The sequence below is a fragment of the Catalinimonas alkaloidigena genome (genome assembly GCF_029504655.1).
GTDB lineage: Bacteria > Bacteroidota > Bacteroidia > Cytophagales > Cyclobacteriaceae > Catalinimonas > Catalinimonas alkaloidigena.
The window spans coordinates 7674387-7732057 of record NZ_JAQFIL010000001.1; the positions used below are offsets into that span (position 1 = coordinate 7674387).

Annotated in this window: 56 protein-coding genes and 3 tRNA genes (2 of these 59 cut by a window edge); 37 read left to right on the forward strand and 22 right to left on the reverse strand. The window is 42.1% G+C overall.

The window, feature by feature from the left end; translation table 11 throughout:
• The 4 genes from OKW21_RS31225 to OKW21_RS31240 all read left to right on the forward strand — a co-directional run.
• A protein-coding gene (locus OKW21_RS31225) for a phosphotransferase (protein ID WP_277487464.1) crosses the window boundary here: on the forward strand, positions 1-632 show its 3' portion. The gene continues 406 nt to the left of window position 1, outside the view; only the last 632 of its 1038 coding nucleotides appear in the window; the start codon falls outside the window, past its left edge; it ends in the stop codon at positions 630-632.
• Positions 633-640: 8 nt separating this feature from the next.
• A complete protein-coding gene (locus OKW21_RS31230; protein WP_277487466.1) occupies positions 641-1939 on the forward strand; it encodes an ADP-ribosylglycohydrolase family protein in 1299 nt (432 codons plus the stop codon).
• 130 nt (positions 1940-2069) lie between these two features.
• A complete protein-coding gene (locus tag OKW21_RS31235) occupies positions 2070-2546 on the forward strand; it encodes a hypothetical protein (protein ID WP_277487467.1) in 477 nt (158 codons plus the stop codon).
• Between the two features lie 201 nt (positions 2547-2747).
• Positions 2748-3155, forward strand: coding sequence for a T9SS type A sorting domain-containing protein (locus tag OKW21_RS31240; RefSeq protein WP_277487469.1), 408 nt, complete (start codon positions 2748-2750; stop codon positions 3153-3155).
• On the opposite strand, the gene OKW21_RS31245 is transcribed toward OKW21_RS31240, so the two are convergent.
• From OKW21_RS31245 to OKW21_RS31255, 3 genes are all read right to left on the reverse strand, one after another.
• Positions 3136-3909, reverse strand: coding sequence for a rhomboid family intramembrane serine protease (locus OKW21_RS31245; RefSeq protein ID WP_277487471.1), 774 nt, complete (start codon positions 3907-3909; stop codon positions 3136-3138). The two genes, OKW21_RS31240 and OKW21_RS31245, sit on opposite strands and share 20 nt — an antisense overlap.
• Positions 3910-4007: 98 nt before the next feature.
• Positions 4008-4910: a histone deacetylase family protein gene (locus OKW21_RS31250; protein ID WP_277487475.1), complete on the reverse strand. Its 903-nt coding sequence runs from the start codon at positions 4908-4910 to the stop codon at positions 4008-4010.
• A 103-nt stretch (positions 4911-5013) separates the two neighbouring features.
• A complete protein-coding gene (locus tag OKW21_RS31255) occupies positions 5014-8235 on the reverse strand; it encodes an FG-GAP-like repeat-containing protein (RefSeq protein ID WP_277487476.1) in 3222 nt (1073 codons plus the stop codon).
• A gap of 212 nt (positions 8236-8447) precedes the next feature.
• On the opposite strand from OKW21_RS31255, the gene pncA reads away from it, so the two are divergent.
• Complete coding sequence (gene pncA / locus OKW21_RS31260; RefSeq protein WP_277487478.1) at positions 8448-9074, forward strand: bifunctional nicotinamidase/pyrazinamidase; 627 nt, start codon at positions 8448-8450, stop codon at positions 9072-9074.
• 75 nt (positions 9075-9149) lie between these two features.
• On the opposite strand, the gene gap is transcribed toward pncA, so the two are convergent.
• Positions 9150-10139, reverse strand: coding sequence for a type I glyceraldehyde-3-phosphate dehydrogenase (gene gap / locus OKW21_RS31265; RefSeq protein WP_277487480.1), 990 nt, complete (start codon positions 10137-10139; stop codon positions 9150-9152).
• Between the two features lie 270 nt (positions 10140-10409).
• On the opposite strand from gap, the gene OKW21_RS31270 reads away from it, so the two are divergent.
• From OKW21_RS31270 to OKW21_RS31280, 3 genes are all read left to right on the forward strand, one after another.
• A tRNA-Glu gene (locus OKW21_RS31270) sits at positions 10410-10481 on the forward strand.
• Between the two features lie 75 nt (positions 10482-10556).
• Positions 10557-10631: transfer RNA gene (locus tag OKW21_RS31275), tRNA-Glu, on the forward strand.
• A gap of 212 nt (positions 10632-10843) precedes the next feature.
• A complete protein-coding gene (locus OKW21_RS31280; protein WP_277487482.1) occupies positions 10844-11101 on the forward strand; it encodes a hypothetical protein in 258 nt (85 codons plus the stop codon).
• A 114-nt stretch (positions 11102-11215) separates the two neighbouring features.
• Here OKW21_RS31280 and OKW21_RS31285 read toward each other — a convergent pair whose 3' ends face one another.
• Positions 11216-11836 carry a TetR/AcrR family transcriptional regulator gene (locus OKW21_RS31285; RefSeq protein WP_277487484.1) on the reverse strand — a complete coding sequence of 207 codons (621 nt, stop codon included), beginning with the start codon at positions 11834-11836 and terminating at the stop codon, positions 11216-11218.
• Positions 11837-11923: 87 nt separating this feature from the next.
• On the opposite strand from OKW21_RS31285, the gene OKW21_RS31290 reads away from it, so the two are divergent.
• On the forward strand, positions 11924-13066 hold the full coding sequence (locus OKW21_RS31290; protein WP_277487486.1) for an FAD-dependent monooxygenase: 1143 nt from the start codon (positions 11924-11926) through the stop codon (positions 13064-13066).
• On the opposite strand, the gene OKW21_RS31295 is transcribed toward OKW21_RS31290, so the two are convergent.
• Together OKW21_RS31295 and OKW21_RS31300 are read right to left on the reverse strand one after the other, a co-directional pair.
• On the reverse strand, positions 13061-13456 hold the full coding sequence (locus OKW21_RS31295) for a response regulator (RefSeq protein WP_277487487.1): 396 nt from the start codon (positions 13454-13456) through the stop codon (positions 13061-13063). The two genes, OKW21_RS31290 and OKW21_RS31295, sit on opposite strands and share 6 nt — an antisense overlap.
• 15 nt (positions 13457-13471) lie before the next feature.
• Complete coding sequence (locus OKW21_RS31300) at positions 13472-14725, reverse strand: sensor histidine kinase (protein ID WP_277487489.1); 1254 nt, start codon at positions 14723-14725, stop codon at positions 13472-13474.
• Between the two features lie 230 nt (positions 14726-14955).
• Between OKW21_RS31300 and OKW21_RS31305 the strand changes: the two genes are divergently transcribed.
• Complete coding sequence (locus OKW21_RS31305) at positions 14956-15498, forward strand: 3-hydroxyanthranilate 3,4-dioxygenase (RefSeq protein WP_277487491.1); 543 nt, start codon at positions 14956-14958, stop codon at positions 15496-15498.
• Positions 15499-15577: 79 nt separating this feature from the next.
• Here OKW21_RS31305 and OKW21_RS31310 read toward each other — a convergent pair whose 3' ends face one another.
• Positions 15578-16291, reverse strand: a complete 714-nt coding sequence (locus OKW21_RS31310) for a DUF547 domain-containing protein (RefSeq protein ID WP_277487493.1) — start codon at positions 16289-16291, stop codon at positions 15578-15580.
• Between the two features lie 130 nt (positions 16292-16421).
• On the opposite strand from OKW21_RS31310, the gene OKW21_RS31315 reads away from it, so the two are divergent.
• From OKW21_RS31315 to ald, 9 genes are all read left to right on the forward strand, one after another.
• Positions 16422-17765, forward strand: a complete 1344-nt coding sequence (locus OKW21_RS31315) for an NAD(P)/FAD-dependent oxidoreductase (RefSeq protein ID WP_277487495.1) — start codon at positions 16422-16424, stop codon at positions 17763-17765.
• Positions 17766-17776: 11 nt separating this feature from the next.
• Positions 17777-19654, forward strand: coding sequence for a 4Fe-4S binding protein (locus OKW21_RS31320; protein ID WP_277487497.1), 1878 nt, complete (start codon positions 17777-17779; stop codon positions 19652-19654).
• A 146-nt stretch (positions 19655-19800) separates the two neighbouring features.
• Positions 19801-20790: a GNAT family N-acetyltransferase gene (locus tag OKW21_RS31325; RefSeq protein ID WP_277487499.1), complete on the forward strand. Its 990-nt coding sequence runs from the start codon at positions 19801-19803 to the stop codon at positions 20788-20790.
• Positions 20791-20800: 10 nt separating this feature from the next.
• The gene (locus OKW21_RS31330; protein ID WP_277487847.1) at positions 20801-22195 is read left to right on the forward strand and encodes an FAD-dependent oxidoreductase; all 1395 of its coding nucleotides are present in this window, start codon (positions 20801-20803) and stop codon (positions 22193-22195) included.
• Positions 22196-22203: 8 nt separating this feature from the next.
• Positions 22204-24021, forward strand: coding sequence for a hypothetical protein (locus OKW21_RS31335; protein WP_277487501.1), 1818 nt, complete (start codon positions 22204-22206; stop codon positions 24019-24021).
• 186 nt (positions 24022-24207) lie between these two features.
• Positions 24208-25977, forward strand: coding sequence for an aspartate--tRNA ligase (gene aspS / locus OKW21_RS31340; RefSeq protein ID WP_277487506.1), 1770 nt, complete (start codon positions 24208-24210; stop codon positions 25975-25977).
• A gap of 84 nt (positions 25978-26061) precedes the next feature.
• The gene (locus OKW21_RS31345) at positions 26062-26550 is read left to right on the forward strand and encodes a DUF427 domain-containing protein (RefSeq protein WP_277487509.1); all 489 of its coding nucleotides are present in this window, start codon (positions 26062-26064) and stop codon (positions 26548-26550) included.
• A 42-nt stretch (positions 26551-26592) separates the two neighbouring features.
• Positions 26593-27051 carry a DUF4920 domain-containing protein gene (locus tag OKW21_RS31350; RefSeq protein WP_277487510.1) on the forward strand — a complete coding sequence of 153 codons (459 nt, stop codon included), beginning with the start codon at positions 26593-26595 and terminating at the stop codon, positions 27049-27051.
• Between the two features lie 168 nt (positions 27052-27219).
• Entirely contained in the window at positions 27220-28347 is a 1128-nt protein-coding gene (gene ald / locus OKW21_RS31355; RefSeq protein WP_277487512.1) for an alanine dehydrogenase, read from the forward strand.
• Positions 28348-28398: 51 nt separating this feature from the next.
• On the opposite strand, the gene OKW21_RS31360 is transcribed toward ald, so the two are convergent.
• A complete protein-coding gene (locus OKW21_RS31360) occupies positions 28399-28857 on the reverse strand; it encodes a type I restriction enzyme HsdR N-terminal domain-containing protein (protein WP_277487513.1) in 459 nt (152 codons plus the stop codon).
• A 42-nt stretch (positions 28858-28899) separates the two neighbouring features.
• Between OKW21_RS31360 and OKW21_RS31365 the strand changes: the two genes are divergently transcribed.
• Entirely contained in the window at positions 28900-29670 is a 771-nt protein-coding gene (locus OKW21_RS31365; protein ID WP_277487514.1) for an AMP nucleosidase, read from the forward strand.
• 46 nt (positions 29671-29716) lie between these two features.
• The gene (locus OKW21_RS31370; protein WP_277487518.1) at positions 29717-31513 is read left to right on the forward strand and encodes an SLC13 family permease; all 1797 of its coding nucleotides are present in this window, start codon (positions 29717-29719) and stop codon (positions 31511-31513) included.
• Between the two features lie 118 nt (positions 31514-31631).
• Here OKW21_RS31370 and OKW21_RS31375 read toward each other — a convergent pair whose 3' ends face one another.
• From OKW21_RS31375 to OKW21_RS31420, 10 genes are all read right to left on the reverse strand, one after another.
• Positions 31632-32099, reverse strand: coding sequence for an ExbD/TolR family protein (locus OKW21_RS31375; RefSeq protein WP_277487520.1), 468 nt, complete (start codon positions 32097-32099; stop codon positions 31632-31634).
• Position 32100: 1 nt separating this feature from the next.
• Positions 32101-32670 (reverse strand): ExbD/TolR family protein, encoded by a 570-nt coding sequence (locus OKW21_RS31380; protein WP_277487523.1) that lies wholly within the window; start codon positions 32668-32670, stop codon positions 32101-32103.
• 1 nt (position 32671) lies between these two features.
• On the reverse strand, positions 32672-33001 hold the full coding sequence (locus OKW21_RS31385) for a hypothetical protein (RefSeq protein WP_277487525.1): 330 nt from the start codon (positions 32999-33001) through the stop codon (positions 32672-32674).
• Between the two features lie 32 nt (positions 33002-33033).
• Entirely contained in the window at positions 33034-33906 is an 873-nt protein-coding gene (locus OKW21_RS31390; RefSeq protein ID WP_277487526.1) for a MotA/TolQ/ExbB proton channel family protein, read from the reverse strand.
• A gap of 78 nt (positions 33907-33984) precedes the next feature.
• Positions 33985-34076: transfer RNA gene (locus tag OKW21_RS31395), tRNA-Ser, on the reverse strand.
• 299 nt (positions 34077-34375) lie between these two features.
• A complete protein-coding gene (locus OKW21_RS31400; RefSeq protein WP_277487529.1) occupies positions 34376-35449 on the reverse strand; it encodes an asparaginase in 1074 nt (357 codons plus the stop codon).
• 31 nt (positions 35450-35480) lie between these two features.
• Complete coding sequence (locus OKW21_RS31405) at positions 35481-36251, reverse strand: TatD family hydrolase (RefSeq protein WP_277487532.1); 771 nt, start codon at positions 36249-36251, stop codon at positions 35481-35483.
• A 115-nt stretch (positions 36252-36366) separates the two neighbouring features.
• Positions 36367-37542 carry a glycosyltransferase gene (locus tag OKW21_RS31410; RefSeq protein WP_277487534.1) on the reverse strand — a complete coding sequence of 392 codons (1176 nt, stop codon included), beginning with the start codon at positions 37540-37542 and terminating at the stop codon, positions 36367-36369.
• 29 nt (positions 37543-37571) lie between these two features.
• Positions 37572-38204 carry a polysaccharide deacetylase family protein gene (locus OKW21_RS31415; RefSeq protein WP_277487535.1) on the reverse strand — a complete coding sequence of 211 codons (633 nt, stop codon included), beginning with the start codon at positions 38202-38204 and terminating at the stop codon, positions 37572-37574.
• 16 nt (positions 38205-38220) lie between these two features.
• Positions 38221-39489: a PP2C family protein-serine/threonine phosphatase gene (locus OKW21_RS31420; protein ID WP_277487536.1), complete on the reverse strand. Its 1269-nt coding sequence runs from the start codon at positions 39487-39489 to the stop codon at positions 38221-38223.
• Positions 39490-39792: 303 nt separating this feature from the next.
• Here OKW21_RS31420 and OKW21_RS31425 point away from each other — a divergent pair, with 303 nt between their 5' ends.
• On the forward strand, positions 39793-40197 hold the full coding sequence (locus OKW21_RS31425) for a hypothetical protein (RefSeq protein WP_277487537.1): 405 nt from the start codon (positions 39793-39795) through the stop codon (positions 40195-40197).
• A 47-nt stretch (positions 40198-40244) separates the two neighbouring features.
• Here the strand turns inward: OKW21_RS31425 and OKW21_RS31430 are convergent, their stop codons facing one another.
• Positions 40245-41366 carry an outer membrane beta-barrel protein gene (locus OKW21_RS31430; protein WP_277487540.1) on the reverse strand — a complete coding sequence of 374 codons (1122 nt, stop codon included), beginning with the start codon at positions 41364-41366 and terminating at the stop codon, positions 40245-40247.
• Between the two features lie 188 nt (positions 41367-41554).
• On the opposite strand from OKW21_RS31430, the gene OKW21_RS31435 reads away from it, so the two are divergent.
• Complete coding sequence (locus tag OKW21_RS31435) at positions 41555-42091, forward strand: DsrE family protein (RefSeq protein ID WP_277487543.1); 537 nt, start codon at positions 41555-41557, stop codon at positions 42089-42091.
• A 44-nt stretch (positions 42092-42135) separates the two neighbouring features.
• On the opposite strand, the gene OKW21_RS31440 is transcribed toward OKW21_RS31435, so the two are convergent.
• The gene (locus OKW21_RS31440; RefSeq protein WP_277487544.1) at positions 42136-43347 is read right to left on the reverse strand and encodes a peroxiredoxin family protein; all 1212 of its coding nucleotides are present in this window, start codon (positions 43345-43347) and stop codon (positions 42136-42138) included.
• A gap of 492 nt (positions 43348-43839) precedes the next feature.
• On the opposite strand from OKW21_RS31440, the gene mraZ reads away from it, so the two are divergent.
• From mraZ to ftsZ, 12 genes are read left to right on the forward strand one after another with little or no spacing between them, the layout of a single operon-like run.
• Complete coding sequence (gene mraZ / locus OKW21_RS31445; protein WP_277487549.1) at positions 43840-44316, forward strand: division/cell wall cluster transcriptional repressor MraZ; 477 nt, start codon at positions 43840-43842, stop codon at positions 44314-44316.
• Positions 44306-45196, forward strand: a complete 891-nt coding sequence (gene rsmH / locus OKW21_RS31450; protein ID WP_277487551.1) for a 16S rRNA (cytosine(1402)-N(4))-methyltransferase RsmH — start codon at positions 44306-44308, stop codon at positions 45194-45196. The genes mraZ and rsmH overlap by 11 nt, the downstream gene beginning before the upstream one ends.
• A gap of 3 nt (positions 45197-45199) precedes the next feature.
• The gene (locus tag OKW21_RS31455) at positions 45200-45583 is read left to right on the forward strand and encodes an FtsL-like putative cell division protein (RefSeq protein ID WP_277487553.1); all 384 of its coding nucleotides are present in this window, start codon (positions 45200-45202) and stop codon (positions 45581-45583) included.
• Positions 45580-47670 (forward strand): penicillin-binding protein, encoded by a 2091-nt coding sequence (locus OKW21_RS31460; protein WP_277487555.1) that lies wholly within the window; start codon positions 45580-45582, stop codon positions 47668-47670. Before OKW21_RS31455 ends, OKW21_RS31460 begins: the two co-directional genes overlap by 4 nt.
• A 7-nt stretch (positions 47671-47677) precedes the next feature.
• Complete coding sequence (locus OKW21_RS31465) at positions 47678-49162, forward strand: UDP-N-acetylmuramoyl-L-alanyl-D-glutamate--2,6-diaminopimelate ligase (protein ID WP_277487557.1); 1485 nt, start codon at positions 47678-47680, stop codon at positions 49160-49162.
• 26 nt (positions 49163-49188) lie between these two features.
• Complete coding sequence (gene mraY / locus OKW21_RS31470) at positions 49189-50442, forward strand: phospho-N-acetylmuramoyl-pentapeptide-transferase (protein WP_277487559.1); 1254 nt, start codon at positions 49189-49191, stop codon at positions 50440-50442.
• A 2-nt stretch (positions 50443-50444) separates the two neighbouring features.
• Positions 50445-51572, forward strand: coding sequence for an FtsW/RodA/SpoVE family cell cycle protein (locus OKW21_RS31475; protein WP_277487560.1), 1128 nt, complete (start codon positions 50445-50447; stop codon positions 51570-51572).
• Entirely contained in the window at positions 51572-52162 is a 591-nt protein-coding gene (locus OKW21_RS32650) for a UDP-N-acetylglucosamine--N-acetylmuramyl-(pentapeptide) pyrophosphoryl-undecaprenol N-acetylglucosamine transferase (protein ID WP_338130108.1), read from the forward strand. The genes OKW21_RS31475 and OKW21_RS32650 overlap by 1 nt, the downstream gene beginning before the upstream one ends.
• Complete coding sequence (locus tag OKW21_RS32655; protein ID WP_338130109.1) at positions 52119-52712, forward strand: UDP-N-acetylglucosamine--N-acetylmuramyl-(pentapeptide) pyrophosphoryl-undecaprenol N-acetylglucosamine transferase; 594 nt, start codon at positions 52119-52121, stop codon at positions 52710-52712. The genes OKW21_RS32650 and OKW21_RS32655 overlap by 44 nt, the downstream gene beginning before the upstream one ends.
• Before the next feature lie 5 nt (positions 52713-52717).
• The gene (locus OKW21_RS31485) at positions 52718-53470 is read left to right on the forward strand and encodes a cell division protein FtsQ/DivIB (protein ID WP_277487562.1); all 753 of its coding nucleotides are present in this window, start codon (positions 52718-52720) and stop codon (positions 53468-53470) included.
• 12 nt (positions 53471-53482) lie between these two features.
• The gene (gene ftsA, locus OKW21_RS31490; RefSeq protein WP_277487564.1) at positions 53483-54799 is read left to right on the forward strand and encodes a cell division protein FtsA; all 1317 of its coding nucleotides are present in this window, start codon (positions 53483-53485) and stop codon (positions 54797-54799) included.
• 56 nt (positions 54800-54855) lie between these two features.
• The gene (ftsZ, locus tag OKW21_RS31495) at positions 54856-56337 is read left to right on the forward strand and encodes a cell division protein FtsZ (RefSeq protein WP_277487566.1); all 1482 of its coding nucleotides are present in this window, start codon (positions 54856-54858) and stop codon (positions 56335-56337) included.
• 8 nt (positions 56338-56345) lie between these two features.
• Here ftsZ and OKW21_RS31500 read toward each other — a convergent pair whose 3' ends face one another.
• Positions 56346-56870 (reverse strand): NADPH-dependent FMN reductase, encoded by a 525-nt coding sequence (locus tag OKW21_RS31500; protein ID WP_277487568.1) that lies wholly within the window; start codon positions 56868-56870, stop codon positions 56346-56348.
• Positions 56871-57043: 173 nt separating this feature from the next.
• Between OKW21_RS31500 and OKW21_RS31505 the strand changes: the two genes are divergently transcribed.
• Together OKW21_RS31505 and OKW21_RS31510 are read left to right on the forward strand one after the other, a co-directional pair.
• Complete coding sequence (locus OKW21_RS31505) at positions 57044-57493, forward strand: SRPBCC family protein (protein ID WP_277487570.1); 450 nt, start codon at positions 57044-57046, stop codon at positions 57491-57493.
• Between the two features lie 159 nt (positions 57494-57652).
• Positions 57653-57671 carry the 5' end (the start) of a Re/Si-specific NAD(P)(+) transhydrogenase subunit alpha gene (locus OKW21_RS31510; protein ID WP_277487572.1) on the forward strand. Its footprint extends 1082 nt past the window's final position, so 19 of the gene's 1101 nt are visible here — the first part of the coding sequence; its start codon is at positions 57653-57655; its stop codon lies off the right edge, out of view.

Sequence of the window (57671 nt, forward strand, 5' to 3'; positions counted from 1 at the left end):
AAAAGAACAAGCAACTCTCAAAGGAAGAAATAAAAGCCCTGAGCGGACTGATATCAGTGTTGCATCAGGTTACTGTAGACTTTGAAGATAGAGTCCATTTTGATAATCAACCCATGAAAGTATTAAACCATGAGCATATATTTGTTTTTCCCTATGCTTTAGAAAATGGGTTTGACCTTGATACCATTCAAGCCGGTTTACAGGCGTTGGCTATGCGTTACAAAAAAAACGAGAGCCTGAAAAAGAAAATCAGTAAGCTGGGAGAGGTTTACTTAGAAAATTATGACACGCTACTCCACGGTGATTATTACCCTGGTAGCTGGCTCAAGGTAGAAAGTGGCTTGAAACTGATAGACCCTGAATTTTCATACTTCGGCAAAGCGGAATTTGACCTGGGAGTGATGCTGGCACACTTAAAAATGGCACAACAGCCAGAAGGTAGTACGGAGCAGGTACTCAAATTCTACGAGCAGCCCGAGGGTTTTGATGAAGCGCTGATGTGGGCTTTTGTAGGTGTTGAGATGATGCGAAGAATCATTGGCCTGGCACAACTGCCCCTTAGCCTTGAACTGTCAGAAAAAGAAGACCTATTGGAAGAAGCTGTATCTCTGATCAATCTGTATAACCATTAAAATTTAATGTGAGAAATTTACTTGCCATATACATACTTTTGCTTACCATAGCCTGCACCTCAGATGAGAAAACAACTGTATCGCATGAATCTCCTTCAGGGTTAGAGGGAACAAGCAGTATAAAGCCAGAATTGGACTCCGCTATTGTCAAAGATAAGGTGCTGGGTATGCTCCTGGGATCGGCTATAGGAGATGCTATGGGGGCCCCCACTGAAATGTGGACCAGAGAAAATATCATAATAGAATACGGCTATGTAGATGACCTGGACACCATGGTGAGAGAACCCTCAGCAGAAGGAACCTGGGATTTTAACTTACCGGCAGGGGGGACAACCGATGACACCCGCTGGAAAAAGCTGATGACAGAATTTCTGCTTACCCAGGAGGCCTGGTCTCCTCTTGATCCAAAGGACTTTGCCCAGTTCATCATCCGGCAGTATGAGCAGGATATCCAGACTTTAAAGAATACAGAAAGTTTTGACCCTGAGCCCTTTGAAGTCAATGCCCGAAGATTGGCCTGGCTGCAGGAGTGGGCGAGGGTTGCCAAGCCTTTTGCGGAAGATGACCTTCAAGGCTATGCTTTTGCATTGAGTCGTTTTTATGGTGGTGAAATGACCTGTGCTGGAATGCTTTACTCCCCTACGATTGGCGCTTTTTATCCGGCGGCCCCTCAGATGGCTTATGAAGAAGCCTATCAACTGGCTCTCTTTGATATTGGCTATGCCAGAGATATTAGCGCCATTACAGCAGCACTTGTTTCAGCAGCTATGGCTCCCGAAGCTTCGCCTACTTCAGTGATCAATACGCTTAGAGACATAGATCCTCAAGGTTATTTCAAGAGCAGGCTCGTAGGCAGATCAGCTTACCGCATACTTAAGGAAGCACGCAGCATTGTATATCAGGCTAACCAACTCAAAGTAGGAGATATTGATGCTAAGCAACTTATTATTCCTGCCGGAGAAAATGTCGATACGCTATGGCTGGCCAGAACTCAAAAAGCTTATGAGCTTTTAGATGCCAGGAACCAGGATTTGCCCTTCCATGCAGGGGAAATTCATTTAGTCAACCTGACTGCTCTCTTGTTTTGTGATTTTGATTTTAAAAAGAGCCTGGCTTTCGTCGTGAATTTTGGAAGGGATAATGATACTACCGCTGCCATAACTGGTGCCATTCTGGGAGCATATTATGGTGCTGAAAAACTACCTCCCGAAATGGTTTCTCAGGTGCTCAACACAAATAAAGGATTATTAGAAACTGATATTGAAGTGTTGGCTAAGCAGCTTTATGAAAGCATTAAAACCATGTGAAATAACATTTCTAACGAACTCAATTTTGTGTGTTCTTTTTCATGGTTTAAGTAAACCTGTTAAAAGGTTTCTAACAATCAGTGTATATATAAGTTATTGGTATATATATAAATAATTAAATTTTTTAACTATGATAAAGATATTTAACAGGGTTACTTTTTTTATGCTGAGCATACTAATAGTTGTAAGCTGCAGTCAAAACCTTACTCGGCAAGATGTACAGGATGAGATCACTGATGCTCGTGAAGAGGTAGAGGAAGCCCAGGAAGAAGTAAAAGAAGCGGTAGAAACACGAGAAGCGTTTTATGAAGACTATAAAGAAACAGAACTTAAAAAGCTGGAAAATAGAAATAAGACCCTTGATAATAAGATTAAAAATCTCAAAGATGCATCGAGTGATTCTAATGCTTCGGCAGAAGCAGATATAAATTCAGCAATTAATGAGCTGGAATCGGAGAGAGAAAATATTAATGAACGTATTCGGAAAATAGAACAAATGGAAGCCGAAGACTGGTCAGAAGCATATAAAGAAATTGATGAAGCGGTATCAAGAATTAAAAACCAGCTTGATCAGCTAGCAGCCAGCCTGGAGAGAGAAAATGAGTAAAAGGTCAAATAAGCACCAAAGGGAGACGTGTAAGTAAAATTAAAGGTTCTCTCTTGTTTTCTTTTGCTGGATATTTCACAGAAATCTTATAACAGAGGCTATGTAACGTTTTTGATGAAATTTTATTGAAATTGGCGTTATTTTTTTAGAACCTATTAAGAAATAAACAGTATAATAATGTATTGATAGTAAACTATTTATATGCAAAAAAATCTACTCATTATATTGCTCTTGGTTTTGTTCTGCACCTCAGCCCTGGTATCATCAGCAGATGCATACATTAAACATACTAAAGTGAGTAAAAATTATGAGCCTGTAAATGATGCAGTAGATGTAGTAGTTTACCCCAACCCCGCAGAAGAAAACATTTTTGTACGTTTAGATCTGATCAACCCTTCATTTACAAATAGTTCTGAGGTAGAGTTTGAGATAAGAAGCATATTGGGTACTTCTATGCCTATTGAGGCTGAACGAATGGATGCTAACAGGTTTCGCATCCTCATCGCAGACTTTCCTGTCGGTTATTACCTACTCATCGTACAGTGCAAAGAATGCAGCAATGGCAGTAACCACCCCTCTAAAGAGGTCTTTAAATTTTTGAAGAAATAAACGATTCATTTTCTTCACCTGTCTCCAAGTCATAATAGTATGAGCTGTCTTTACTTTCCGAAGGCTTGAAATGATATACATATTTTTGCTTCGGTTTAGAGAAAGAATATCCCTTGTAAGTACTACTCATCCTGTTTGCACTATTCTCATCAGAAGTATCTGTATCCTGAAGAGAAGGAATATGAGGTTCCTTCCTAAAATAAAAGGAACAAAAAATTCCTGCCATAGAGCCTAACAAATGTGACTCCCAAGATACACTATTGTCTCCGGGGACCAGGCCCTGAACCATCCCTCCATGTATAAAAGCAATGGCAACAGCTACGGCAGTAGAGCGTACATCTCGCCTGAAAATCCCACTGAAGAAGAGAAAAGCTGCTAAACCATATACTAATCCACTTGAGCCAATGTGATAAGCCTGTCGGGCAACTACCCATACCCAGAAGCCTGTGGCAAAGTATATCCAGAGAAAGACTTCCTTAGCGATTTTATCATAAAAGTAAAAAACCGCTATCAATAGCAATATAAGAGGAAATGTATTAGATAATAAGTGAAGAGCACTGCCATGGATAAGTGGGGCGGCAAATATTCCTACCAATCCGGTGATAGAGCGAGGTAGTATACCCCAGACACCAAAATCCAGCGTCATACTATCTTCTACTGTTCTAATAAACCATAGAAAAAAGACAAAGCCTAAGGCTATGACCACGCTTTTGCGGAAAATAAACTTCTCACTATGTTTTTCGGCAACTATCAATTAGCAATCTTATTGTATGTAATTAACAAGTCATACCAGACGTAAAATAATCAATTTTCAGATGAATGTCATTTTAATAACCAGCGAAGTGATACCATTCAAAAAAATATTTCCTGGGCTAAGCGATAGGTATTGGCGTGTGCCTCAACAATATGTGCTATCTGGGAAGAATATCCACCTCCCATGCTCAGGGCTATTGGAATCTTATTTTCTTTAGCCCTTTTTAGTACTACCCTATCCCTTTCTCTACACCCGGCAATGCTTAAGCTTAGCCTTCCGAGTTTATCGGAGGCCAATACATCTACTCCTGATTGAAAAAAAATAAAATCAGGTTGTACTTCATTAATAAGTTGATCCAGATAATTGTTTAATAGGCTTAGATAGGTACTATCATCAGTTCCATCGGCTAACGGTATATCCAGGTCAGACTTTTCTTTATACATAGGATAATTTTTGGCTCCATGCATACTGAAAGTAAATACTGATGGCTGATCACAAAAAATTTGCGCTGTACCATTACCCTGATGTACATCCAGGTCTACAATTAATATTTGTTTTGCCAGCTGTTTTTCCAGTAAATAATTGGCGGCAATGGCGATGTCATTGAGAAGGCAAAACCCTTCTCCCCTATCAGTAAAAGCATGATGCGTGCCTCCGGCAATATTGAAGGCGACACCATATTCTAAGGCGAAAAGTGCAGCCTGCAAAGTCCCCTGCATAATGGTGATCTCTCTTTGCACAAGCTGTTCAGACATAGGAAAGCCGGTCTTTCGGATTTCCGATCGGCTTAGCTCCTGATTTTTAAGCCTTTGCCAATAAGTAATGTCATGGGTATTGGTGATGTATTGTTCATCAAGGGGGTAAGGTTGAAATAAGTTCTCCTCTGTAATAGTACCTTCATAGAGTAATTGCTCAGGAATGAGGTTATACTTGATCATAGGAAAGCGGTGGTTTTCCGGTAAGGGATGTGCATAGATTTCATCCCAGGCAATCTTTAACATGCAGTAAAATGTCTTAATTCTTAACAATCAACACATGTCATGCCTCAGAGTTTAAGATCTCAATAAAATTTCTACGGAACAATTACTTGATAAGCTCCGGAAACTATCTAATGATGGTGACGCTTCCGGTTTTGCTACCGGCTTCTTCTCCGCAGTCAATCAGATAAAAGTAGACTCCATCCGCTACGGCCCTACCATGAATGGTACCGTCCCAGCCACTGGCATTATTGTAATTTTCTATTTCAGCCAGCTTACTTCCTAAGCGGTCAAAAATGGTGAGTTTACAATCGGGAAACAGATCCATTCTTTCCACATACCAGGTGTCATGGCGACCATCATTATTGGGAGTAAATGCTTTGTCAGGAGCTACATCCAGTGAGCGATCCACATTGAGGGTATAGCTAACGGTAGTTTGGCACCCCTCTGTATTGGTCACTATACAAGTATAAGTAGTAGAAATGAGAGGCCGAGCAATAGGGTTAGCAATCGTACTGTCGCTAAGTGAAGTCCCTGGTGACCATATGTAAGAAGCCCCCCCACTGGCATTTAGCTGCAAAGTGTCTCCTAAAGAGATTCTGTCAGATGACGCATTTATGTTTGCTTCAGGATTATCAGCTTGTACTATTTCTATACTGGCTGTTTCTGTACAGTGGGCATCAGTTAAGGCTGTGAGTGTATAGATGCCTGCTTCATTTACAGTGATATTGGTTCCGCTTTCACCATTATCCCAGGCATAAGAGGCAAAACCTTCATTAGCAGCAATTTCTAGCTGTTCATCAGGACATAAATTAGGGCTTCCGAGTGTTTCAATGTATAGCTCAGGAATATCAATAATCGTTACTTCCTGAGTATATGTGTCTTTTACACTATTATTATCGGCAATAATTTTTAAACTGACTGTATAAGTACCTGCTTCAGCAAATGAATGGCTCACAGAAGCTTCATTTTGATTGTTACTTTCATCTCCGAAGCTCCACTGGTAGCTGATATCCTGTCCATTGATCGTAGTAGGGCTGACAGATACGTCTAATGTTTGATTAAGGCATACACTCGCCGGTATGTCTATTTGGGCACGTGCTATTTCTATGGGGCTGCTTTCTTTGGTACAGCCGGTTTCATTTTGGATAGTAGCGGTATAGCTGCCTGGCTCAGTTACATTGAGGGTAGTTGTGGTCGCCCCACTAATGAGCTGACCATCTTTTTTCCAACTATAAGTGCTTCCTAGCACAGCTTCTACATTTAACGTAGCCTGTCCGTCTTCAAAGAGTACCAGCGGATCATCAGAGGTGATGCTAATAGATTCAGGTTCGCTCACCTTGATATATGTTTTAGTAGTGTCACTCACGCAGCCCCCGTCTTGTTCGCCTGCTTTGACATAAAGTACATACCAGCCTTCATTATCTTTGCTGGCATTATTGATGACCGGGTTTTGCTCATTGGAAGTAAATCCGTTGGGGCCGGTCCAGAAGAAGCGTGCGTTTACATTTTGGGCTCTTAGTATAATTCTGTCGCCAAAACAGAATGCTTCTTCAGGATTTATATCAATGATAGTAGGTTTATCCGGCACAAATCCTTCTGGGCGAACTACCTGCACTACATTAGAAACGATCTCGTTACAGTCAAAGCCGTTGTGAGATGAGGATAATTTTACTCTGTAATAAGCCTCATTAAGAGTGGTGAAAGTAAAGATAGAATCAGTGGCAGCGGCAAGGGGGGTAAAACTATTGCCATCGGCTGAACTTTCCCATTGGTAGGTGACCCCAATGGCTTTGGTTACTGAAAGCTCATAGGGGAGCAGATCACATACTCCTAATCCATTTTGAGGTTCTAAAATGGGCTTAACACAGTTTCGGTTAAGCTGAACGGTGATTACATCGCTAGCAATTTCCGCATAGGCAAGGTCAGGCTTACCGTCGCCATTGAGGTCTCCGGCACGTACACTCTGTATCCCCTCGCTGCTAAGAATGGTTTTTTTAGTATTGAAATCCAGGCTGCTTTCGGTACTTTGATTGAGTAAGACTACCAGTCGGTTCCCGGAGGCGGAAGCGTACAGAATATCCAGTTTGCCATTGCCATCCATATCGGCAAGTTCCAGACCGTCCCTTCCAATACTGATCTGGTCGATACGTAGGGCATCTGTAAAAGATAAGGACTGAGCAGTAGAAGTATTTTTGAATATCCCAACATAAGACTTATTGATGATGATAATCTCAGGCTTGCCATCACCATTCAAGTCTCCGGCTCGCATGTTAGTGGTCAGGCCAGAGGTACTCAATTCCAGATGCTCACTGAAACTGATATTGCCGGGACTGCTGCTGTTTTTAATTATATAAATCCCACTACCTTCATCTTCTGAAACCATAATATCAAATTTCCCATCTCCATCCAGGTCTTCAATATCTATACCGCTAATCTTTTCATTATTGATATTGAACTGCTGAAAAGGAAGAATAGGTGTAGGATTGAAACTGATGTCCCCCTCGCTACTGGTATTTCTAAATATTGAAATTACACCATCAACTGTAATTGTAGTTACTATAATTTCTGGCTTCCCATCTCCATCCAGGTCTTTGATATCCATTCTGGCAGATGAATTACCATCTACTGTATAGGAAAGGGGAGGGGTAGTCTCATTAAACTTTATTTCATCACTTACAGTGGTATCGGTTATGTTTTTGTGAATATAAATTCTCTCTTTATTGGTATTTGAGTTTGAAGCTGAAAATACTAAGTCAGCAAAACCATCACCGTCCAGATCTCCACAACGTACCCAACGTGTGTCTGCACCTAACTCAAATTCTCTCTGTGTAAAATTTACAGAACTGATGTCAGGAGAAGTATTTTCCAGTATGGTAATTTCATCATTCTTCAAGTCGGAAGTGGCGATATCTACCTTGCCATCCAGGTTAAAATCACACATGCAGAGGTTGGCCAAATCATTCCCTGACGATGGAAAGGAGATGGGAGCTTCTAACTGACTGTTCTCGAAGCCTTGCCCGTCAAAGCTTAAGGTAAAATTTTGTGTGGAGTATGCGGTAAGCTGTGTATCCAGCCTTGTGACGGAAATACTACCGTAGGTAGCTCCGGCAGGTACTTTGACTTTGATGGTACCATCAGTGAGTGATACAATCTCTCCGGCAGCAGCACCAAACATTACAAGTATGTTGTTTTGATCAGCGCCAAAATTTTGACCGCTAATGGTAACGATTTCCTCTACAGTGCCATAGGTTCTGTCAATGTTATTGATGACAGGGGCTTGAGCATGTACATGCTGTAAGACAGTGAGTATGAGGACGAACGCAAGTAGATATCGGTAGGATTGCATAAGATTCCTGAATAAGTCAATTCAATCAGACAAGATAAGTCCTGTTACCTCCATAAGCCCTCAAACAGTGTGGAGAAGCCAACCTTTGTAATATCTTTTGATAGAATGAACAAAACTAAAAAAGGGCTTTTTAGAGGATTTTTCTTAAATAGGGGAGAGTTGTATTTATAGACCTTGTTGAATCTTTTTTTCAAAATCATAAAGCTGATTTTATGGATGCGTTATTATTAGTGGATATTCAGAATGACTTTTTATCGGGAGGTGCACTGGAGGTAGAAGAAGGCGACCAGATTGTACCTGTAGTGAATGACCTTCAGCCTTATTTTGACCTGGTAGTGGCTACCCAGGATTTTCACCCGGCTGATCATGCTAGCTTTGCCGCTAACCATGAAGGTAAAAAGCCGGGAGACCACATTGATTTAGGCGGTTTAGATCAGATTCTCTGGCCGGTACACTGTGTACAGGGTTCTGAAGGAGCTGAGTTTTCCAAAGATCTGAACATGGACAAAGTCGCTACTGTAGTAAAGAAAGGCCTGGATAAAAATATTGACAGTTATAGTGGGTTTTACGATAATGGACATAAACGTGCCACCGGCCTAAGCAAGTATCTGAAAGACAAAGGAGTTGATAGAGTATTTATCACTGGCTTAGCAGCTGATGTCTGTGTAAAGTTTACTGCCCTGGATGCCCTGAAAGAAGGCTTTGAGACAGTAGTGATCAAAGATGCTACGCGGGCAGTCAATTTACAGGAAGGTGATTATGAGAAAACTATGGAAGAACTGAGAGAAGAAGGGGTGAAAGTGATGCAGAGCAAAGACGTAGTGAAGATGAAAACCTGAGTCTGTGCTTACCTAAAAAAAGAAAGCTCTGCCAAATAAAAGGCAGAGCTTCATAAAGAATTATTTTGAGCAAGATTACATACTGCCAATTTTGGCTATCAGGTCAGCGGTTCTGGCTGAGTAACCTGCTTCATTATCATACCAGGAAATACACTTCACCATATTACCATTAACACTGGTAAATGGAGCGTCAAAAATAGATGAATGAGGATTTCCTACAATATCAGAAGATACAATAGGAGCCTCACTGTATTCTAAAATCCCCTTCATCGGACCTTCTGCGGCCTCTTTGAGCGCTGCATTGACTTCTTCAGCAGTTACGTCCTTATCTAAGACGCAAGTAAGGTCAGTCAACGAACCGGTGATTGTAGGTACACGCATTGCGTTTCCATCCAGTTTCCCTTTAAGGTCGGGAAGTACCAAGCCTACGGCTTTGGCTGCGCCAGTAGTAGTAGGTACAATGTTAACAGCAGCAGCACGAGCTCTTCTCAAGTCTTTGTGAGGAGCATCCTGAATATTCTGGTCAGCTGTATAGGCGTGGATCGTAGTAATAAATCCTTTCTGGATACCAAACTTATCGTGGATTACCTTAGCCATAGGAGCCAGGCAGTTGGTAGTACAAGAAGCATTTGAAAGTATAGTTTCGCTGCCGGTAAGTGTATCGTCATTTACGCCCAATACTACAGTAGGAATGTTGCCCTTAGCAGGCGCAGAGATCACTACTTTCTTGGCTCCGGCTGTCAGGTGTTTTCCTGAACCTTCTTCGTCTACGAATCTACCGGTAGACTCGAGTACTACATCAATACCCATATCTCCCCAGGGAAGAGCCGCGGGATCTCTCTGTGCAAGTACTGTAATTTTTTTGCCGTTCACGGTGATAGAATCACTGTCATGGGTGACTTCGTGAGGAAAAATTCCGTGAGCTGAATCATATTTCAGCAGATGGGCAAGTGTTTTAGTATCGGTTAGGTCATTGATGGCAACGACATCAATGTTTTCTTTGGTAAGCAGTCTTCTGAAGGTCAGCCTTCCAATTCTGCCAAAACCGTTAATAGCTACTTTCATGTTAGCGTCTTTATTAAAGTTAAAAGTAATTGTTCGACAAAAATACAATCCCCTAGGTTACAATCAAGTTTTAGATCGTAGTTAAGAGAATATATACACTTCGATTATACTCGTTTTAATAAAACTTGTTTAGGAATATTGGTGTTAGTATGACTGAAATGCTTTATTTGGAGACATTTGAACTCTATTTCAAGAAAAATAGCGTCATCGTTTTGCAATTTTAAAACAGCGCTTTATATTTGCGGTCTCAAAACCAAAAGAGGTTAACATGGTCCGTTCGTCTAGGGGTTAGGACGCCAGGTTTTCATCCTGGTAACAGGGGTTCGATTCCCCTACGGACTACTTAAATTTTGTTTAATTCACTTTCTCACTGTTTGCAATTGAGAAAAACTTTCGCCACGCTGAGTGGTGATTGACGGTCCGTTCGTCTAGGGGTTAGGACGCCAGGTTTTCATCCTGGTAACAGGGGTTCGATTCCCCTACGGACTACCAAAGTCCTTGTCATTACGACAAGGACTTTTTTATTTTACACCCTTCCGCGTTCTTATCCGCACTTAATGTTATTGGTTTACAGCCTTAACTTATGGAAGCACACGAAAAATTCCGGTCCTTTATGCGGTTGGCGTTATTGTTTTAGCTCGGTAATTGCTGGCCCGGAAAACGTTTTGAAGAGCATGTAAAATTGACTCGCCTATCACGGAGGTATGGCAACTGCTAATCGGATAGCTCCTGTCGGAGAAACTTTCAGCTGTATTGAAGGTGTATTACAGACTGTAGAAATACATGGGAAAGAGCAATTCGGGCAAGGGTTTCTTGACTTGATCGAAGAAGGAGCTTATCTGTATAATTCGGAGCCTCCCGCTCACACGCTTACTATTGCGGAGTCTGTGTCTAACAATGGCAGTATTGCCTTTGTGCATCCATCGTATGGGCGTAAGCGGTTTTCTTACGCTACCCTTTAGATAAGACCAAAAACTTATGTGCTGGGCAGAAGCTATCAGGTTTATGAGCCCCTTGAAGAAATCATAACGCAGATAGCTGAATATTGCGTAGCCTAAAAACACTTTCTTTGTCATTTAGCGTTTACTCACAATGTCAATATATTCGTACATGCCTTTGGTCGTAAGATAGGGTACGAGCATGCTAAAGGCAAGCATCGTGTAGTGCTTAAGTTTTTGTTGTTCATCCCCTTCATACAATACCTCGGCATGCCCTATCCAGGCATCCGATAAGAGGCTCAGTTGCTCAGTTAGGTGAGCATACTGGCTGACAGGAATATCATTTTTGAAAATTCCCTCTTGCGTTAAAGCTTCTGTAAATTGTGAGAGCTGCTGTTTTCGTGTATGCGTCAGTGCTCGGTAGTGTAGTTGTATCTTAGGATATTTACGCATGATGGCTACAAAATCTGCCATTAAAAAACGATAGGCATAGAGCTTATGGTATACATATGACAAGGTCTGGTAAACCAGATGCAGGCTAAAACTTTGTGCTTCAAATTGGGTAAGCTGCTGGTCGAAAGCCTCTACAAGTTGCATATACAGAGCATATACTAAATCCTCTTTGGTGCGGAAGTGGTACCGTAAGTTACCATCACTGATTTTTAGAGTGGCAGCGATATTTTTGGCTGAAGTACTCTCCAAGCCTCTTTCATTAAATAAGTCTTTGGCTGTTGCTAATATTTTTTCTTTGGTATTCATTATAAAAATTAGTATAGCTCTACAGAGCTAATGTATGAAAATAATTTTATACCTTTGCTTTAGCCCTAAAGAGCTAATTTTAATGACATGAAAAAAATAGCAATAATCGGTGGAGGTATAGGCGGTTTATGCGCAGCTGTAGCCCTACAGCAAAAAGGTTTTGACGCTCAGGTGTACGAAAAAGCTCCGCAGCTAAAGGCAGTGGGAGCAGGGATAAGTCTTTCGGCCAATGCGGTACTGGCACTTCGGCAAATAAAGCTGGATGAGCCATTGATACAGGCAGGCAATATTTTGCGGCATATGCGTATTCTGGATGAAAAGGGAAAGCAGATTGCTGATACCAATCTTGAACCGGTTGAGCGAGAATTCGGAGCGGTAAACTTTTCCATCCACCGAGCGATACTGCATGAAATTTTGATGGAACATCTAACTCCCGGAAGTCTGCATTTGGGGAAGGCCTTGAGTAGTTTTCAGCAGCACAAACAAGTTATGCGCTGTACTTTTGAAGACGGAGCAGAAGTTAGCGCTGATGCCGTTATTGCTTTTGATGGCATTCATTCTGCGGTGCGTAAGCAGTTATTGCCTGAGTTGGACATAAGATACGCAGGTTATACCTGCTGGAGAGCTATTATAGATTATGTCCCTGAAGGATGGGAAGGGCATCAGGCTACCGAAACATGGGGCAGAAATGGAAGGTTTGGAATCGTACCTATAGGCCATGGAAAACTGTACTGGTTTGCTACTGCCAATGCCCCTGAGCAAGATCAGCGAATGCGGTTTTTTGGAGTACAGGAACTAAGAAAACATTTTGAAAGCTACCATGCGCCAATTGATGATATCCTTAGTCATACGCGAGACGAGCATTTGATCTGGAACGATATTATTGACCTTAAACCTATTCCTCAGTATGCTTTTGGCAGAGTAGCATTGGCTGGGGATGCAGCACATGCCACTACACCCAATATGGGCCAGGGTGCCTGCATGGCTATTGAAGATGCGATGGTCATAGCTAATTTGCTGGAAAGGTATGGGGTAGAAGAAGCATTTCAGAGATATGAAAGCCAGCGCATGAAAAGAACTCATACCATTGTCAAGTCATCTTATCAGCTAGGAAAAGTAGCACAATGGGAAAATAAGCTGCTTGCAAAATTAAGAAATATTGCTTTTCGCTTAATCCCAGTGTCAGTACAGCAAAAACAGATCAGGCAGGTATATAATGTAAAATTATGATTTTGAGGCGCTTTCGGAGAGCATCTCAACAAGCCTTTCTTTAGAAAGAGGCTTACTGATGAAGCGACTTACAGCGTCATATTGTAGTGCTTCCTCATTGTCCTTCTCCCGCACAGAACTGGTGAGAATGACTATTTCTGTCTGTGCATATTGAGGATAGTAAAGCTCTTCGTATTTTTCTACAAAATCCACACCGCCCAGTTCAGGCATATTGAGGTCAAGAAGTATATAACGAGGAAACTTCTTTCCTTCTGAGTGAAGTTCCTTCAAGGCTTCTAATGCCTCTACGCCACTACTGTAGGTAACAAAAAGATCGGAATAGCCTGATTTCTCTATGAGCATCGCATAGATCTCAAGCGCATCTTCATCATCATCAATCATGAATATCATAACTGCTCAAATTTATTAATATTCTTTCAAGAATATTTTAAATACTGACCCTTTATCGGGTTGACTGTTTACTTCAATATAACCACCATTTTTTTCCAGAATTGTTTGGATAATATAGAGTCCCAAACCCATTCCTTCTACACGCTTATTGATCCTGCGAAAAGGTAAAAAGAGCTGTTCACGATATTTGATCAAATTGATTCCCACTCCGTTATCCTCAAAAATTATGAGGCAGTGCTCTTTTTTTCGCTTTAGACTAATTTTTAGCTGTAGTGCTTGATCAGGTTTGCAGTGCTTAATCGCATTACTGATCATATTATCAATAATAGTGTATAAATAGCTTTTTACATAATTGACTGTACAGCTTTCTTCATCATTTATCTGTACGATAGCCTGGGTTTGCTGTATTACACCCTGCTTGCGCTCAAGTACGTGTTCCAGAATTTCTCTGAGAGAGATGTTTTGCTTCAGCTCTTCAGGGTGGCTATGCAACTCTATGACCTGAATCAGTCCTTTTAAGGAAGTGTCAAGATGATTTACGCTGCGAATAATTTTGGGTAGCACTTTTTGCCTCTGCTCTGCTGAAAGGTCATAAAAAGTGTCTGCAAGGAGCTGAAGGCGAGCTACGGGTACTCGCAAATCATGGGCGGTAGCATGTACAAGGTCATCCAGGTATTGATTTATACGGCTGAGCTGATGGTTTTTTTCTTCAATCTGTTCGGATTGCTTCTTCCGTTCGTGTATGTCAGTAGCTGAGCTAACCCAATGGGTAATTTTACCTGAATCATTCTTCATGGGCATGCTCCTGACCAGATGCCAGCGATAGGTATTGTCCTTAGCTTTTTTCAGCCTGTATTCAATTTCACAAGGTTCTTCGGAATGTAATGCTTTTTGCCACAACCTCAGGCTTTCTTCAAAGTCATCGGGGTGAATGGTTTCCTGCCATCTGTTTCTTTTTAATTCTCTGAGCGTGTACCCGGTATAACGAAAAAAGCGTTTGTTGAAATATTCCGGTTGCCCATCGGAGCGAATAATCCAGAGGAGCTGGGCCATATGCTCTGTCAGAAACTTGAGCCTTTTCATTTTTTTGTGACCGGTGCCCAGGCTGTTCACTGAAGTGGCAGTGATTTCATCATTTTTTTCCCCCGCTATCCATGCCTGCTCTGCTTCATACAGTTCCTTGCGCAAATTGAGTATCTTTTTTCTTAGCATCTCTCTTGAGTTGTTAGGCTCTGAAGCCTTGCTTTGTTGAAAAGAAGAGTTACTCATGCTAAAAAAATATGGGCTGAAGTATATAAAGTGGCAAGCAGACCTGTGGAGACCTGCATGCAACGTTAAAAAATAACAGATCGTTACAAGAGTAATGAAAAAGTGAGGGAGTTTGTTTTTTCTCATCCTCCATAATCATTGGAATTTGTAAATTACACCGCTGTGCTTTACCATTAGCATATAAAGCCTTATTATTATTCATTGACTTATAGAAAAATTTGATTTCACCTATGGCTATTAAAAAAGCATTTAATCTGAGAAAATGGATAGACGAACACCGTGATATTTTGAAACCTCCGGTCGGGAATGCTCAGGTGTACGAAGATACTGATGACTTTATTGTGATGGTGGTGGGTGGTCCCAATACCCGTAAGGATTTCCATTACAATGAGACGGAAGAGTTCTTTTACCAACTGGAAGGAGAAATCACTGTAAAGGTACGTGAAGAGGGCGAAATCAAAGATGTAGTCATCAAAGAAGGGGATATCTTTCTTTGTCCTGCCAGGATGCACCACAGCCCACGCCGCCCTGCCAATACCATAGGTCTGGTGATTGAAAAAAAGCGAAATGCTGAGCATACCGATGGCTTAATCTGGTACTGCGAAAATTGTGGGCATAAGATGTATGAAGAATATTTCCCTCTGAAAAATATTGTAGAGCAGCTGCCGCCTATTATCAATAAGTTTCACAACTCGCAGGAACTGCGTACCTGTGACCAGTGCGGCACGTATATGGAAATTCCCGAAGCCCCTAAGGCTGAGCAGGTAAAATAATAAGCTATAATGTCAATGACAGACCTACCAGATTGTCGAAATCTGGCGGGTCTAGTTTCATAAGAGAGTTTTTGGGAGATTAGAGCTCATTCAGTGCCCAGTCATATTCGTAGTAGCTTAACTCATAAGAAGAGGGAATTTTCTCTTTTCGATATGTATTGATATAAGCCAATACGGAAGAAGCTTCCTGCTTGAAATCATCTTTGTACCACTCAAAAATTTTGGAAACAGCTACTTCTTTCTGGCCGGACTTTAGCCGGATAAAATCATTGTTATTTAAAGCTTTTTTAGTAAGCTGGTTCATCTGTTCGTCCAAGCGATCAGCCTGAACAGCATGCTGAGGCAGAGGAGGACAGCTTTGTGCCGCGCATACCAGTGCAAAATGGATACGTGCATCTTTATAGGGCTGTAGTAACTTTTGTTTTTCCAATTCATTGAGCGTAAGCATCTCTCCGGCTACTTTGTGCTTTTGCTGGTCAAAAAAACCATCAATTTTCATGGGTGAGCTTACCGGATAATTTTCAGCAATCTGCCGGATGACGATTAGGTTATACGCATTGATATAAAAAGCTTTCTTTTCAGCATCAGCCATACGCTGTGCAGACATCTTCGCGATCTGTTGGTAAAGGGCTTCTACTTCTTCCATATTTTGTTTCACAGCCTGATAATCTACCAGGCCATGCTCAACATAACTCCCAAAAAACTGATCGGCTTCTTGTGTGAAGTCAGTTATATTGAGTGCATTTGCGGGAGTTAGGGCGAAGTATGCAAAAAATACAAATAGGTGTTTCATGCGTTTAAATTTAAAGTGCTTTTGTAAATAACGGATTAGATAAGCATAAGGGATGTCAACTGCTTGACATTTTATATATTACGTCCGCCTTAGCTTTACCTTAATTTTTTCATTTTTTATCCTCTGTTTCATGAAAAAAGTTTGCATTGTAGGAAATGGTATAGCAGGCATCACTGCCGCGCGCCATATCCGCAAACAGAAATCAGCCTCTGAATATAGTATAACAGTAATCTCTGCCGAGACCCAATATTTTTTCTCACGCACAGCGCTCATGTATATTTACATGGGCCATATGCTTTATGAACATACCAAACCTTATGAGGATTGGTTTTGGGATAAAAACGATATCCAACTGGTACAGGATTATGTAGAGAAAGTAGATTGCCAGGAAAAGAAACTCAAGCTAAAAGCCGGAGGCAATTTGCCTTACGATATACTGCTACTGGCAACCGGCTCCAAAGGAAATCGGGCAGGCTGGCCGGGAGAAGAGCTCAAGGGTGTGCAGGGTATGATCAGCAAGCAGGATATTGATGCGATGGAAGAGAATACCAAAGGCATTGAGCGGGGCGTGATTGTAGGAGGTGGCCTGATCGGTATAGAAATGGCAGAGTGTCTGCATTCGCGTGAGATACCCGTGAGTTTGCTCATTCGTGAGAGGGCGTACTGGGATCACATTCTGCCTCAGCAGGAAGCGGAAATGGTAAGCCAGCACATTCGTAAACATGGAATTGACCTCAGAGAAAATACAAATTTTAAGGAGATAAAAGGTGACGAAAATGGGAGAGTGAAGGCTGCGGTGACCGAAGATAGTGAAGAAATTCCTTGTCAGTTTGTAGGGATTACCATAGGTGTAAAGCCTAACATAGCGTTTTTAAAAGGTTCTGACATTGAAACCGACCGAGGCATACTCGTCAACGAATTTCTGGAAACCAATGTACCGGATGTTTATGCCGCCGGAGATTGTGTTCAACATAAGGTGGCTCCCGCTGGTCGCAGAAATCTGGAGCAGATCTGGTACAGTGGGCGAATGCAGGGTGAAACCGTTGCTCGTACCATCTGCGGAGAAAAGATGAAGTACGTGCCGGGTGTATTCTTTAACTCCGCAAAGTTTTTTGATATAGAATACCAGGTCTACGGAGAAGTTAACGCGCAGCAAAAAGAAGATGAAGAACAGTTTTACTGGATCAATACGGAAAAGGAGGTAGCCTTCCGGGTAGCCTTTGAGAAAGAAAGCGGAGCCGTCAAGGGCTTTAATTTGATGGGCATTCGCTATCGCCACGAGCTTTGTGCCCGCTGGATCAAAGAGAAGCGGGACATTGGCTTTGTGATGCAGCATCTGAAAGAAGCTAATTTTGATCCTGAGTTTTTTAAGCATTATGAGCCGGAGATAATCAACAAATTCAACCAGGACTTTCCCGATAGAGCGGTACAGCCCAGGAAGAAAAACATAATCGCCGCACTTTTTGGATTATAAAAAATATTAATATGAACAGAGTATATGGCATACGCTTATTCGGACTACTTATCTTTCTGCTAGGCTTCGGCTTGTTTGTTGGCATCTTCTTCATGTCTGACTATGAGCTGGACCAGAAAGTACTGAAACAGGAGTTGGCCACTTCCAATGAAGCCTCTTCACCTAATGCGGCGCAACCGGAAACCGAACAAACCGATCAGGAAGGAGAAACAAGCAAGAGTGGGGGCAGCCTTTACCATATTGTGCTGGAAGAAGCTCAAAACATGATAAGCAAAACCTACGAAACCAATTTTGCTTTCGTGGATGATCTGAACGCAGCCTGGGATGCTGCTAATATTCGGGTTCGCGATCTGTACGGTATAGGTGATGAAGAAGTGAGTCGTATAGTCTCAGAGGTAGCAGCCAATGATCTTACCTACACCGCCGAAGTGGTGAAGAACACGCTAAAGAGGGAAGATGAGGCTACTAGCCTCAAGAGAGAGAAGCTCCTGGCCTACACCGGCTTCCTGGAAGGTAAACAGTTTGGCAGTGAAGAAGAACTGAAGTCTCAGTTGCAGAAGACCGTAGCCAGCGTCAACAATGACATTGCAGGCCAGAAGGGGATCAGCCGTTACCGCAAAAAATCATTAAACACATCAGTAGTAAAAGCTTCTACTAAAGGACTTATCAAAGAAAATACGTTGCTCATACTACTGCTCTCCATTGGGCTTTCCATCCTAGGCGCATTGATGTACATATTACCTCATGCCAAAGAACCTGCCGGCATCAGGCACAATGGTATCTTCTTTAGTGCAATGAAAAACCGCGGCTGGATAGGGATACTGCTGGGTACTTTTCTCATCCTGTTCTATATCGTCCTGTATTTTTACCCCTACTACATGACCAACTGGATCATTTTAGCTGATCCAATAAGTTATTGGCTCAAAGGAAGTCCGGCGGGAGAATTTTTTCTTTATGGATTTCTCTACACCTTAGCCATACTGGTGATGGGCGTGCGCATGTTTATAAAGTACCGTCACAGTAATTATCACCTCATCAGGACCAGCTCAGTCATGTTTTTCCAACTGGCTTTCGCCTTCCTGCTTCCTGAGATACTGATCCGGCTCAATTATCCTTATTACGATTTTAAAAACATCTGGCCGCTGGACTATGATTTTTTCTTTCCCAGCAGCCTGAACCAGCTCATACAGGCTGGTGGCTTGGGTACTTTCATGCTTTTCTGGGGCATTATTTTGATTGTAGTTGCCGTACCGGTTTTGGTATATTTCTATGGTAAACGCTGGTACTGCTCCTGGGTCTGTGGTTGCGGTGGCCTGGCCGAGACCTTAGGTGATCCCTACCGCCAGCTCTCCGACAAGTCCCTGAAAGCCTGGCGCATAGAGCGCTGGATGGTACATGGCGTATTGCTTTTTGCCGTACTCATGACCATCGGAATGATTTATACTTTCTTCACGGAGAGCGGAAGTTTGCTCGGCATCCCCACTTATTCTGTGGCGGAATTTTATGGTTTTTTCATCGGAGCGGGCTTTGCCGGGGTAATTGGCACTGGTTTTTATCCACTGATGGGCAATAGGGTATGGTGTCGTTTTGGCTGTCCGCTGGCTGCCTATCTGGGTATTGTACAAAGGTTTAAATCTCGCTTTCGCATCACTACTAATGGGGGGCAGTGTATTTCCTGCGGCAATTGCTCTACGTATTGTGAGATGGGCATAGATGTGCGTTGGTACGCGCAGAGAGGACAGAATATTGTTAGGGCGTCCTGTGTGGGTTGCGGCGTCTGTTCATCGGTCTGTCCACGTGGGGTGCTCAAACTGGAAAACGGCAAAGAAGAAGGCCGTTTCGGCAAACCTATCCTCATCGGAAATGATAGTGTGAAGGTAGATGCCTAATGCTGTTTCAAAACGACTTGCAATTTCCAGAACGCCTTACAAATGCGCTCCAGGTATTTAATGTAAAATCCTAATCACAAAATATTTAAGCGCTGTTTACCAGGCTGTCTGATTTTCAGGCAGTCTTTTTTTATGTTTGCATTCTCATGCATGTAATCGTATTACGCAGCCACGAAATTGATCAAGAAACCTGGGATAATTTTATCCTAGGTTCTCGTGAGGGGAACATTTATGCCACCTATACCTACCTTCAGCATTGTGAACGGGTATGGAAAGCAGCCATCTTATTAGATGAACATGAAAACTACCTGGCAGTCATGCCCTTTCAGGTCCGAAAAGTATACGGTATTGAATATATTTATCAAGATCCCTTTGCCCGGGAGTTAGGAATTTACACGCGTAGAAATTTAACTCATGTGCAGTACAATGAACTATTAAAAGCGAGTCTGAAAAGCTATCGTTATGTAGCACGTTATCATTTTAATGTAGATAATTATAGTTTATTAAAACAGGATGATTATCTGCCCGAAGGTTTTCTTTCAGCAATATCAACTTATCATCTTGATCTGAGAAAGTCTTATAAGGAAATTTATGATAACTATAGGTACGACAGGAAGTATAGTATCAGAAGGGCTAACAGGTATGAGCAGCATATCGTTGGTTCTACGGATGTAGAGCAGGCCCTTAACATTTTCCGACAAGTAACTTTTCACAAAATTCCCGGCTTAAATTTGTATCAGATTGAGTTAAAAAAAAGGTTATATGCTCATCTTGTACAATTGGGTTTGATGGAAGTATACTACGTTTCTTATAACAATAGTATTATCGCAGCCGCGCTGATAGTGAAGTACAATAAAAAGGTAGTTTACCTTTTTGGTTCTAACTCAAAGTTAGCTTTTCAAATTAGGAGTTCTTCTTTATTAATAGATCATATCATTCAAAAATATGCTGGTCAAGATCTCATTTTTGACTTTGAAGGGGGTGAAGTACAATCATTAGGTAATTTTTATGCTAGTTTTGGAGCAGAAAGCAGAATTATATATACCTATGAAAAAAATACACTCCCTAAAATTGTTAGTCTATTAATGAAAAGCAGGAAAAAGATTATTCAGAAACTTAAAAATAATTCACATTAAAAAAGTAATCATTATAGGGGCTGGACCTGCTGGCTTAGCCGCGGGCTATGAATTGAGCAGGAATGGAGTTCAGGTAGAGATATATGAGGCCTCAGCCCATGTAGGAGGTATGGCCCGAAGTATGGAAGTATTGGGGCAGACTGTAGACTGTGGCCCTCACCGTTTTTTTACCAAGCATCCCTTAGTCAAAAACTTTTTTAAAGAAGTTATAGAAGAAGATTATGTAAAAGTAAGAAGACTGACCCGGATTTATTATCGGGGAAAGTTTTTTGACTACCCTCTTAAGCTAGGTAACGTACTTAGCCATCTCCGTAAGCGAGAGATATTTAAAATTCTCTGGTCATATGCATATCAGAAACTTTCCCCTCAAAGAAATCCTCGTACGCTAGAAGCCTGGGTAACCAACAAATTTGGAAAAGAACTATATAACATCTTTTTCAAAAATTACTCAGAAAAGCTGTGGGGAATTTCCTGCGCTCGCATTGATGCCGATTGGGCAGCTCAACGGATTAAGTCCCTATCGCTGTGGGAGGCATCAAAGCAGATACTTTCTTTAAATAAGAATGAAAAGCATCACTCACTGGTAGAAGAGTTTGATTACCCTAAGAAGGGTAGTGGAATGCTCTACGAAAAAGCGAAGCAGGTAATTCTGAAAAACGGGGGGCATATTCATCTAAACTCTCCTGTGCAGGCATCTCTCTTGGACAATAAAACAAATACAGTAACAGGCGTACGATTGAATAATGGTAAAGAGATTACTGCAGAGCATGTGATATCAACTATGCCTCTAACGACCCTCATAAAAAGTTTTGAAGCAGTTCCACAACCTGTGGAGCATGCTACTGAGCAACTCTATTTTAGAAACACCATCCTTGTATATCTGGAAATTGACAGTGACCAGTTATTTGAAGACAACTGGATATATGTCCACTCTCCTGAAGTAAAGCATGGCAGGATTACCAACTTTAGAAACTGGAGCCCTTATCTCTACGGCGATAAAAAGACCTCTATTTTGTGTATGGAATTCTGGACTTTTACTGATGAGGATTTGTGGAAAGAACAGGATGAAATTATAGTTCGGCAGGCAGAAAGAGAACTGTTACAAACCAAATTGCTCCCACCAAACGCGAAGATTTTAGAAACGAAAGTCATTAGAGTGCCTAAATGTTATCCGGTATACGAACTCGGCTATCAAGAACATTTACAGCTTATCAAAGAATTTCTGGATCGTTTCAAGGGACTAAGTCTGATCGGAAGATATGGCGCGTTTAAGTATAACAATCAAGACCACTCCATACTGATGGGGCTATTGGCAGCAAGAAATCTACTTGGCAAAGAAAATACTGATCTGTGGGGAATCAATGCTGATCAGGAATATCAGGAGGAGTACAATCGTAAAAATTAGTTCACAGAATGGATTTTCTGAAAGCCCGCTCTCAGGTAGAGCAACACAAAAAAAGTTTACTTGCTCAGGCTTTTATATGGATAGTACTTATTGTCTTTTCCGCCTGGCTACTTACCATTAATAGTATGATTAGTTTGGGCTGGTTTTTTTCTTTTGAAGAAATTACGGCATGGAAACTGGATAAAACATATTCCTTTTTCAAGGAAGGTTTGCGGCGCTTTGACAAAACCATCACTCCTGCTTCCTATCAGTTTAGTAAATATATAGCAATATCTATGTGGATGTTGACAGGTGGTTTGTTTTATCTGTTTTTTCGCTTTCAGAATGAGGTCCTCAGCAAAATAAGTAAGGCATATCTCTTTTGTAAAAAAGAGTTGCAAAAATCCCTTCAGGCTTTTTTGAAGCTATCCAGCTTAGAGCAATATGGCTTTTGGGGCGCTTTTCTTCTATCGCTTGTCTTGCGCATCTATCACTACTATTACATGCCTGTGCATATAGACGAACTGATGAGCTATTATTTTTTTGTAAATAAGGGAGTCTTGTTAACAAGTGTTTATTATCCCTTTCCAAATAACCACCTCTTCTTCAATTACGTCTTCTGGTTTTTTAGCCAATTCTTAAATGATCCTATACTGGCAGGGCGCCTTCCTTCTATCATATTCTACCACTTGTTGTTGCTGCTTTTATTCATGGGATTGCTCAGGTACATTAAAAGTTATGCTGCTGCCTTATTTTCAGTTTTGATATGTGTTTTATTGTTTCCGTCCAGTATTTATGCTGTGGAAGCAAGAGGCTATTCCTTAATGAGCTTTCTGGCACTTGTAGCAGGGTTTTCGTTGCTGCTGGCTGTGGAGAAGAAGCGTAGAGAAGCCTTCTTTATTTTTGTGCCTGCCTGCGTATTTGGCGCTTGTACGGTTCCCGTCTTTTTTATCCCCTTTATGGCATTTATGATGTATGGAGGCATGCAGGCTTACCTTCAGCGAGACCTTCAACTGTTGGCTAGATTGTTAGTCAGCAGTTTATGCATAGGCGTAGGTGTATTGCTATGTTATTTACCCATGTTTATTTTCAGTGGTGTGGAAGCCGTAGCTTTCAATGAGTTTGTAGCACCCATTAAAATTGAAAGGTTTTACAGTTACGTTTATCCGGTAGCTTCAGCGGAACTTTTGAGTTATTTAGCAGGAACGCCCAATCGGGGGTGGATATATTTTTTAATTGTAAGCATTTTGGGGCTGATCCTGCTATTTAAAGCAGATAAAAGAGTGAAAAACTGGTTTTTCTTTACCGCATTCATGCTCGGAAGTATTTTTTTGTATGCCTTACTTTTCAGATCCTTTATGTTTCAGCGTACGATCACCTATGTTACTTATTTTCTGTATCCATCTGTGGCTATTGTGGTAGTATTTTGGGTCAAAAGGATTACTCAAAATCAACGGGCGAGAAAAGTAGTATTTGCTTTCCTGTTGGTAGTGCTTTCCTTTGTTTCATACCTGGAGTATCAGGAAAACAGTTATGAGGTAACATTATTACCCAATGTATATTATGATAAACTGGAGGCTCATATAAATGAAGCAGTCCGGAAGGAAGCAAAAGTATACATGGGCATATCTTCTACCTATGTACATGTTTATCTATATTATCAATACCTTACTGAAAAATATGATAAGCCTGCCAATATTACTGAAGAATATCAACAGGCAGATTTTTTGGTTTTAGAAGCAACTTCGTATGATGCCAGCTATTTTGCATCTCATGGTTTTACCCAATGCGATGCTTTGCCTTCAAAAATCAGCTTTTTGTATCCGCTGATCATCTGTAAAAAATGAAAATGAGTGCTGCCTATGCGTAAATTTTAGAAATTAAATATTAGTGTCGATCTATAGATTGGTAATGAGTATCCAGAACTTTTGACCTTTAACTTTCAACAGTCTGACCACTTAACTTTCCCCTCAATAAAAAATAGGCTAAATTACCACCCAAATTTTTTTACCGAAAAAATAAAATTTCAACATATGCTACGTACGCATACCTGCGGAGAACTTCGGATTGAAGATGTAAATAAAGAAGTAACCCTTAGCGGCTGGACACAAAGGGTGAGAGATAAAGGTGGAGTAATCTGGATTGACCTGCGCGACCGGTATGGCCTTACCCAGCTTATCTTTAAAGCCGGCGTGGATACGCATGGTGAAACAGCGGCAGAGCTGATTGATAAAGCCCGGGAAGTGGGTCGTGAATTTGTTCTTCAGGCAAAAGGAAAGGTGATAGAAAGGGTATCCAAAAACCCTAAAATGCCCACCGGCGATGTGGAATTGGAAGTTAGTGAGCTGAAAATACTTAATACCTCCAAAGTTCCTCCCTTTACTGTCGAAGATGATACCGATGGAGGTGAAGACCTGCGGATGAAGTACCGCTATCTGGATCTGCGCCGAGGTGTAGTGCGTAATAAACTCCACCTACGCCACAAAATGATGCAGCATACCCGCCGCTTTTTGGATGGGCAACATTTTATAGAAGTAGAAACCCCGGTCTTGATCAAATCTACGCCCGAAGGAGCGCGCGATTTTGTGGTGCCTTCCCGTATGCATCCGGGGGAGTTTTATGCCTTGCCCCAGTCTCCTCAGACGTTTAAGCAGTTGCTGATGGTTTCCGGCTTTGACCGCTACTTCCAGATTGTCAAGTGCTTCCGTGATGAAGACTTACGTGCCGACCGCCAGCCGGAGTTCACCCAGATAGACTGCGAAATGTCCTTTGTGACGCAGGAAGATATTCTCAATACCTTTGAAGAGCTTACCAAATACCTTTTCAAAGAGGTAAAAGGTGTGGAGATTACGGATTTTCCACGGATGGACTATGCCGATGCCATGAAGTATTACGGTTCAGATAAGCCAGACACCCGTTTTGAGATGAAATTTACTGAGTTGAATGAGATAGCTCAAGGCAAAGGCTTCAAGGTATTTGACAGCACTGAGCTGGTCGTGGGGATTTGCGCGGAAGGCTGTGCTGAGTACAGCCGAAAGCAGGTAGATGCCCTGACCGAATTTGTGACCCGACCGCAGGTAGGTGCTAAAGGCCTGGTCTACGTAAAATGTAATGCGGATGGTACTTTCAAGTCTTCAGTAGATAAATTCTTCTCTGCCGATGACCTCAAAGGCTGGATGGAAGCAATGGGTGGTAAGCCCGGCGATTTACTGCTAATTTTGGCAGGCGAAACCCATAAAACCCGTAAAGCACTCAACGAATTACGCCTGCATATGGGAAATGAGCTTGGGTTGAGAGATAAAAACACTTTCAAGCCACTTTGGGTAGTAGACTTTCCTCTGCTGGAGTGGGATGAGGAAATGGAGCGCTTCCATGCTATGCACCACCCTTTTACCTCGCCCAAGCCTGAAGATATTGAAAAATTAGAAAGCAATCCGGGGGCAGTCAGGGCTAATGCTTATGACCTGGTGATCAATGGAGTAGAGATTGGTGGAGGCTCCATCAGAATACATAATAGAGAGTTACAAAACACTATGTTCAACAAATTAGGCTTTAGCCAGGAAGAAGCGCAGAAGCAGTTTGGCTTCCTGATGGATGCCTTTGAATATGGCGCCCCTCCTCACGGTGGTATCGCCTTTGGCTTTGACCGTATGTGTGCCCTCTTTGATGGAGCGGATTCTATCCGTGATTATATCGCATTCCCTAAAAACAATGCCGGGCGTGATGTGATGATAGATACACCTTCTACCATCTCCGAGGAGCAGCTAAGAGAACTGGAAATTATGGTGAAGCGGTCATCGTGACCCGGTCATCATGACCCGGTCAAACTAGAGGTAGAACCAGAACATTCAAGATATATTGGCAGTTGATGTAAAAAGTCAACTGCCATGAAAAAAATACAGCCCAAAGCAGGACAGGAGTCTGTCTGGGATTATCCGCGTCCGCCAAGATTAGAAGATACCAGCAAACATGTGCGAGTAGTTTTTAATGGAGAAGTGATAGCTGATAGTAATCGTGCCAGGCGGGTGCTGGAAACCAGTCATCCTCCGGTATATTATATTCCACCGGAAGACATAAATAATGATTTTTTAAAACCTGATTCCCATAGTAGCTTCTGTGAATTCAAAGGTATGGCTAAGTACTATTCGCTGGAGGTAAATGGTAAGAAAGTTGAGCATGCCGGATGGTATTATCCTGAACCAACTGAGCGCTTTGCATCGTTAAAGGATTATGTGGCTTTTTATCCTTCCAAGATGGATGCCTGTTATGTAGCTGATGAAAAAGTGCAGCCGCAGGAAGGAGACTTCTACGGAGGTTGGATTACAAAAGATATTGTAGGGCCATTTAAGGGTGGACAGGGAACTTGGGGATGGTAGCATATTGCAAATTGCAGAATGAAAACTTCAAATTTTACGAATATGTACAAATATCTGATTGTGTTAAACTTACTACTGTTTCCTGTATTGGCAGCAACAGCTCAGAAAGCTGAAAATTTCGGTACTGAAATCCTGGATGAAGGTGCTCTTCAGCCTGCCGAATTTATTCAGGAAATGGATGGTAAGATAGAACAGGAGGTTAAACTTTCTGCCAAAGTTAATGATGTTTGTCAGGTGAAAGGCTGCTGGATGACACTTGATCTTGAGAATGGTGAAGAAGTAATGGTTCGCTTCAAGGATTATGGTTTTTTTGTGCCTAAAAATGCGAGTGGCAAAACAGCCATAGTAGAAGGCCGAGCCTATTTTGATGAGGTTCCTGTAGAGACTTTACGTCATTATGCAGAAGACGCCGGCAAATCCCAGGAAGAAATTAATGCCATCACAGAGCCGGAAATGCGCCTTTCTTTTGTTGCCGATGGCGTAATTCTTAAACAAGAATAATATTGAACCCAATATTGATAACAGCCCGCTATGTGCGGGCTTTTTCATTTATGGTAGCATGATTTTACAGCGTATATGATAATTTACATCATAGCAAACTGTATATTTGCAGCCTGATTTTAAGATGTCATTTAAATGTGTTTGTGAGATAGTTAAACTGATAATGTAATGATTGTTGGAGTTCCTAAGGAAATTAAAAATAATGAAAACCGCGTAGGTTTGACGCCAGCCGGTGTAAAAGAACTGACAAAATTAGGGCATACTGTTAAAGTACAGCGTACTGCTGGTGAGGGTAGTGGTTTTACGGATGAGCTGTACGAAGAAGCGGGTGCAAGTATACTACCGGATATAGCGTCAGTATATGGAGAGGCTGAGATGATTATCAAAGTCAAAGAGCCTATAGAACCTGAATATAAGTTGATCAAAAAAGATCAATTGGTATTCACTTATTTTCACTTTGCTTCCAGTGAAGCGCTGACCAAAGCCATGATTGAAACTGGGGCTATTTGTCTGGCTTATGAAACAGTGGAGTTACCGGATCGTAGCTTGCCTTTGTTAGTTCCCATGTCAGAGGTAGCCGGTCGCATGGCCATTCAGCAGGGGGCCAAATACCTGGAAAAACCACTCAAAGGCCGTGGAATTTTACTGGGAGGTGTGCCTGGTGTAAGGCCGGCGAAAGTACTCATTTTAGGAGGGGGTATTGTAGGCATGCAAGCAGCTAAGATGGCTGCCGGGCTGGGTGCAGACGTTACCATCATGGATACTAATCTCAACCGTCTTCGCTATCTGTCTGATATTCTGCCTGCCAATGTTTCTACCATGATGTCTAACGAATACAATATTAGGGCTATGCTCGGGCAGGTAGATTTGATCGTCGGAGCGGTGCTTATTCCCGGGGCTAAGGCGCCCAAGCTGATCACCAGAGATATGCTCAAAGATATGCAGCCCGGTGCCGTATTGGTTGACGTAGCGGTGGATCAGGGGGGATGTATTGAAACCTGTACGCCTACAACACATGAAAAGCCGACATTTATCATTGACGATGTCGTTCACTATTGTGTAGCCAATATGCCTGGGGCAGTGCCTTATACTTCTACCATCGCACTTAACAACGCTACTCTGCCTTATGCTATTCAACTGGCAAATCTGGGGTGGGAAAAAGCTTGTGCCACAATGGAGCCTCTAAAGAAAGGTCTAAATGTCGTGAAAGGAGATGTAGTATACCAAAGCGTAGCGGAAGCTTTTAACATGCCTTTTGTAGAAGTGGAAAAATATATTGAGAAGGCTACCGTTTAGCTGAATTAATGAATGTACAATGAGAAGGCAGGGAGTTTGTCCCTGCTTTTTTTATGTGGTGCAGATTTCCTCAAAATCAGGAAGCGTATCCATAAAAGAAAACGATTTTCTCTGATGATCTATCTGGCAGCAGTAATGTTCCAATCCATTAGACAATAGTAGATAAGAAGCTTTCAATGTGCCATTATAAATAGAAGACTGTTCAAATACCCTTTGATCAATCGGCACTTTAAAAGACTTACATTCCAGAAGAAGTAATGGTTTTCCCTGCCTGTCAAATACTACTGCATCTGTTCTTTTGGCCAGCTTGTTGTACATTAATCCTCCCTCTACCTTGATTAATGCCTTGGGAAAAGACAAATGGTTGATCAGGAAGTGTATCAGATGCTGTCGCACCCATTCTTCTGGTGTGAGGGCTACATATTTTCTTCTGATAATGTCATAGATAACAGCTTTTCCTCCTACTTTTTGTACTTTGTAGTCGTAGGAAGGTAAATTGAGGTTTACCATAAGTTAAATCTATGGATATATTTTTTCTCATAAAAGAGAGATATGAAAGATAAACAAGCAATAGTTCAGGATTGGCTCCCCCGCTACACTGGTACGGCCCTGGATGCGTTTGGTGAGTATATTCTCCTTACCAATTTTTTTAATTATGTAGAGATGTTTGCCACCCAGTTTAATGTGGAAATTAAAGGCATTGGCCGCCCTATGCAGACCGCTACTGCTAATAATATTACCATGATCAACTTTGGCATGGGAAGTGCCAATGCGGCAACGGTGATGGATTTATTGTCAGCGATCAAGCCTGCAGCTGCGCTTTTTTTGGGCAAGTGTGGTGGGCTAAAAAAAACACAAGTCGGTGACTTGATCCTTCCTATCGCTGCCATTCGCGGTGAAGGTACCAGCGATGACTATATGCCTCCTGAGGTTCCTGCCCTACCCTCGTTCCGACTGCAACGCGCAGTCTCTTCCATGATCAAAAAACACCAGTTAGATTACTGGACGGGAACCATTTATACTACCAACCGCCGGGTATGGGAGCACGATAAAGGTTTTAAAAAATACTTAAAAAAAATTAGGGCGCTGGGAATCGATATGGAAACGGCTACCTTGTTTATTGTTGGCTTTATGAATAAAATTCCTCACGGAGCTTTGCTCCTGGTATCAGATTTGCCTATGATTGCGGAAGGAGTAAAAACAGAAAAAAGTGACGCTGAAGTGACCAGCCGTTTTGCCGCCAAACATGTGCAGATTGGTATTGATGCACTTCTGGAGCTCATTAACTCCGGAGAATCTGTAAAACATCTTCGTTTTGAGTAAAGTCAGTAAATTAATTTTCCTATTAGTCTAGTATAGCTATAGATTTATGTTACCAATTGCATGGCAGCAGTTCATTGTATTAGGGGGTATTCTTGTATTATTCGTTTGCATCTACAGAGAATGGATCAGGCCTTCACTGGGTTTTTTGCTCACAGTGCTTGTATTTGTTATTCTTAGTATCATTACCCCTGAGGAGATGCTCTCCGGTTTTTCTAATCAGTCTATCGGCAGCATCGTTTTGCTCATCCTCATTAGCGCTGCACTTCGTAAAAATTTTCAGGTAGAAGCGGTTATTGAAAGCATTTACAAATTTGGAAGAAGGCATGCTGTACTTAGCTATCGTTCTTTTTTATTCAGAATGATGATACAAGTAGCCGTATTTTCATCTTTTATTAATAATACCCCTATCGTTGCTCTCATGACCCCATATGTATTTAACTGGGGTAAACGAAACAACATATCTCCTTCCAAACTACTGATTCCTTTGTCATACGCAACCATTATGGGGGGGATGCTTACCATAATCGGAACCTCAACTACATTGGTACTTAATGGCTTTATGCTGGATTACAACATTGCCTACTTAAATGCTATAGACCTGCTTTATATTGGTGGTGCAGTTTGTTTTACTGGTATTTTACTTATTGGTATTGTAGGCCACAGGCTTCTGCCGGACAACAAAGATATACTGGAAAGCTTTAGTAAGAATAAGCGTGAGTATCTGGTAGAGACGATACTTGAGCATAATTCTCCTTTAAGAGGTAAAACTATCGTAGAAGCAGGACTGAGAAGCCTTAAAGGGGTTTACCTGGTTGAGATTATTCGTAGTGAAGAAACCTTATCTCCGGTAGAGCCTACCGAAAAAATAGTAGAGAATGATGTTTTAATTTTTGCCGGGGATACAGAGAATATCGTAGAGCTCCTAAACAATGGGCGAGGACTGGTTTTACCCAAGCCTGCCGATACCCGTAATGAGGACAAAGTAAATATTATGGAGGCTGTAGTGGGAACAAATTCCAGCCTTGTAGGACATACTCCTAAAGAAATGAAGTTTCGTAAGCGCTATGATGCAGCAATTGTGGCGATACACAGAAATGGTGAGCGACTGAGTGGAAAAATAGGAGACATACAATTGAGCCAGGGGGATTTATTGCTGCTGTATGCCGGAAAAGAGTTTAAAGATAGAGTTGATCTGTACCGCGATATATTTATCGTCTCTCAGGTAAAAGAGTTTCTCAGGCCTAACAGGAGGAAGGTTACATCATTTCTGATCGTAGCACTTGCTGCCATTGCGATGGTAGTCTTCGGTTATTTTACGCTGTTTGTTTCCTTATTAATCATTTTTGCCATCATGATAGCCCTAAGGATGGTTTCTATCAATGATATCAAAAATGAGATTGATATCAATATGATTTCAATCCTGGTATTTTCGCTGGCTATTGGTCAGGCTATGATTAAAACGGGTAGTGGCGACCTTATTGCCACAGGTCTTCTAAATCTGACACAGGGATTTGGCACTATGGGAATTCTGGCTAGCCTGTTAGTCATCACCACCATACTTACTTCTTTTATCACCAATGTAGGCGCAGTGTCTATTACTTTTCCCTTAGCATATTCTATTAGTAATAGTTTGGGCGTTGATGGTATGCCTTTTTATCTGGGAATCGCCTATGCCGCTTCAGCGGCCTTCCTGACGCCTATCGGGTATCAGACCAATCTGATCGTATATGGTCCGGGTGGATATACTTTCAAGGATTTTATGAGAATAGGATTACCTGTATGTATTGTCTACTTACTCACTGTATTATTAATGATCAACTGGCTATTTGCTGATGTCCTTTGACAACGGTCCTGATGTAGACGCTTCTTTTTTATTGATATACTAATCTTTTCTCTGCCAGAGCAATAAAAAAAGCCATCCGGAGAACCGAATGGCTTATCAGGTTGTATAGTGTAAATATTTACAACTGAACGTTGGCCTCAGGTGTAGTAGTATAAAGCACCTTGAGGGCGTTTGCATTTCTAAGCTCTTGCTGAACGTCAGAAACGATTCCCATTTTGGCTTCTCTATCTACTTTCATCGCCATGGTAATCTGATCTCTTTCTGCTTCGCTAAGCTTGTCTTTCTCCTGGTTAACAAACTGAACGATTCCTTCAGGTTCAATCAATACATCATTTACCTGAATCTTAGGCTCAGAACCATACCGCTCAATTTCCTTAGGCTTACCTATGTAAATATAACTTACGAGAGATTTTTTCTCAATTTTACTAAGTTGCTCCGCCTGAGGGATACGTTGTAATACCAATAAATCAGTCTCTCTCAACACTGTCGTCACCATAAAGAAGAACAACAGCATAAAAATGATATCCGGCAATGCTGAAGTAGGGATATCCTGACTGGCAGATGTTTTTTTCTTAAACTTTGACATATTAGTTACCTCCTCCTGCTTTACTGGGTTCTGCAATTGAGATCTGCATAGGGATCTCTTTTCTTAGTTCGTCATAACGCGCCTGTACGCTGGGTTCAGCATCGTTAATATTACGAACTAATTCAGGAGTGATGCCCAGCTCTGCAGCATAGATCTCATAATACGCCCCTTTAAGTTCATCATATACCGTAATAAATTTCTCGTACCCGGTACCACGGTCAGTTTTAAATGAAACTACCGCGTCTGTAGGACTTTCAGAAAGGTCAGGGTTGTTACCATAATTAAGCACAAAATCCTTCACTTTTTCCTTAAGCATTCCTACGTCATCCATAGGCTCTCCCTCTACAAGCATTAGATCCTGAGAGTTAAGCAGTACTTTAAAGAGATTTCGCTCATTAAACTTTACTTCAGGAGGAGGCTCATTAGGGTCAGGCTTAGGGGGAAGGCGAAGTGCCAACCCCTTATCAGATGCAATAGTAGTGGTTACCAGGAAGAATATTAGCAGAAGGAAAGCAATGTCAGCCATAGAGCCGGCATTTACTTCCGCTGCACCTCTTTTCTTTCTAGCCATATCACTTGAAAATTTTAGTTACTTCTGTAAAAACAATGCTTACCAGGGCGATGATCACCAATATATACATAGTGATGAGCGCGCCACCGACAATCTTTGAAGAAGATTCCGTAATACCAAACTTGGTATAAACCGTAGTGACTTCATTAGTAGACAATGAATATCCGATGAAGAAAACGATTGCGATGCCTACTAATCCAACCACAGTACCTAAGAGTGTTTTGGGATTAGATATAGCATTGATCAGAGGCAGTACAATAGCCAATAAGAGCGCCAGGCCTGCCAAGATATATGCGGCATATAAACCGTATGATGCAATAAACTGTTCCATATCAAATTGTTTGCTTGTTTTGAACGATCAAATTACTTCTCAACTCTTGCACTGGTGCTTCCAGCAGACAATTTGTGCTTAACAAGTAAGTCAACCAAAGCAATAGAAGCATCTTCCATTGAGTTTACCAAGCCATCAATTTTAGAAACGCAGTAGTTGTAGAACAATTGTAGGATGATCGCTACGATCAAACCAGCAACAGTTGTTAACAGGGCGATTTTGATACCACCGGCCACAAGTGAAGGAGAGATATCACCAGCTGCTTCAATAGCATCAAAAGCACCAATCATACCGATTACCGTACCCATGAAACCAAGCATTGGGGCAATGGCGATGAAAAGAGATATCCAAACTAATCCTTTTTCAAGACGTCCCATTTCCACTGAGCCATAGGCAATAATAGACTTCTCTACCATATCAATACCTTCTGACATTCTCATCAGACCTTGTGTAAAGATAGAGGCTACTGGTCCGCGAGTGTTTTTAGTCACATCTTTAGCTGCTTCAACGCCACCAGTATTTAGCGCATCCTCTACTTTTGCTAAAAGCTTCTTGGTATTTGTAGTCGCCAGGTTCAAGGTAATAATTCTCTCAATAGCGATTGCCAGACCAAGAATCAGACAGATCAGTACCGGACTCATAAATTGCCAGTCTCCCTCAATAAACTTTTCTTTTACAGCCTGATGGAAAGTTTGCTCATCCATGTCATCTACCAGGTCTTCATCCATAGCTGAGGTAGCAGCGGGAGCAGGCTCTTCTTCCATAGGTTCTTCCATAGCAGCAGCGGTTGTATCCTCTGCCATCTCCGTGGTGTCAGCGTCCATCTGATCCTGAGCTAAAAGTAGTTGAGAATCACTGAAGGTCAGGATGCCAGTTACTAATAATAAAGCGAATAACTTTTTCATAACGTGTTTAGTAGTCTGTTGTAGTGATTAAATAAAGTTAGTTAAAGATTTATAGGTCAAAATTAAAAACATATATGGTGGCGGAGAGGGCGGGATTCGAACCCGCGGTACCCCGGTGGGGGCACACTCACTTTCCAGGCGAGCACCTTCGACCGCTCGGTCACCTCTCCAAAAAGCTATAAACTAAGCTAGAACTGTACTTTTCTTATAAATAGTGTTACCTACAAATAAATCAATAATATATGCTATATGCAAGTTTTAAGATCAAATCGTATGGAAAAATAAGGTTATATTAAATACAGTTAATTTCACCTGTGCTTCTACATCAACAAACTGTAAAATTATGTGTATTAACTTAAACAATTGTCAATAAATATAGAATCAAGCATTAAACTTACTAATAATTTTGTCATTTATTGTAAGTTTTTTTTTGTACAAGAGGGTAAAGTGATTGTAATTCAATTGTATTTTAATAAGTTTCTCCACAGATAGGAAGAGGAAGCAAACGCTTGACTTCCTGTGAGTCTGACTCCTTGCCCAGCAGGAACATCATCTTCGTAACAGCCGCCTCTGTCGTCATGTCTTTACCGCTTATAACTCCGATGTCATCCAAGCTTCTGCTGGTTTGGTATCTCCCCTGTATCACCCGGCCTCCGCTGCATTGTGAAATATTAAGAATAATCACCCCACGGTCAATTGCGTCAGAGAGACTATCCAGCATAAAAGTATCGGTAGGTGCATTGCCTGACCCAAAAGTTTCAAGCACCACTCCCTTAATATCCGGAATCTGTAAAATACTCTCTACTACACGCCTGCTAATTCCGGGAAAGAGCTTGAGAATAGCGACATTGGAATCCAGTTTATTATGGTAGACCAATTTTCGTCCTGCTTCGTAGGCTTTAATAGCAGACTTATTGTAGTCAATCACTACACCTGCTTCGCCCAGGATAGGGTAGTTCTCTGACTCAAATGCATCAAAATGAATACTCTGCCTTTTACTGCTGCGGTTTCCTCTCAAAAGGAGGTTACCAAAGTAGATGCAGACCTCCGGAACTACAGGCTTGCCATCACGGTACTCACTGGCGATCTCAAGGGCGGTAATAAAGTTTTCGTGGGCATCAGACCTTTTAGAGCCAATGGGTAGCTGGGCACCGGTAAAGATTACCGGCTTATTCAGCCCTTCCAGCATATAGCTGAGTGCCGAAGCGCTATAAGCCATAGTATCAGTACCATGTATCACTACAAAACCATCATAGCGGCGGTAGTTTTCATAAATAATATAAGCCATATCAACCCAGTGAATAGGGCGTATATTAGCAGAGTCTACCAGCTCTGGAAAAGAAATGACAGTAATATGAATATTGAAGCCTTGAATAGAAGGGACTTTCTCTACAATTCTGGAAAAATTGAAAGGCATCAGCGAACCACGCTCATCATAAGACATTCCCAGGGTGCCTCCCGTATAAATAATAAGTACAGCAGACATGGGTTTATCAGGTGAGGCCGTATTAATGTTGACTATTTTGTAATTCTGTCTTTCCATATTCGGATACTAGAAGAAAGCGAAAATACAATTAAAATGAATTAAATAACGAAAGTGCATTAGAAGTTGTGCTACTTGCGAGTGTTTCTAACTCCATTTTACGATACTCGGCGATTTTGTTTGCGATCAGAGGGATGTAAGTAGGTTCATTGCGCTTTCCTCTTTTGGGTACCGGAGCCAGGTAAGGACTGTCAGTTTCTAATACGATCTGATCCAAAGCAATGTCGGGAATAACTTCGTCCATTTTTGCGTTTTTAAAAGTAGATACTCCTCCCAGGCCCACCAGAAAACCTACATCTTTAATACGCTTCGCATCTTCTACACTACCGGTAAAGCAATGAAATATGCCTCTCAGCTTTTCATCATGTAATTCTTCCACCAGCCGTATGCTATCTTCAAACGAGTCCCGCGTGTGGATGACAATAGGCAGCTGATATTGCTTGGCCCATTCAATCTGTATTTTAAAAGCTTCCTGCTGCTGCTCGGCAAAGCTGGTGTCCCAGTAGTAATCCAGCCCGATTTCGCCCAGGGCAGCAAAAGGGCGTTTGCTTAGCCACTCTTCTACACGGTACAGCTCTTTTTCAAAGTCTTTTTTTACAGACGTAGGGTGTAGTCCCATCATAGGAATACACTGTTCAGGGTTACGGTTTTCCAGTTCCAGCATACCATCTATAGAAGTATGGTCTATATTAGGCATGTAAATCTTCTCTACACCCTCTTCCCGGCATCTTTCCAGTACATCCTCGATGTCATCTTTAAACTTTTCGTCATAAATATGGGCGTGGGTATCAATGAAGGTCATAATGATTACGGTTTAGTAAATTTGGAAGTGAACATTGCAGTTTTCTCCAGGCATGCAAACCAATAAAGGAATCGGTGAGAAGTCAACAGATCATCTTTTTATTATGCTATACATTTTAATACTTTCTTCCTTTCCATCTTGTTTTGATAGGCAGAAAATATATGGCAAGGGTAAGCAGTGTCAGTACTGCTGCATATAGGTCATAGAGTGCAAGATAACGTATCAGCTTTTTTTTGGGTTTCTTGCTTAACCTTAATTTTCTTTCTACCGCCAAAATAAAAAGACCTTGTAAACACCCTTTCAACAACCATAGTCCCAGAGTTGCTAAGGGGTGAAAAAAAAGTAAAATGATGACCAGCGGAAAAAACAGCGCCTGTAGAAAAAGTATGCCAAGAATGGGAAGTGGTAGCCGGATAGCCCCATGCATCCAACGTTTACGCTGTTGTAACAGCTCACTCCATGAAGTCATAGGTTGGGTAAAAGCTACCACTTGTGATGCTACCACATTCCTGAAGCCATATCCATTACTGGTAATTTGGTGTAATATCTGAAAATCTTCGGTGATGGAAAAAGGTAGGTTCTCATAGCCTCCGGTAGCACGATAAGCTGGCAGATACATCATTTTGTTATTCCCCATAGTAGCAATAGGCATTCCCCAGTCGCTGGCTACTTTTACCATGCCTAAAGCAAAGAGCCAGTCAATGCGTTGAAGTTGTCCCCAGACTGTACTGCTGTCAACCAGCGTAATGCCTGTAACTACTCCTACTTCCTTCTTCTTAGGCAGGGCTTGCCAGCTTCGTACCATGCCTCTTATCCAATTAGGTTGTACCTGCATATCTGCATCGGTGACAAGTAAGAGCTGAGGGGGATCAGTCTGTTGTTCTACTGCCAGGACCAATTGGGCCACTACATTGGCTTTGGCTTTTGCTTCTCCTACTCTTGCTTTGATATCTATGAGAAGTACGCGTGATTCTTTCTTTTGATAAGCCCGGGCAATGGCTAGTGTTTCATCTTCTGAGGCATCATTACCTATCCAGATGCTTAACTTATCTGCGGGGTAATCTGAAGCCAGAAGGCTATCTAAGCACGAAGGCAGTAGTTTTTCTTCGTTTCTTACTGCCAGCAGCACTGCCACTTTAGGATACTCTACTAGCTTAGGACGTAGCATGGGGAGGAGTTCCGAATGAGTTTTTGTATAGGTTTGCTGGTTTTCGTTGCCTTCATAGCTACGGAAGTTGAATCTCCAGAAAAATAGCAAGAGTAGATCAGCCACTATCGTAAATGCGGCCATACAAATGGCTGATATAATGATAATATCAATCACAGTGCGGAAAACTGAAAGCCTGCCTCAGAAAAGTGAGCCAGGTAGCGAGGGAGCACATATTTTAAGTTTTTTGCTGCTTTATGACTATCGTGGAAAATAATGATGGTACCGTGTTTGCTGTGATGAATACATTTCTGTAAGCATTTTTCTGCTGAAAAATCCGGATCAAAGTCACCTGCCAGAATATCCCACATCACAATTTGATACTCATTTTTTAGCAGCTTTATCTGGGAGCGTTTGATTTTACCGTATGGAGGTCGAAATAGTGGTTTCTCCGATTCATGAGAATATTGTTCCTGGCTCTGTCTGCAATATGTTACATTTTCAAGGTAATGCGTGTTTTCAGTTTTCCATCCGTTCAGATGGTTGTAGGTGTGATTCCCGGTGCGGTGACCGGCATCCAGGATTTGCTGGTAGACCTGTGGATAGCGATCAATATTTTCTCCTACACAAAAGAAAGTTGCTTTGGCCCCGAAATCTTTCAAAGTATCCAACACAATAGGGGTGACTTCGGGAATAGGACCATCATCAAAGGTTAGGAATATTTGTTTGCCATTTTCTTTCTTATAGTCCCACAGCAGATCTGAGTAGAGCAACTTGAGCAATGACGGTGTTTTGAAAAAATTCATATGTACTCATCCGATCTTATAAAGCCCCTCCATCAAATTTGTTGTTCACCATGACCGACATGAAAGTGATGTCATCATGGTATTCATTGCCACCACTGTATTCATCCAACTCTTTGAAAAGATAACGGTGAATGTCAGGCAGGTTCAGGTCAGCATGTCTTACAAGAAACTTCTCTAGTCTTTCCATGCCATACTCCTCATCATGCTGGTTGAAAGTTTCAGTAAGGCCGTCAGTGTACGCAAAGAGCATAAAATTGTCAATGTCTTCTAACAATCCTTCATTGAGAAAAGGAAGCGGATGAAAACTTCCCAGCATGACTGTACCCTGGTCCATCAACTGAATTTTCTTGCTTTCATTAATTAACATGGGAGGGGTATGGCCAGCATTAACGTAGCGTAGCTGCTTTGCTTGCTGATCGTAAATGGCAATAAAAAATGTGATGAAGTTTTCACCATTGGCGCTTTGCAATACCTGGTAGTTGAGTTCAGGAATTACCTCTTTCAGATTCATGGTTTGCCGAACGATGGTGCGTAGGGCGGCCTGAAAGTTAGACATCAAAATTGCTGCGGGGACCCCTTTACCCGAAACATCAGCTATGCAGAAAAGAGAGTGATTGGCCGTAAGTTTAATAAAGTCATAATAATCACCACCCACAGAGTGATGAGGCATATAACTGGCTTCTACCTGCAGCCCCTCATGTTGAGGAAGCTCTTTAGGAAACAAAAATTGTTGCACCTGACGGGCAATCTCCATTTCCTTACGCATGGCTTCCTGTGCCAGTTGGCGGCGGGCCAGTTTTTTGTTTTCAATAGCTACGATGATAATATTGCTTAGCGCCTGGATAAAAGTGGTCCCAATCTCAGTTTGCTGTCCGTCAATTTCTTTTTGTAAGCCACCCAAGAATACCAGGGCAAGCACACTGTTTTTGTGAGACACCGGGATAACGATATCAAACTCATCAAAAAAGCCGGGGTCCTCGAGTTCTTCTACCTTGGTGATTTGTTTGATAGGCAGAAAATGCTCATTAAGCATGATGTTGGTGAAACTGATTTCAGTTCCGAAATTCGTTTTACACTCCCAACGATCGGCATCACGCTCCTCCTCCATTAATACATAAAGCGCAAGCTTCTGGATATTTAGGTTGGCACGCAGTGTAAAATTGAAAATTTTATAAAGGGAATCTTCAGATAGGTTGTTGTTGATAGCCTGCGTTACCTCCAATAAAGAATTCAGTTCAAGCTCCTTGAGCTCATATTGTGTTCTGAGTATTGTGTTTACGTCCATGTAGTCCTCCACAGCTAGGCCTCCAACTTGTGCTGTTATTGCTTAAGTCTAAATAAGTTTGCCTACTACAAAATTAACATTTTAGCGCAAAAAGAAAATTGTACTTCCGGGATTGGTCTTTCCAAGGGGGCGAAAAGAGTAATTGTGTTCGCTCCTGTGACAAGGGTGTTCGCCAGAGGACAGTTGAATATTTACCCTTTATCCATAAGTATTTGATTATCAATTAAGTATGTTTTTGGCATAGCGTTGGTCAATAGCCTTATCAAACAACATTAACTTTTTTTAACCCAAATTTTGAAAGACATGAAATCAGTTACCAAAACCCTAATCCTAGCTTTAGTAGCCATAGTAGTAAATGTAAATGCGTTCGCGGCAATAGATGTAGACAAGACTACGGAAAAAGCTCGTGAAGCAGTAGAAGCGGCCAGCCCTGATGATTGGCATACTTATGCAGAGGCTGCTGAAAAATGTATCAAAAAAGGAGTCAACCTGAAGGAAGCTGCCGCATGGATTAAAAGGTCAGTAGAGATTAAAGAGACTTCTTACAATCTAAAAGTGCTCGGATCATATTATGAATTGAATAAACTTCCCGAACAAGCAGTTGAAGCTTACAGCAAAAGTATTAGGGTAGGAAAAATAGAAGATAAAAATTATGCCGACAAAGCAACCCAGGATAAAATTGTAAAATTAGTTAGGCAGTTAGGTTAGTTTATTGGTAAGCAGATGAAAGAGGCTCCTTCGGGGGCCTTTTTTTATTAAAAACTGGCACATAGGATGATATTGTTGGTGTTTACCCCAAACTGTACATCGTATCCTCTTCCATTCGTTAAAGTGCGTTCGTAGGTATATTCAATACCTATATCAAGCTTTTCGGATAGGGGAAACAATAAGCCTGCTCCTCCTCTGAATCCATACTCGCTTTTAGAGTTATTGATTTTATAGTCAAAGCGCAGGTCTTTTATATTATCTTTTAGAGTCTTTCCAAACACATAACCTACGGAAAGAAATGGTCTAGTTTTTCCTGTCGGGAAAGTATAGTACAATGAAATCGGGAGCTGCAAATTAACTACCGAGTATTGTTTATATATATTGCTAGATTCTTTCTTAGTAATAAGTACCTCCGGTTGTATTGATATTTTATCATTGTAAGATAAGTTAAGATACATTCCTCCGGTATAATGGTTGAAGGCTTTAAATTCCGGGTAGCTTGGTGTTACCCCATCTCGATAAGATGTAACCTTGGAAAAGGAGGCTCCCGCCTTTATCCCTTTTTTTACCTTTAAAGTACGTTTGTTTTGGGTACTTTCATTTTCGGGTGCTACACATTGATGATATGCTATGAAAAAATCAGTTAAATCATCAGCGTTGAAATCTACTCGTTCTATTAACTTCTGCACGCTTTCGCAATCTAAGGTGAGCAGCCTCAATATACCCAGATATCTTTTATCTTCTCTAACATATTTTTCGTCTATTACAGTATTGTTTTGTTCTAACAAAATGAGTTCTTCGTTTTCTTTCTGTACGTAGAAGATGTCATCATACTGATAGAGAGTAACCTGGCCTGTAAAGAGCCTGCTCAAGAATAAATTAACGTTCTTCTTTTCTGAAGAAGCTATATTTTTTGAAACGTAATGGCCTCCGCTCTTAAATCCGAATTCCTTTATCTCTGTGGGAGCAAAAACTTTAAAACGCTTCTGACTTTCTTTTCTAAAATGTAATTCTTCACTTAAATCATTTAACGCACGTATTTTTCCATGAATGGTATCATTATCTAAGTTTATGTAAAACCCTTCTTGTGCATTAAAATTTCTCTGAGTATAAGCGTAGGTTACTTGCAGTAAAACAAACACAAGAGAAAAGAGAAGCCGTAAATCCATAGTTGAAAAGGAGAGAGTGATTTCTTAATAATATCAAGCTCACAAAATAGCTATCTATATAATTAAAAAAGTATAGATTTTACTTTATCATATAGTCCTTGTACTATTATATAGTTTTGTATTTAAAAAACTTTATCAGGCAGGTGATTTATGCTAAAGTTTAGTATCATTGGACCAAACATGATGATATGATTAGATCACTGATTCTTCTTCTTACTCTTATTGCAATCTGCTTCACTAGCCATGCCCAAATACCTCAACACCCAGCGGTGCCAACTTTTGGAGGGATTTATGACATTCCTGAGGCTGACAAACGGCCTGACCCTGATGTAGAATATAAGCTGGTGATTGATGTAAAAGGAGGTGCTGAAGTTGCCGAGAGCGAGAACCGTTCTCTAATCAATATCGCACGTACTTTAAACCTGCATGTGCAGGGAGGTGTCCCCCAGGAAAATATCAAAATTGTAGCAGTAATTCATAACCTAGCTACTCCTACAGTGCTGAGTAATGAGGCTTACCAAAAGCATTTTGGCGTGGACAATCCTAATGACAGTCTTATTCATGCGCTGACAGAAGCCGGGGTGGAAATCTATGTATGCGGACAGTCTCTGATCGCGCGCAATTTTGCGGATGAACCCCTGCATCCTGATGTGAAAGTTTCTATCTCTGCCATGACCATCCTGACCGAGTACCAGCTTAAAGGCTATGCTTTGCTTTCTTTTTAAAACTACCAGAATTTCATAATCCGGTAGCTCACTGATATGCTACTTTACACATTAACCTCTTCAGCGAGGAGCTTATCCACCAGCTCATTAAATTCTTCTACAAAACGTTCGTAGTAGACGCCCGTTCCGGGACCACTAAAGCCGGTGTGGATGTTGCGTAGCTGTCCATTTTTGTCAATAAAGATGGAGGTAGGAAAAGACATCACGCGATTGAGCATAGGCAATGATTCGCTGGCTGCTTCTTTGCTCGAAGTGCCAGCGATCAGAAAGTCATAACCGACGTCTAGTTTGTCAATCATTTTTTTAACCCGGCTGCTGGCATACTCAAAATCATCTTTCTGTTCATAGGCCAGCCCGATGATTTCTACATCCTCATTTTCATGTTTGCGGTACCAGTCTGCGTAAAATTTGGTTTCGTCCATACAGTTAGGACACCAGGTTCCGAAAAGTTGTACGATCACAACCTTGCCCTGGTACTGCTCATCGCTGAGCGATACAGGCTCACCTTCCAGATTAGGAAAAGTAAATGCTACTTTGTCATAGCCTTCTTTCAGATAAGTAAGCTCATTCGGGTCGGGCAACTCGGCATCCTCATTTCTTTCAGCGGTCCAGGTAGTATGGTAACTTTGTCCCGACCAGTAGTCACCCTGCAGGGAACCATCTCCCTGCAGGCGGGCTTCAAAGAGGTACGCATGCTCGCCATCAAAAGTACTCAGCATCATGGTATTCCCTTCTACATTTCCTTCCAGAAAACGGTAGTCACCGGTAGCGGTAAGGAATGAGCCTGTCACCTGACTCCCTTGCTGCTCAAAGATACCGACAGAATGAATGGAGTCACCTTCAAACTGCACCTCCCACTTCCCATCAAAATCTTTTGCTTCCGGCTTACTACTTTGGATGAAACGGTAGTCATCGCCATGCGTAGCTGTGAAAGGCAGGCGGTAACCTTCTGCGTAATTTTTAATGAAAACACCGCTGAGCTTCTCCCCTTCAATCTTCGCTCTGATCTGGGTATCAAAAAAACTCATGGGCATGATCAGAGAGTCTCCTTCTATGTTCACTTCGTCTATCAAAAGTCTTTCTTCACCATTGATTAGGTGAACCTTATACGCCATGCTGTCTACTTCGGTAAGCTCAAAAGTAAAAGGCAGTATTTGACCTTGAATATCCAGCTCTGCTCTCCAGCTACCAGGCAAAATTTTAGGTCCTTCATCCGTACTGCCAGAAGAAGAACATGCGCTAAAAACTAGTGACAAAAAGAATAGATAAAGTAGAGTTTTGCTATACATAAAATAGAATAAATAAGTCATATGCTTATGTAACAGAATATTGTCCCGGCAGGATGTCAAAGGTGTGAAATTATTTCTAAAAAAATGAGTAAAGTAAGAAATCTGTAAAATGTGTGTTGTATTTTACGAACTTTTTTGTGGCAGCTCTCTGTGTTCATTATGGCTGATAGCAAGCTCATCTATCCCCTCAATCAAAAAACGGTTTCTGTATTTTATTTGAGTCGCCCACTAACCTTTGTTAGTAAAATACAGGTCAATCAATAACATAAAATAATAAAAAATAACATATGTTATATTAAAGTGCCATTTTGTACTTTTAATAAGAATATCCCTCTAAATTGGACAGAAACGTAAGTTTTTGATGTAAAAAATTGTAAAAAAGCGTGGTAAAAAGTGGGAAGAAGTGGAGGAAGTTCGCATTACTTTTAGTAAGTTTGTTTTAGATAGTTAATTTATTACATGGCAATTTTCACCGGTGAGTACGAATGCAAGATGGATGCCAAGGGCAGACTGTTGCTTCCTGCTAAGGTTAAAGCAAAGCTACCGGAATGTTCCAAGCATGAAATTGTACTCAGCCAGGGATTTGAACCTTGCCTGATTATATATACGATTGAAGAGTACGCTAAAATTTACGAAAAATTCTCTTCACTCAGTAGTTTTAATGAAGAACAAAGAAGATTACAGCGCAATTTTTTTAGAGGTAGTGCAGAAGTGGAGTTGGACAACATGGGGAGGTTTTTAATACCTAAGAGAATGGCCCAGTACGCGAGGTTGGGAAGAGAGGCAATCATCGCGGGGAATGGTAAGGTGCTGGAGATCTGGAACCCGATTACTTTTGAGAATTACTTGGTGGGTGACCATGAAGAATATTCGAGCTTGGCAGAGAAACATTTAGATAGTAAAGATGAGCTTATCACTGAAAGTCATGTATCATAAACCCGTATTTCTTCAGCAGAGTGTGGAGGGGCTCGTATGGAAGCCAGAGGGGGTCTACGTGGATCTGACTTTCGGGGGAGGTGGACATAGCACTGCTATTTTGGAGCGCTTGCAGGGAGGAAGGCTTTTTGCCCTCGATCAGGATCAGGATGCGGCAGAGAATGCTGAGGGGATGAATCTAACTTTTATTCAGGCGAATTTCCGTCATCTCAAGCGCTATCTGAAGTTGTATGGAGTAAGTGAAGTGGATGGAATTCTGGCTGATCTTGGAGTTTCGTCGCATCAATTTGACGTCCCCGATCGTGGTTTCTCTACCCGCTTTGAAGCGGAACTGGATATGCGGATGAATCAGCAGGCGCAGCGTACAGCAAGAGAAGTAGTCAACACCTATAGTGAAAAAGCGCTGCATCAGCTGCTGGGAATGTACGGAGAAGTGAAGAATGCAAAGACACTGGCGCAGGCTATAGTAGCGGCCAGGACTAATAAAACGATTGAAACAGTAGAAGATTTAAAGCAGGTGCTGAACAAATTTGCGCCAAAAGGTCGAGAGGCTAAATACTACGCACAGGTGTTTCAAGCGTTAAGGTTAGAAGTGAACGATGAAATCAAAGCGTTGGAAGAGATGCTGGAGCAGAGCGTAGAGCTGCTGGCTCCCGGCGGTAGGCTGGTGGTGATCTCTTATCATTCGCTGGAAGACAGACTGGTTAAAAATATCATTAATAAAGGGAAGCTGTACGGAGAGGTGGAAAAGGATTTTTATGGGAATCCCCAACTGCCTCTAAGAGCTGTAAATAAGAAGCCGCTGATGCCTTCGCAGGAAGAAATCAGGGAAAACAACAGGGCGAGAAGTGCAAAATTGAGAATTGCTGAAAAACGCTAAACTATGAAGACCGCAGTAAAGAACAGGTATAAAGTAAAAACAAAAGAAAGCAGGCCCAAGGGAGAAAGTCTTTTCTCCAAGATAGATCGTCTGCTCAAAGTGGACACTTCCTTTGATAGTGGTTTGCCGGTACGCTTTGTTCCCTATGTGCTCTACTTTACCTGCCTGGGCTTGTTTTATATTGGTAATAACCATTACGCAGAGAAAACCATCAGAAAAATCAATCGCCTTGATGAAGAGGTGGAAGACCTGCGGGCAAACTATACCACGCTCAAGGCGGATTATATGTTTGAGAGCAAGCAGTCGGAGGTGGCCAAGCGAGTGAAGAAGCTTGGGCTGGAAGAAAGTGAAACACCACCACACAAAATTATAGTGGAAGAAAAGTGAGTATCAAAAGATCCATATTGCTCCGTGTAAGGATTGCCTTTTTGGTAGTATCCCTTTTTGCTTTGGCGCTCTTTTTCCGCATGGCTGAGATTCAGTTTATAGAAGGAGAAAAGTGGAAGGCTATGGCGGAAGAGATTAACCTGCAGTACAAAACTATTCCGGCAGTAAGAGGAAACATCTATGCGGAAGACGGTAGCCTGCTTGCTACTTCTCTGCCTTTTTATAGAGTGGCTTTTGACCCTTCTATTGCCAGTGACGAGTTGATGGAATCTTCTGTAGATTCTCTTTCTATGCTGCTTTCCCGCTTCTTCGGAGATCACAGTCCGGTAGAATATAAGCGTCGTATTCTAAATGCTCGTGCCAAAGGCCGTCAGTATCTGATACTGAACAGAGAGAAGATCAACTACCTTGCTAAGAAAGAGATGGAACGCTGGCCGGTCTTCCGTAAAGGAAAATACGGTGGCGGAGTGATTTTTGAAAAAGTGAATGAGCGTTATAAGCCTTTCTCATTTCTGGGAGCGCGTACTATCGGGCATATCAACGAAAATAGCAAAGGTGCTGGCCTGGAGTATAGCTTCAATGAGCACCTGGCAGGCAGAGATGGGAAAGGCTTATTTCAGAAAATGGCAGGAAGCTACTGGAAGCCTATCTACGATGGTACCCAGGTGAAGCCGGTTGCCGGATATGATATTGTCAGCACTATTGATGTCAATATACAGGATGTGGCGCAGTCATCTTTGATGAAGGCCTTAATAGAACACGAAGCAGATTATGGTGCAGCAGTAGTGATGGAAGTGAAAACAGGAGAGGTCAAAGCAATCTCCAACCTGACCCGCTACCAGAATGGAAACTATGGCGAAAGCTATAATCATGCGGTAGGTGGGCTTACCGAGCCGGGCTCTACTTTTAAGCTGGCTTCCGTAATCGCCTTGATGGAAGAAGCGCATCTCAACCTGAACGATAGCATTGACGCTGGAGATGGTAAGTATGAGTTTTATGACAGGGTGATGACCGACCATGAATATGGAGGATACGGTATGATCAGTTTTAAAGATGCCTTTTCTCATTCTTCCAACATCGCCATTTCCCGCTGGGTAAATCATCACTTTGGGCTGAAGCCTGAACGCTTTGTAAATTATATCCAGAGCATGGGGTTGGCAGACCGGGTGGGTTTCCAGATCAAGGGAGAAGGGATGCCTTATATTAAACTGCCAGGGGATAAAAGTTGGAGTGGCGTCTCCTTACCCTGGATGTCCATCGGTTATGAGTTGAAATTGACGCCTATACAGGTGCTTGCTTTTTACAATGCTGTTGCTAATGATGGCAAAATGATACAGCCTATCATTGTAAAGTCAGTCAAGCAGGCAGACAAAGAGATGGAAACTTATGAAAGTGGAGTTTTGAACGAGCAGATCTGTTCTCGCGAAACGCTGGAAAAGGTGAAGGTTATGCTAGAGAGTGTGGTAGAAGAAGGTACTGCCAGCAATATCAAGAATAGTTACTATAAAATTGCTGGTAAAACCGGGACAGCACAAAAACTAAAAAACGGACGCTATATACGTCAGTACTATACATCTTTTGTAGGTTACTTCCCTGCAGATGCTCCCAAGTATAGTTGCATTGTAGTCATTGATGACCCCAAAGGTTTTCAAAGGTACGCCAGTAGTGTAGCTGCTCCGGTGTTCAAAAACATTGCGGACAAAATATACGCTACCGACCTGGAGATTCATGAGTCACTGCCTAAGCAGTTTGTTCGCGAGGAAGGGGTGTTTCCCGTCATACAGGCCGGGCGATACGACGATTTACAGACCGTAATGAAAACCTTGCAAATAGAGCATGAGCCTACTGATGCTGCCGAATGGGTAAGAGCGCAAAGGGCGGGTAATAAAGTAAACTGGAAAGAAAGCAGTACCTCCTTTGAATACATACCTGATGTACGTGGAATGACAATGCGTGATGCGATTTTTCTGTTAGAAAACCGTGGTTTGCGGGTAAATTATCAGGGAAATGGCAGAGTTTTAAAACAATCGCAGCAGCCTGGCAATAAAGTAATCAAAGGAAGTAAAATTAATTTACAATTAGGATAGGAGAGATATGGCGAGTCTGAAAGATATACTATACAAAGTTTCCCTTCGCTCAACAGTAGGCGATACTTTTATTGAAGTGTCTGCTATCGTGTTTGACTCTCGCAAAGTGGAGCAGGGAAGTGTCTTTGTAGCAGTAAGCGGCACTCAGGTGGATGGACATCAGTTCATTGATTCGTCTATCCAAAAGGGAGCGGTAGCCATTGTATGTGAGCGGATGCCAGCGAAAACTCAGGAGGGTATCACCTATGTGGAAGTAGAACATAGTGCAGAAGCACTGGGAATCATTGCATCTAACTTTTATGGTAATCCTTCTTCTAAAATGAAAGTTGTAGGCATTACCGGTACGAATGGTAAAACCACTGTGGTGACTTTGTTACAACAATTGTTTATTAAGCTGGGCTATAATACGGGCTTGCTTTCCACAGTCAATAATAAAATCAATGACAAAATTATTCCTGCTACCCATACTACGCCTGATGCGGTACAACTCAATGCGCTAATGGCACAGATGGTGAAGGAAGGTTGTACCCATTGTTTTATGGAGTCTAGCTCACATGCGATTGACCAGCGCCGCATCGCCGGAATCGAATATGCTGGAGCGGTATTCAGCAATATCACGCATGACCATCTGGACTATCATAAAACTTTTGAAAACTACATTAATGCCAAGAAGAGACTTTTTGATGAATTAGGATCCGATGCATTTGCTTTGGTAAATATTGACGATAAGCGGGGACAGATCATGTTGCAAAATACCAAAGCCAGCAAAAATACTTTTTCACTAAAGAGCGCCAGCGATTTTAAAGGCAAAGTTTTATCCAACTCACTACATGGATTGGAGATGGAAATCGGGGGAAAAGATATACCTTCGCAGCACGTTTGGTTCAAGCTCATTGGCGACTTCAATGCTTATAATTTGCTGGCTGCTTACGGAGTAGGGATACTGCTGGGTGAGCCCCATGAAGATGTACTGACACAACTTTCGGATGTACAGCCGGCCAGAGGTCGCTTTGAGCAGATGGTCTCGCCTACCGGAGTAACTGCTATCGTGGATTATGCGCATACACCGGATGCTTTGGACAATGTGTTGAAAACCATTCAGAAAGTGCGTACCAAAAATGAGCAGGTGATTTGTGTGGTGGGCTGTGGGGGAGACAGAGATAAGACCAAGCGTCCTGAGATGGCGGCCATCGCTACTCGCTACAGTGATAAGGTGATCCTCACTTCTGATAATCCCAGAAGCGAAGACCCTGAGCAGATTATTGAAGATATGCGTGCCGGAGTAAGTGCTGCGAATTACAAAAAGGTACTATCGATTACAAACCGTAAGGAAGCAATAAGAACTGCCTGTATGATGGCACAGGCAATGGATATTGTATTGGTTGCGGGGAAAGGGCATGAAACTTATCAGGAAATCAATGGGGTAAAACATGACTTTGATGATTTTCAGGTGATTGAGGAAGTATTTAATCAAATGCAAAAGGGCAAATAGCACTGAGCTAAAAGCCAAAAGAGACTATGCTGTATTATCTGTTTGACTATCTGAATCGTGAGTTCGACTTACCAGGAGCCGGAGTTTTCCAATTTCTCTCCTTCAGGGCAGGAATGTCTATACTTTTTTCATTGATTATCACGATCACTTTCGGTAAGCAACTTATCAATCTGCTCCAAAAGAAACAGGTGGGGGAAGAAATCCGGGATTTGGGGCTGGAAGGACAGTTACAGAAAAAAGGAACCCCTACAATGGGTGGACTGATTATCCTGGCAGCGATCATCATCCCTACCTTGCTCTTTGCCCGCCTGGAAAATATCTACGTCATTCTAGCTTTGGTTGTAACCGTATGGATGGGGTTAGTAGGGTTTCTTGATGATTACATCAAAGTATTCAGAAAAAATAAAGAGGGCCTTGCCGGAAAGTTCAAGATTGTAGGACAGGTAGGTGTTGGCCTGATCGTAGGATCAACGCTTTTTTTCCATGAGGATGTCGTAGTTCGTGAGTTTGACGAAAGTGTTCTGGAAATGTTTTCCTCGTCTGATAATCCTGCCTTGGATATTCCAGAATCTGCTTATGAGGATATTAAAACTACCCAGACTACTATCCCTTTTGTCAAGGGCAATGAGGCCGACTATGACAATCTTATATCTTTCGTCACATTTGGCCTTATAAATATAGATGACCGCTTTACCTGGATCATCTACTTAGCGGTAGTCACTTTTATCGTCACGGCCGTCTCCAATGGAGCCAATATTACGGATGGGATAGATGGCTTGGCAGCAGGCTCCTCAGCGATTATTGGACTTGCACTGGCTATCTTTATATATGTGTCGGGTAACTTGCGCTTTTCGCAGTATCTCAACATCATGTATATACCTGATCTGGGAGAGTTAGTAATATTTACCACGGCTTTTGTAGGGGCATGTATCGGTTTTTTGTGGTACAATTCTTTTCCTGCTCAGGTATTTATGGGAGACACAGGCAGCCTTGCCATTGGCGGAATTATAGCGGTACTGGCGCTTGCTGTAAGAAAGGAAATTCTGATTCCTTTGATGTGCGGCATCTTTGTGATAGAAAATCTTTCTGTCATTATGCAAGTGTCTTATTTTAAATACACTAAGAAGAAATATGGCGAAGGGAGACGAATTTTCAGAATGTCCCCCCTGCACCATCATTATCAGAAAGGGGGGTTGCACGAAGCTAAAATCGTAACTCGCTTCTGGTTGGTAGGACTCATGCTGGCAATTTTAACACTGGTAACGCTCAAAATACGATAGTTATGATCAGGGTTTTGGCAAAGCGATATTTACAGGGAGATCCGGTAATCTGGATGGTAGTATTACTGCTTTCGGCAGCAGGTGTGCTGGTGGTATACAGTACTACCAGTACCCTGGCATATCGATTACAGGGCGGTAATACCGAATACTATTTGTTCAAGCATCTTACCTTGCTGATGATCAGCCTGCTGGTAATGTATGTAGTGCATAAGGCCAACTATAGGATATTTGCCCGGGTATCAACATTTGCGCTTTGGCTGTCTGTACCTCTTTTACTCTTTACCTGGATGTACGGTAATACCATCAACCAGGCTTCGCGCTGGATCACTATCCCGTTGGTCAATCAGGCTTTTCAGCCCTCTGATTTGGCTAAGCTGGCCCTGATCACGCACCTGGCAGGTATGTTATCCCGTCGTCAGCAGGCGATTAATAACTTTAGAGCTACGCTAATACCAGTACTTTGCTGGTGTGGTGGCATTTGTGCGTTGATTGCGCTATCCGACATTTCTACCGCAGCTATGTTGTTCGCCACCTGTATGTTACTGATGTTCATCGGCCGGGTACCACTCAAGTATCTGTTTATGCTGGTACTGGTAGGTGGTTTGTTTGGAAGTGCCGCCCTCTTCTTGGGGCAGCGTGCCGAAACTGCCAGAAGTCGTCTGGAGTATTTTATTGACCGGGAAGAAGAGCCTTTTCAGGCAGTACAATCATATATCGCCATTGCTACCGGCGGGCTAAAGGGCAAGGGCTGGGGCAATAGCGATCAGCGCAATATTTTGCCGCATTCTTATTCCGACTTTGTATTCGCCATTATAGTAGAAGAGTATGGTTTAGTAGGGGGCGTTGTAGTGATCCTCTTGTATTTAACCTTGCTTTACCGTGGTATGCAGGCCGTTTCTAAAAGCGATAGAGCTTTTGGCGGCTTGCTGTCCGCCGGACTTAGCTTTGCCATCGTCATACAGGCGATGATCAATATGGGCGTGGCAGTTGGACTTGGTCCTATTACCGGTTTGCCTTTACCATTGGTGAGCATGGGAGGAACTTCGCTCTTGTTTACCGGAATTGCCTTAGGTATAATCCTGAGTACCAGCAAGCAAAAAGAAGAAGAATCAAAATATCAATTGGGCTAATGCAAGCAGAAAAAAGACCATATCGCATAATCATCAGTGGTGGAGGTACCGGAGGGCATATCTATCCGGCCATTGCCATTGCGCATGCGTTGCAGTCTTTGCATCCTAGTACGGAGGTCCTCTTTGTAGGCGCTAAGGGACGGATGGAAATGCAGAAAGTGCCGGAAGCAGGCTACAAAATTATCGGCCTGTGGATCAGCGGTATTCAGCGCAAGCTGACGTTGGATAACCTGGCTTTCCCGCTGAAGGTTACCTCTAGTCTGTTTCAGTCTTCTAAAATATTGTCTGACTTCCGCCCCGATGCGGTGGTGGGGGTAGGTGGTTTTGCCAGTGGGCCTTTATTGTACGCGGCAAGCTGGAAGAATATTCCATCACTTTTGCAGGAGCAAAACTCTTATGCAGGGTTAACCAACAAACTGCTGGCAGGTAAAGTGAAGAAAGTGTGTGTGGCCCATGAAGAGATGGACAGGTTCTTCCCTAAAGAAAAAATTGTCTTCACCGGAAATCCGGTGCGAAAAGATATTGTAGCCCTGGCGGCTGAAGGTATTGGAGAGCAAAAAGGAAGAAGCTTTCAAATTTTTTGGGCTTGACCCAAACAAAAAGACCATACTGGTAGTAGGAGGTAGTTTGGGTGCAAGAACCTTGAATGATAGTATGGTTGCCGGAATTGATAAGCTGGTGGCTGCGGGTGCACAGGTAATATGGCAGTGTGGCAAATTTTATTATGAAGAAATGACTGCCAGGCTTAATGCGAAGGAGCAAAAACAGGGCATTAAGTTAAATGAATTTTTGAGCAGGATGGATTTGGCCTATGCTGCCGCGGATGTAGTCATCTCCCGGGCAGGAGCATTGGCAATTTCAGAATTGGCACTGGTGCGCAAACCGACAGTTTTTGTGCCTTCTCCCAATGTTTCGGAAGATCATCAGCGGAAAAATGCGGAGGCACTGGTGAAACAGGATGCGGCTTTGATGGTGATGGACAGTGATGCAAGAGAACAGATGATAGATGTTGCGCTCAAGCTTTTGAAGGATGAGCAGCAGCAGAAAGCTTTGTCTGAGCAAATCGCAAATCTGGCCCGGCCAAAAGCAGCCGAGCATATTGCCAGGGAAGTAATCAGTTTGATTGACTCAAAAAGATAATGGCTATGAAATTTAAAAGATGGGTCAAAATCGGGTTTTTCTCTTTGTGTATGGTGAGCATCATCGCTATGACGGAAAAGCGGCGTAGTGGAAAGGTTTGCCAACACATACTGATTCATGTAGATGATCGCTATGAGAACTACTTCATTGATGAGCAGGATGTTCAACTGCTGATGACCGATGCTGGTGCAGAAAATGTGGTAGGTAAAAAATATTTTGAGCTGGACCTCAAAGCACTGGAAGGGCGCATAGAAACTAATAAATATGTACATAAGGCAGAGGTGTACAGAGATGTGAAAGGAAACCTGCTGGTATATGCAGAGCAGAACCGTCCGGTAGCCCGGGTCATACGCAGCGATGCTCCTGATGCCTATATCAGTGACGAAGGAGAAATTCTTCCGGTCTCTGACAAATACACTGCGAGGGTGATGCTGATCAGCGGATCATATACCGGAAAGCTGCTCAGGCAAAAAATTAAAGAAAGTGAGGAAGGAGCGCAAATATTTAGCCTGATAGACTTTATCCATAAGGATGAATTCTGGAAAGCACAAATTGCACAGATGGAGATAGCATCAAACGGAAATATCTTGCTTTATCCTCAGGTAGGCAAGCAGTTAATTGAATTCGGAAAAGCTGAAAAAATATCAGAGAAATTTAATAAGTTAGCCGTTTTTTACGAGCAGGTATTACCACGTAAAGGATGGAATTACTATAACAAAGTAAACCTGAAATACCAGGACCAAATTGTGTGTGACTAATCAATAAAAGCTATGCAAGAAGAAAATATTGTTGTCGGACTGGATATAGGCACAACGAAGATTTGTGCCATTGTAGGTCGCAAAAATGAATACGGAAAACTGGAAGTGCTGGGAATGGGCAAAGCGAAGTCAGAAGGTGTCAGAAGAGGTATCGTGACGAATATTGATAAGACCATCAGCGCGATTGAAAAAGCAATCAAATCTGCTGAAGAACAATCAGGTATTGAGATACATACTGTAAATGTAGGTATCGCCGGTCAGCATATCAGAAGCTCAATCCATCATGGGAGCATCACACGCAATTCACTGGATGAGGAAATTCGTATGGAAGATATTGAGCGTCTTACCAACGATATGTATCGTATTGTCACGCCCCCCGGCTGTGAGATCATCCATGTAATGCCACAGCACTATACTGTTGATTACGAAGATGGTATTGTGGATCCGGTAGGCATGTCCGGTGTAAAACTGGAAGCGGACTTCCATATCATCACGGCGCAGACTCATGCCATCAACAATATTAACAAATGTGTGAAAAGAGCCGGCCTGGAAATAGAAAACCTGATCCTGGAACCTCTGGCTTCCAGCCTGGCAGTACTGAGCGAAGAAGAAAAGAGAGCTGGCGTTTGCCTGGTAGATATTGGAGGTGGTACTACAGATATGGCCATTTTCTACGATGGTATCATTCGCCATACTGCGGTAATACCCTTTGGTGGTGACATTCTTACCCAGGATATCAAGCAAGGTTGTTCGGTAATGGAAGAGCAGGCTGAACTGCTGAAAGTAAAATTTGGTAAAGCTATAGCCGAAGAAGCGAGCTTCAATGAGATTGTATCCATCCGCGGTTTAAGAGACCGTCCGCCTAAAGAGATATCCATCAAAAATCTGGCTTATATCATTGAAGCCCGCATGCAGGAGATTTTTGAGCTGGTACATGCAGAAATCATCTCTTCCGGCTATGAGGATAAGCTTGCCGGTGGCGTAGTCGTAACGGGAGGAGGTTCACAGCTACAGTTTGCTAAAGAGCTTTGCGAACTCATGTGTGCCACTGATGCTCGTATTGGCTACCCCAATGAGTACATGGGTAAAAGCAAAATTGAAACCGTAAAGAGCCCGATGTTCGCTACAGCGGTGGGCCTGGTATTGTCGGGTTTCAAAGCCATTGATGAACGAAACCTGGACTACATCAGAAAGAAAAACAAAGAGATGCAGGGCAACAAGCCCCGAAAAGAAAAAGAGCAGGCGCAAGGCTCTATGTTTTTTCGTAAAATGCTGGAAAAAACTAAAAAAATACTTATTGACGATTTTGACGATAAAGAAAACTATTAAGGTTTTCCTTTAAATAAAAAAATTAACCACGGTAATTATTTAAACTCCTTTTGACTATGGCTGACAGAAGTTATGAATTCGATCTACCCACTCAGCATAAATCCATCATCAAGGTTATTGGTGTTGGTGGCGGCGGTAGTAATGCTGTAAATCACATGTACAATCAGGGTATCAAAGATGTTGAGTTTATCATCTGCAATACCGACGCTCAGGCGCTTGAAATTAGCCCTGTGCCCAATAAACTACAGATAGGTGGAGAGCTTACCCGGGGTTTGGGTGCCGGTGCCAATCCTGAAAAAGGAAAAGCGGCAGCAATAGAAAGCAAAGAAGAAATTCGTGAGTTGTTGAGCAATGATACCCGTATGTTGTTCATCACTGCCGGAATGGGAGGAGGTACTGGTACAGGCGCAGCCCCAGAAATTGCCAAAGTAGCCCGTGAGCTTGGGGTCCTGACCGTGGGTATTGTAACTCAGCCATTCGCTTTTGAAGGTAAAAAGAAACAGCGTGCTGCCGAAGAAGGTATCCGCGAACTGAGAAATAATTGCGATACCGTGATCGTAATTCTGAACGATAAGCTCAGAGAAGTTTATGGTAATTTGACCCTGACCAATGCATTTGCTCAGGCAGACAATATACTAACCACCGCAGCCAAAAGTATTGCCGAAATCATTACGGTTCCTGGTTATATCAATGTGGACTTTGAAGATGTGAAAACGGTAATGGCGGGATCAGGCGCAGCTGTTATGGGGTCTGCTAAAGCAGAAGGCGAGCACCGTGCTATGCGTGCTGCCGAGGAAGCCCTTTCTTCACCGCTGCTGGATGACAAAAATATTAAGGGAGCAAGAAAAATTCTTCTTTCTATCCGCTCTGGTGAGCAGGCTGAAATGCAGATGGATGAACTTACCGAAATCACGGATCATATCCAGACTGAAGCAGGTGAAGAGGCAGAAGTGATTTTCGGTCATGGACTGGATGATACACTGGGCGATGCGATTATGGTTACTGTTATTGCTACGGGCTTTAATAACGATGAAAGAGGTGAGGATGAGGAAGAAACCAAGCGCGTCTATGACCTGGACTCCAGCCAGAGAATTAAGAAGGAAGATAAATCGGAAGCCAGTCCGCCGGACAGTCCGCCTCAGGAAAGGAGTAATACACCATCGCCACCTTCTTCTCCACCTTTTGAAATTGAAAATTTTGAGGATGAGGAAGAAGAGGACGATAACCAGCAGCGTCAGGAAAAAGAAGAAGAAGAGAAGCTACTGCGTGAGATGTCTTCCAGCCGCAGGTATTTGATGATGAAAGAAGCTTACGAACGTAAGCTTAAACTCAAGGGTCGTAAGAGCATCAGCTCCCCTGATAACAGTGAAGACATTTTCAAGAAAGAAGATTTCTACAATGAGCCGGCTTATGTAAGAAGAAATATCCATCTCTACAGCGCACCTTCTTACAATGACCGCAATGTGTCGCGTTACTCATTAGATGATGATGATAATATCATCGGTAACAATAAGTTTCTGCACGACAACGTAGATTAGTAGATCATTTAAAACGCTATAAGCTGATCAGCTTGCAGGCGAAGAGTCTCATCGTAGACTTTGCTTGTGAGCTGATTTTCTTTTATATACCTATGAATCTCTCCCATCTTTACTTTTAGGGCCAGCACATGCATCCCCAGATAGTGTAGTACATCAGTAAAGTGACTCAGCGGTATACTTGCTCCCTGTACACCGGAAGATAGCCCCACCAAAGCACATTTTTTTCCCTGCAGGCCGCTGGGGTAATCCATGCCGTCAATAAAAGCTTTGAGCACGCCTGGGTATGAACCATTATACTCCGGAATGATAAAAACAAATTTTTCGTGCTCCTTAAAAACCTGCCTGAAGCGATTAAACTGATTGTTCTTTCCATTATTTTCATACAAGGCAGTAGCCGTAAAGTCAGCAGGCAAATCTACCAGATTTATGACCTGACTTTCTGTACCTTTTTCTTGCAGCACCTTTTGGTAATAGGCTGCGATGGCGGCTGAAAGTGCTTTTTTTCTGTTGGTACCCACAACTATCGTAATCATCTACAATAAAATCAGTGTTAAACTATTAATCTACCTTTTACACGAACCTTCTCACTTTTTTGATGCTAAGGAGGAAATAATAAGAGAATAAATGACTATGCAAAAGGATATGGCTAAAACCGTAAGCGCTCCTTAACTGTTTTGCATGTAAACTCAGCGAACAGTCCAAATATATGAACATAAAAATAAGTACCGCGGTAGAGCAGCCCTATCAAACAGTAATGCAGGGGTTTAATGAAGAACTTTTTATGCGCCTCAATCCTCCGTTTCCTCCGGTAAGGCTACTGCGTTTTGATGGTTGCAAGAAAGGGGATGCAGTAGCCCTGGAACTTAATTTTATCTTTTTTAAACAGCAGTGGCTAAGTAAGATTGTAGAGGATGACTTTGATCAGGAAGAGTTTTACTTTATAGATAAGGGCACCAGACTTCCCTTTTTTTTAAAATACTGGCACCACCGCCACAGGATAATTAAGAATAGTCAGGGAAGTACAATTGTGGATGATATTACCTTCAAGTCTCCCTCTCCTTTGCTGGATTTTTTACTGTGGCCTGTCCTTTGGTTACAATTTCTTTATCGTAAACCTATTTATAAAAAAATATTTAGCTCAAAAGGTATAAAATAATGCAACTGATTGCATAGAAATTTGTCATCTTGTATTTCTTTTGCCTAAATTGGTGCGCCCAAGTAAAAAGGACTAGGCATTAAGATGTAAGATTTTTGAGTATACCTCCACTTATTAGGAACAAATTTTTTATGTTTACGCTAAATATAAGTTAGATCAATGATAATAGGCGTTCTTA

What these genes read in the sequence shown, in the direction of transcription:
- OKW21_RS31235 (WP_277487467.1), top strand. Translation starts at nt 2,070, where the DNA reads ATGATAAAGATATTTAACAGGGTTACTTTTTTTATGCTGAGCATACTA.
- OKW21_RS31240 (WP_277487469.1), top strand. Translation starts at nt 2,748, where the DNA reads ATGCAAAAAAATCTACTCATTATATTGCTCTTGGTTTTGTTCTGCACC.
- OKW21_RS31250 (WP_277487475.1), bottom strand. Translation starts at nt 4,910, where the DNA reads ATGTTAAAGATTGCCTGGGATGAAATCTATGCACATCCCTTACCGGAA.
- OKW21_RS31255 (WP_277487476.1), bottom strand. Translation starts at nt 8,235, where the DNA reads ATGCAATCCTACCGATATCTACTTGCGTTCGTCCTCATACTCACTGTC.
- pncA (WP_277487478.1), top strand. Translation starts at nt 8,448, where the DNA reads ATGGATGCGTTATTATTAGTGGATATTCAGAATGACTTTTTATCGGGA.
- gap (WP_277487480.1), bottom strand. Translation starts at nt 10,139, where the DNA reads ATGAAAGTAGCTATTAACGGTTTTGGCAGAATTGGAAGGCTGACCTTC.
- OKW21_RS31280 (WP_277487482.1), top strand. Translation starts at nt 10,844, where the DNA reads ATGGCAACTGCTAATCGGATAGCTCCTGTCGGAGAAACTTTCAGCTGT.
- OKW21_RS31285 (WP_277487484.1), bottom strand. Translation starts at nt 11,836, where the DNA reads ATGAATACCAAAGAAAAAATATTAGCAACAGCCAAAGACTTATTTAAT.
- OKW21_RS31290 (WP_277487486.1), top strand. Translation starts at nt 11,924, where the DNA reads ATGAAAAAAATAGCAATAATCGGTGGAGGTATAGGCGGTTTATGCGCA.
- OKW21_RS31295 (WP_277487487.1), bottom strand. Translation starts at nt 13,456, where the DNA reads ATGATATTCATGATTGATGATGATGAAGATGCGCTTGAGATCTATGCG.
- OKW21_RS31300 (WP_277487489.1), bottom strand. Translation starts at nt 14,725, where the DNA reads ATGAGTAACTCTTCTTTTCAACAAAGCAAGGCTTCAGAGCCTAACAAC.
- OKW21_RS31305 (WP_277487491.1), top strand. Translation starts at nt 14,956, where the DNA reads ATGGCTATTAAAAAAGCATTTAATCTGAGAAAATGGATAGACGAACAC.
- OKW21_RS31310 (WP_277487493.1), bottom strand. Translation starts at nt 16,291, where the DNA reads ATGAAACACCTATTTGTATTTTTTGCATACTTCGCCCTAACTCCCGCA.
- OKW21_RS31315 (WP_277487495.1), top strand. Translation starts at nt 16,422, where the DNA reads ATGAAAAAAGTTTGCATTGTAGGAAATGGTATAGCAGGCATCACTGCC.
- OKW21_RS31320 (WP_277487497.1), top strand. Translation starts at nt 17,777, where the DNA reads ATGAACAGAGTATATGGCATACGCTTATTCGGACTACTTATCTTTCTG.
- OKW21_RS31325 (WP_277487499.1), top strand. Translation starts at nt 19,801, where the DNA reads ATGCATGTAATCGTATTACGCAGCCACGAAATTGATCAAGAAACCTGG.
- OKW21_RS31335 (WP_277487501.1), top strand. Translation starts at nt 22,204, where the DNA reads ATGGATTTTCTGAAAGCCCGCTCTCAGGTAGAGCAACACAAAAAAAGT.
- aspS (WP_277487506.1), top strand. Translation starts at nt 24,208, where the DNA reads ATGCTACGTACGCATACCTGCGGAGAACTTCGGATTGAAGATGTAAAT.
- OKW21_RS31345 (WP_277487509.1), top strand. Translation starts at nt 26,062, where the DNA reads ATGAAAAAAATACAGCCCAAAGCAGGACAGGAGTCTGTCTGGGATTAT.
- OKW21_RS31350 (WP_277487510.1), top strand. Translation starts at nt 26,593, where the DNA reads ATGTACAAATATCTGATTGTGTTAAACTTACTACTGTTTCCTGTATTG.
- ald (WP_277487512.1), top strand. Translation starts at nt 27,220, where the DNA reads ATGATTGTTGGAGTTCCTAAGGAAATTAAAAATAATGAAAACCGCGTA.
- OKW21_RS31360 (WP_277487513.1), bottom strand. Translation starts at nt 28,857, where the DNA reads ATGGTAAACCTCAATTTACCTTCCTACGACTACAAAGTACAAAAAGTA.
- OKW21_RS31365 (WP_277487514.1), top strand. Translation starts at nt 28,900, where the DNA reads ATGAAAGATAAACAAGCAATAGTTCAGGATTGGCTCCCCCGCTACACT.
- OKW21_RS31370 (WP_277487518.1), top strand. Translation starts at nt 29,717, where the DNA reads ATGTTACCAATTGCATGGCAGCAGTTCATTGTATTAGGGGGTATTCTT.
- OKW21_RS31375 (WP_277487520.1), bottom strand. Translation starts at nt 32,099, where the DNA reads ATGTCAAAGTTTAAGAAAAAAACATCTGCCAGTCAGGATATCCCTACT.
- OKW21_RS31380 (WP_277487523.1), bottom strand. Translation starts at nt 32,670, where the DNA reads ATGGCTAGAAAGAAAAGAGGTGCAGCGGAAGTAAATGCCGGCTCTATG.
- OKW21_RS31385 (WP_277487525.1), bottom strand. Translation starts at nt 33,001, where the DNA reads ATGGAACAGTTTATTGCATCATACGGTTTATATGCCGCATATATCTTG.
- OKW21_RS31390 (WP_277487526.1), bottom strand. Translation starts at nt 33,906, where the DNA reads ATGAAAAAGTTATTCGCTTTATTATTAGTAACTGGCATCCTGACCTTC.
- OKW21_RS31400 (WP_277487529.1), bottom strand. Translation starts at nt 35,449, where the DNA reads ATGGAAAGACAGAATTACAAAATAGTCAACATTAATACGGCCTCACCT.
- OKW21_RS31405 (WP_277487532.1), bottom strand. Translation starts at nt 36,251, where the DNA reads ATGACCTTCATTGATACCCACGCCCATATTTATGACGAAAAGTTTAAA.
- OKW21_RS31410 (WP_277487534.1), bottom strand. Translation starts at nt 37,542, where the DNA reads ATGGCCGCATTTACGATAGTGGCTGATCTACTCTTGCTATTTTTCTGG.
- OKW21_RS31415 (WP_277487535.1), bottom strand. Translation starts at nt 38,204, where the DNA reads ATGAATTTTTTCAAAACACCGTCATTGCTCAAGTTGCTCTACTCAGAT.
- OKW21_RS31420 (WP_277487536.1), bottom strand. Translation starts at nt 39,489, where the DNA reads ATGGACGTAAACACAATACTCAGAACACAATATGAGCTCAAGGAGCTT.
- OKW21_RS31425 (WP_277487537.1), top strand. Translation starts at nt 39,793, where the DNA reads ATGAAATCAGTTACCAAAACCCTAATCCTAGCTTTAGTAGCCATAGTA.
- OKW21_RS31430 (WP_277487540.1), bottom strand. Translation starts at nt 41,366, where the DNA reads ATGGATTTACGGCTTCTCTTTTCTCTTGTGTTTGTTTTACTGCAAGTA.
- OKW21_RS31435 (WP_277487543.1), top strand. Translation starts at nt 41,555, where the DNA reads ATGATTAGATCACTGATTCTTCTTCTTACTCTTATTGCAATCTGCTTC.
- mraZ (WP_277487549.1), top strand. Translation starts at nt 43,840, where the DNA reads ATGGCAATTTTCACCGGTGAGTACGAATGCAAGATGGATGCCAAGGGC.
- rsmH (WP_277487551.1), top strand. Translation starts at nt 44,306, where the DNA reads ATGTATCATAAACCCGTATTTCTTCAGCAGAGTGTGGAGGGGCTCGTA.
- OKW21_RS31455 (WP_277487553.1), top strand. Translation starts at nt 45,200, where the DNA reads ATGAAGACCGCAGTAAAGAACAGGTATAAAGTAAAAACAAAAGAAAGC.
- OKW21_RS31465 (WP_277487557.1), top strand. Translation starts at nt 47,678, where the DNA reads ATGGCGAGTCTGAAAGATATACTATACAAAGTTTCCCTTCGCTCAACA.
- mraY (WP_277487559.1), top strand. Translation starts at nt 49,189, where the DNA reads ATGCTGTATTATCTGTTTGACTATCTGAATCGTGAGTTCGACTTACCA.
- OKW21_RS31475 (WP_277487560.1), top strand. Translation starts at nt 50,445, where the DNA reads ATGATCAGGGTTTTGGCAAAGCGATATTTACAGGGAGATCCGGTAATC.
- OKW21_RS32650 (WP_338130108.1), top strand. Translation starts at nt 51,572, where the DNA reads ATGCAAGCAGAAAAAAGACCATATCGCATAATCATCAGTGGTGGAGGT.
- OKW21_RS31485 (WP_277487562.1), top strand. Translation starts at nt 52,718, where the DNA reads ATGAAATTTAAAAGATGGGTCAAAATCGGGTTTTTCTCTTTGTGTATG.
- ftsA (WP_277487564.1), top strand. Translation starts at nt 53,483, where the DNA reads ATGCAAGAAGAAAATATTGTTGTCGGACTGGATATAGGCACAACGAAG.
- ftsZ (WP_277487566.1), top strand. Translation starts at nt 54,856, where the DNA reads ATGGCTGACAGAAGTTATGAATTCGATCTACCCACTCAGCATAAATCC.
- OKW21_RS31500 (WP_277487568.1), bottom strand. Translation starts at nt 56,870, where the DNA reads ATGATTACGATAGTTGTGGGTACCAACAGAAAAAAAGCACTTTCAGCC.
- OKW21_RS31505 (WP_277487570.1), top strand. Translation starts at nt 57,044, where the DNA reads ATGAACATAAAAATAAGTACCGCGGTAGAGCAGCCCTATCAAACAGTA.